The following is a 56838-nucleotide window of genomic DNA, read 5'->3' as shown; positions in this document are numbered from 1 at the left end:
ACCAAATGGAGAGGTTATCATAGGCGAAAGCAAGGACTATATTTCTACCACCATGGAATTACGGATCAGTTCCCTGCTGCCCATCGCATCCGTGGAAATGACTTTAGACGGAACCCCTGTTGAGGCCTCAAAAACAGGTTCCAAAACCTACACGGCAATCCTCACCAACAACGGCGGGCTTGAAATAAAGCTGACCAGCTTAAACCAGATGAAAAACACCCTGTATGAACAGGTCAATGTGCTGGATGACACCCCTCCTTCCATGAAGGAAACCCGTTTTGAGGAAGGAGTCCTTTCCTTCTTCTTAGAAGATACTCAGTCAGGAGTTGACTTTTCTTCCATTTACGCCTCTGATGAGGACAACCCTGATATCCTGCCTCTTTCCATCGACAGGAGCACAGGCCTTATTACCTTTGAAATTAAAAAAGAAAATCTGACTGTCAACGCAAAGGACAAGATCGGAAATGAGATGCACAAAACCTTTAATCCCCAGGGAGAAAGCGTTGAAGAACCCGAAGAAGAACCCGAATCGGAAGAGGAACCTGAACAGACCAGTGAAGAAGCACAATAGGAGGAAGCGGTTTGAAACCGCCTCCTCCTGTTTTTATGTGGATGAAACATATTCTCTTGTGGATTCTCCAATGACAAGTTGGCCCTTAAACACCTTTTTCCGGTGCTCCGCCTGATTGCGGATCACATCAAATAAAATCCGGATGGTGGCCTCTGCGATTTCTTCCACCGGCTGCCGTATGGTTGTAATGGCTGGATTATAATAATGAACAATGTCCAGACCGTCATAACCTGCCACAGAATAATCCTCAGGAATCCGTTTTCCATGTTCAAAAATAGCTTTGCAGGCTCCGATGGCAATGCTGTCTGAAATGGCATACACCGCTGTAAAATCCAGTTCTTTCTCCAGCACCCTGTTCATCATCTGATAACCGTTGTCCATGGTATAGGATTCTCCACACCCCTCCGAATGCTTCACCAGCTCCGGGCTCCAGGCAATGCCGTTGTCTTCAAGAGCTTTCTTATACCCCTCCAGACGAAGGCGGCCAATGCTTTCATCATCAGGGGAAGCTGCCAGAATCAGGATTTTCCTATGGCCCAGCCCGCACAAATAATTTACCAGCTTCCGGCTTTCTGCAAAATCATCCACTGACACGCAGGAAAAGGCAGGGGACTCATCCAGGTATTCCGTCATACCCACAGTGCTGAGGACATAGGGAACCGTAAGCTGCTCCAGCTTTTCCCTGCTGTGGGAGAAATAGCCTCCAAGGAATACGATCCCCCTCGGCTTTTTCTCTTTGATCAGCTCTAAGGCCACTTCCACCTCATCCTCCCGTTCTTCCACACGCTGCAGGATAAATGAGTATTTCTTTTTCTGGATCTCCTCTTCAAAAATCCGGATCATTTTACCAAAAAAAGGATTGCTGATACCCTTGATCAAGACTGCAATGGCCTTGGAATCAGTGCGCTTTAAATTTCGGGCGCTGTTGTTGGGAATGTAATTATTCTCCTTGATCACCTGCAGGATCATACTTTTCGTCTCCGGATTGATGTCCGGATGGTTGTTAATAGCTCTGGACACAGTGCTGATTCCAACTCCGCATATCCTGGCAATGTCCTTTATATTTATGGACTCCATCAGAAATACTCATCTCCTTTCGTCACACCCTGCCGTAAAGCCTGGCGGTCTTTCTGCATTTCTCCGCAAGTTCCTCTGTCATTTCACCGGAAAGCATGCGCCATCTCCAATTCTTTCCAAGAGTGGAAGGCTCGTTGATCCTGGCCTCTTCTCCCAGCCCTAAGTAATCCTGAAGGGGAATCACCGCCAGCCTGGCTACACTGGCAAGAGCCAGACGGATGAAATCCCAGTGGATTTCCTCTCTGGGGGTTCTTCCATTGCCGATGTAATCCACGGAAAACAACCTGTCTTCATAAGACATTTCCTCATACCAGCTTCTTAAGGTGTTGTTGTCATGGGTACCTGTATATACCACACAGTCGCTGCTGTAATTATGAGGCAGATAGTCGCTCTCCTCCCTGGAATCAAAGGCAAATTCCAGCACCTTCATGCCTGGAAAACCGGTGTCCCTTACAAGTTTTAACACAGAGGGAGTCAAAAATCCCAGGTCCTCTGCAATAATATCCAGTTTGCCGAACTTCTCTTTCATCCGGTCAAAGATGGCAATTCCAGGTCCTTTTTCCCACCAGCCTCCTACTGCATTTTCATTGGTCGCCGGAATGGAATAATACTCGTCAAAGCCCCGGAAATGATCCACTCTCACCACATCATAGAGGCGGAAGCTGTACTCCATACGCTTCAGCCACCACTCATACCCCGTTTTTCCGTGGTAATCCCAGCGGTAAAGAGGATTTCCCCAAAGCTGTCCCGTAGCGGAAAATCCATCAGGAGGGCAGCCTGCCACTGCAATAGGATTGCAGTTGTCATCAAACTGGAACAGCTCCGGATGAAACCAGGAATCCGCACTGTCAAAGGCCACATAGATGGGAATGTCTCCGATGATCCGAAGCCCTCTCTCATTTGCATAGGACTTTAACCGGGACCACTGCTCCTCAAATTTCACCTGGAGAAAGCCGTAAAAGCCAATCTCATCTGCCAATTCCTTTTCATATCTTAAAACCGCCTCTTCGCTTCTGAGACGGATATCCTCATCCCAGAGAATCCAGCTCTTCCCCTCAAAGTGATCCTTCACCGCCATATAAAAACAGTATCCGGCAGTTTCCTCACCTAAAGAAGCCCTGGCCCCCTCTCCCGTATGGCCCTGGTTCTTCCATCGTCCATAAGCCTTCCTCAGCAGGGGAAAACGGTTAAAGTACATCTTTTCATAATCAATATCCCTTGAATTGTCTCCAAAATCAACGGCTTCACATTCCTCTGTTGTAAGAAGCCCTTCCTTTACCAGTTCATCTAAATCAATGAAATAAGGATTTCCTGCAAACGCAGAAAATGACTGATAAGGGGAATCTCCGTAGCCTGTAGGGCCTAAAGGAAGAATCTGCCAGTAATGCTGTCCTCCCTGCTTTAACCGATCTATAAATTCATATGCCTCTTTTGAAAATGCTCCGATCCCGTACTTTGACGGCAGGCTTGCAACCGGAAGCAATATACCACATTCCCGCATAACCAGTCTCCTTTTTCTGTTTGTTTTCAGACACGCCCTAACCCTTCACTGCACCTGCAGCCACGCCCTTAATGATGTATTTCTGACAGCTTAAATAAAATACAACGATAGGAAGGATGGCCAGAACCAGCATCGCCATCATGGCTCCCATGTCAATGGAACCATAGCCTCCCTTTAAATTCTGAATAACCATTGGTATTGTACCTTTTTCCTGAGGAAGAATCAAGCTTGGAAGAAGATAATCGTTCCAAATCCACATGGAATTTAAGATGGCAACAGTCACTGCCGTAGGCTTTAACATGGGAAATACCACATGAACATAAGTCTGAAGGGGAGAACAGCCGTCAATCATGGCCGCTTCCTCGATTTCAAGGGGGATTGCCTTTACAAAACCGCAGAATAAGAACACCGCCTGACCGGCTCCAAAGCCCAGGTAAAGAAGAACCAGTCCGTACATGGAGTTTAAGTACAAATCATTGGCCGTTTTAGACATGGTGAACATGACCATTTGAAAAGGCACAATCATGGCAAATACAAACACATAATACAGCAGGCTGGTAAATACGGACTTCACTCTGGTTATGAACCAGGCTGTCATGGAGGTAAACAGGATGATGACGGCTACTGAAGCCACTGTAATAAAGAGTGAACGGCCAAATGCATGCAAAAGCCCTGTTTTCCGTATTCCCTCCGTATAATTGGCAAAACCTACATAAGTGTCCCCGTTGGGAAGCTGAAAAGGCGCATTGCTGATAAAAAGCTTGCTCTTAAAGGAATTGATCAAAACCAATACAACCGGAAACAGAAATCCCAGGGAAAGGGCGGTCAGACATATGGTGAGAATGGTTCCCGTAGTTTTGCTCACTTCCATTTCTCTCTTATCCATCAGCTTTCCACCTCCTTACGCCTTGTTAGGAAAAGCTGGGTCAGGGAAATAAACGCCACCATGAGAAAGAACACTGTGGCCTTTGCCTGACCTACACCCTCCCAGCCCACTCTTCCGTAAAATGTGCTGTAAATATCAAGAGCCAGCATGCTGGTCTGTCTTCCAGGCCCTCCGGCAGTCAGCGCCAGGTTCTGGTCAAAGAGCTTAAAGGAATTTGTCAGGGTCAGAAACAGACAGATGGTAAAGGAAGGCATAACCATGGGAACCATGATCTTTCCCAATATCTGAAACCTTCCGGCTCCATCGATCTTTGCTGCCTCAACCAGCTCTCCCGGAACATTCTGAAGTCCTGCAATGTAGATAATCATCATATAGCCGATCAACTGCCAGTTCATCAAAATCACCAGCCCCCAGAAACCGTATTTGGCATCAAAGGAAAGAGTAACTCCAAATCTGGCTAAAATTCCGTTTAACAGAAGCTGCCATATATATCCCAGAACAATTCCGCCGATTAAGTTAGGCATAAAAAACACTGTCCGGAATAAGTTGGTGCCTTTAATTCCTCTGGTCAGGACATATGCCAGCAGAAATCCGAACACATTGATGGTCACCACCGACACAACCGTAAATTTCACCGTGAATACCAGAGCATTCACGAAGTTCTGATCCATAAATATCTTTTTATAATTTGATATTCCCACCCAGTCCGCATCCTTTACTGTGGTGAACTCAGTAAAAGATAAGTAAATGCCTATGATAAAAGGGTACAGGAATGCAATGATAAATGCAGCCAGTGTGGGCAGAACAAAAAGCGGAAAATAGCGTTTCATCGTCTTCTGCATGGCAGGCCCTCCTTTCTTCCTATAGAAAATGGGTGAGACATTTCCCCGCTCTCACCCATCTCCCATTTCATCTGTCTTATTTTGTCATAGCCTTTTCATTGGCCCAGTCTGCCTTCATGTCTTCAACCACTGCGGTCCACTCCTTGCCGCCCTGAGCGTACTGAAGAAGGGAAGCACCGAAATTGTCCTTAAAGGTCTGGCTTGGGAAGGAAGTGAAGTTCCAGGTAACAGAATACAGATCACTGTTGTTCATGTACCGGTCAATTTCCTTTGCCAGAGGATCGGTTGGCTTTTCTTCTGCTGCAAAAGTATCAAAGGGAGCGATAAAGCCCAGCTTGTTGGTTACATAATCTTTTCCTGTATCAGAGGTAAAGAGCCACTCCAGGAAATCGATGGAAGCCTGCTGATCCTCTTCCTTTGCCTGGCTGTTGATGGAGAAGAAGTTTTCCGTACCGATGCAAAGACCCTGCTTTTCTTCTCCGCTCACTCCGGTGTAGATAGGAAGGAACCTTACATCCTCTTCTTTCACTGTATTTCCTTCTACTCCTGAAACCTGTCCCCAGCCCCAGTTTCCGTTCTGTACCATAGCTGCCTTGCCCAAAGCAAAGTCTGCCATGGAGTCTTCAACCGTCTTGGCGCCTACCATCTTGGAATCTGTGCAGGAATTGTTAATGTATAAATCAAAAATGTTTTTATAGTTATCAGAATAGGTGAAGTCAAGAGCATCCTTATCGGCTACATTTCCATCCTTATATTCATAATAAACCGGAAGGTTTGCCAGATGAGTCTGCCATCTCCAGTCCTCTCCGGGAGCGAAGGAGGTTGAGGCAAACACGCCTTCAATGCCAAGCTCTGCCTTTCTGGCCTGCATATCCTCTGCAACTGCCTTTAAGGTGTCGAAATTATTTACTTCATCCATGGATTTGGCCTTTGCGCCGTCAAGGGCAAAGTATTTCTGCATAATGGCATCATTGTAAATGATTCCGTATCCTTCCACTACATAAGGAATGCCGTAAACGCCGTCTCCATCTGTGACTGCCATATCCTTGTCAACCAGATGGCTGTAAATAGCCGTATCCTTTAAATTCCTGGTGTACTTGGACCAGGATTTATAGCCAATAGGTCCATTGATCTGGAACAGTGTAGGCGGTTCCTTCTTTGCCACTTCTGACTTTAAGGTCTGCTCATAAGTGCCTGCTGCTGCAGTCTGAACCTTCATGGGGACTCCGGTTTCTGCCGTATATTTTTCAGCCAGCTCTGTCCAGATGTCTGCCACCTCCGGCTTAAAGTTTAAGTAATAGATCTGTCCTTTTCCCTCTGCTGCCTGGGTCTCTCCTGAAGCTGTGGTTTCCCCTGCCTGGGTGGTTTTCTGCTCCCCTCCTGCATTTCCCCCGGAATTTCCGGAAGAACAGCCCATCAGGGTTCCTGCTGCCATAGCCGCAGCCAAAGTAATTGCCGCCAGTTTTCCTAATTTCATAATATCCTCCTTCCGTGCTCTGCGCACATGCCGAAACTTGTCGGTAACGGTTTCGGTAACGTTTCCAATGCCTTATGCCCTTACAATAGCACATTGCACAAATAAATGCAATAGTTTTATAATATATTTTACATTTTTATTTTTTCTCCATCTGTTTCATATGCTTACTGTACGTATTATATACTTTTTGTCCTAATTTATTTCCTTTTATTATTGTTTTGACCATCAAAGAACTATCATTCCATTTTCCGGAATTTTTGTAAATAAAATCTATGAATTTCGACCTGGAATGTTAAGATAAAAGAAAGACTTATTCTGGAATTTTCCGGTACAATAGAATCATGAAAATAAAGGAGGAAATATTTATGAGAAAAATAAAGAAACCATTGGCTGCCGCTCTTATTGCAGCCGCAGCACTCAGCATCACGGCATGCAGCCAAGCAGAAAACCTTTCCGCTTCAGCCGCCAGCGTCAGTGCAATGAATCCGCAGACAGGTGCTGCTTCCATTGACGCCCTGGCAGGAAAGACCGTTCAGGTTCTCAGCACAGAAGCAATCCAGGTAGTTCCTGATATGGCACAGGTCAGATTTGCCGTAATCACTCAGGATGGCAACCCTCAGAAGTGCCAGGAGAAAAACAGTGAGGACACTGCAAAGGTCATTGAGTTTTTGAAAAGCTTCGGTATTGCCGAGACTTCTATCCAGACCTCAGGCTACGGCTTAGAGCCTATGTATGACTGGAAGGAAACAGGGCAGACCATCAACGGTTATCAGATGCGCACTACCATTACCGTATCCGACGTTTCCATGGATAAGGTAGGAACACTGCTTTCCTCCAGCATTGAAGCAGGAATCAACAGCATTGAAGGTGTCAGCTATCTTTCCAGCAAATACGATGAAGCTTACCAGAGCGCCCTTAAAAAGGCCGTTGCCTCTGCTAAGACAAAGGCAGAGGTTATTGCAGAAGCCAGCGGTTCTTCCCTGGGCGACATCGCCTACATAGAGGAACTGACTTCCTATGCAAACCTCAGATATACAGCCACTGCGGAATCAGGAGCAGCTAAAGATAATGCCCTTAAGTCTGTGATCGTAGAGCCCGGTCAGATCGGCGTGGAAGCACAGATTAAGGTAACTTACAAGATAAAATAAAAACGACCAATTTCTTCTGGGAATTTCTTAAATTTAAGCAATACGATTAAAAGATGGCAGAAGGAATACATCCCCAAGGCTCAATGGTTGTTGGTGAATACAGGAAAACTATCAATAACTCTGTAGTGGTACAGTATTTTAAATCGGATGGTGCCTTAGATAGTATCTATGATGATGTCACGAGAAGGAAACAGGAAAAAGACAATTGGTGCTGGGTCGCATCAGCAGAAGTGGTGGGAAAATATGTAAATCTATCAAGTCCTGATTCTCAAAGTTCGGTTGTCGCCTCAATGTTTCTACATGATTTTGATTTACCAGGATTTACTTTCATGTCAGAGATAGCATTAAAGAAATTTGCCGCAGACAAAATCAGGGTATCAGGGATACATGGTAAACCTATGGATTTTATGCAGACTACAGAGCTGATTAGTTCTGCAAACCCACTTATTGGTGTTCTCAAATGGACAGCTACAACAGGTCACATTGTTGTAATATCCGGCTATGGAGTTAAAGAAGAGAAGATCAGAATCATTGACCCTTGGGAGAATACCGCAACAACATTCGTTCCATATGATAAAGCAATTAATGGATTTAATTTCCTTACTGGAACCGGAAAATATACTGATTGCATTTATATTGGCAGATAAAGGGAGGTAACTACGAAAAATAAATTACGCATTTTAACTGCTATTTTGAGTATAACTACACTGTGTTCCTTTCATTCACTAGCAGGTCAGAAAGCATTAATAACTTCCCAAAATGGTTTGGAGGAGATAACCCATTTAAAAGATGAAATAATTGAGCAGGTAAATCATGGTGGACCTGGCGCAGAAATCGGCCGTGAAATTTCAGAAGATGATATTGATTTTAATAGGGCATATAAGGTTTATTCAAATTCAGAACTTTTTAACGACAACATCAGCAGTAAAAAGGATATAGAAAAAACTTTAAAGAATGGAAGTTATGTCTGGGAAATCCCTATTTTCCTCGATGATACCACCATCTTAGTAGATATCGACAAAGTCACCAGCATCAGTGATGATATTCCAGAGGATGTACAAGAAACTTTGAAAAAAAAGCTGGGAAAATGGACTGTCGGAGCAATATATGTATATGATGAACCAAGTATAAACTATCAAAAAAACGTTGAAATCTCCTTATCAAACACAGGATTGGCGTCTGATTCGTACAACTATGAGTTTGTCAGAGGACTGCCCGGCATAAGGTATGCAGTGGCAATCGTGTTTGATGATCAAAAAGCCAGATTCATTATACCTGCAGAAGCATCAGCAGCAGCAGCTTTTCAATCAGGCAGTGAAGCAATGGAATACATCGCCTCTCCTTCTGAGACTACCTCCAAAAGCCATAAAAATGGCGGATTTCCGGTTTATAATTTTGAAGATGTGGCGGAAGCCTCAAAACACTCTTCATCCATTGGCTTAGGCGGAGGCATTGGAATTAAGCCTTATAAAGCCCCCAATATTGGATTAATATACTTAACTATTTCCTTAGCTGCAATCGGATTAGCCGGAACAGCAGTGTTGATAAAGAAGCATACAAAGAAATCCAGCTAGATAAATTACAGCAAGAAGGCGCCCCATATCACATGGCGGCGCCTCTTTTATATCAGTTTTCTATATCAGGAATGCCGTTCCTTAACCTGTACTTCCATCCGGTTATAGGGAATTTCAATTCCCGCCTCATCAAAGGCGGTCTTAACCTGTTCCATAATCCCGCAGCGGGCCTTCCAGAAATCCCCTGTTGCGGCCCAGCCCCTACCTCCCAGCATGACGGCTCCCTGAGCCATCTCACTGACAAAGACTTCCACAGGTTCTTCCTTTAAAATGCCTTCCTGTTCCCGGATAACTCTTTCCATAATCCCTTTTGCTTTCTTTAAATCAGAATCATATCCAATGCCTATGACAATATCCACTCTCCGCTTTTCCATGGCAGTCACATTGGTCAATGCCGAGTTGGAAAGGGTTCCGTTTGGAATGACCACCTGCCTGTTGTCAATGGTTGTCAGAACCGTATAGACCAGACCAATGGTCTGGACTGTCCCCTCCCCATCCTTGGAAATAATGTAATCCCCCGCCCGGAAGGGCTTCATAAGAAGGATAAGCACCCCTCCTGCAAAGTTAGCCAGACTTCCCTGGACCGCCAGGCCGATGGCAATACTGGCCGAACCGAACACTGCCAGTATAGACGCAGAATTAATCCCGATCTGCCCCAATATGATAAATCCCAGCAGACAGTAAAGGAATGCCTTTAAGACAGACAGCAAAAATTTCTTTAAGCTGGTCTCCATATCCATCTTTACAAAGGAACGGTTCATCATCCGGTAAATGAGTTTGATAATCCTGGAGCCTACAAACAATATGAACAATGCAATCAAAAGATTGATTCCAAAGGCAACCAGCTCAGGAAGCCAGTCTTTTATGGTCTCCATAAGGACATTGGGCTTTAACTGGTTTAAGTTTTCCTGAACCTCCTTTTGCAGCTCCGCCAGGGTTTCTTCCGGAAGTACGGTGGGAATGGAAGCAAATATCATTACTTAGAGACTCCTCTCTCTTTCACTTTTGCCGGAGACTTTGGCTTTCCGGCCTTTTTTACCGATCCGGATTCTTTGACTTCTCCAGCGGTTTCAACAGCTTTTACTGGTTCAGCCTTTTCAGCTCTTTTCACCAATTCAGCCGTCTCATCTTTTTCGGTCTTTTCAGCCTTCTTCACTCTTTCGGCCTTCTTCACAGTAGCCTGCTTTCTCTTTTCAGGAGTACAGGTAAATACCATAACACTTAAGGTGCCGCAGTTATTTCAATGGAATTGGGCCTTTCATCTGCCTCTTTCTTCTTCGAAGTCTTCACCCTGGCATTAACCCGGCCTTCTCCTCCAAAGACAGCGGCATCGCTGTTTAAAATTTCCTTATATTTCCCTGCAAATGGAACCCCAACCGGGAATTTCTCATGGGCAATGGTATCAAAGTTGCAGACAAAGAGCAGAGTTTCCTCTTTTTTCTTAGTCTTTCTTAAAAATGCAATAATGCTGTTCTCAGAATCCGTACACTCCACCCATTCAAAGCCATCAGGGTCAGAGTCCAACTGATACAGGGCAGGCTGACTGGTATAAAGGAGGTTTAAAGCCTTTACATAATCCTTTACCTGACTGTGGATAGGATATTCCAGGATATCCCAGTCCAGACTTCTGTTTTCACTCCATTCCCGGATCTGGCCGAATTCCTGGCCCATGAACAGAAGCTTTTTGCCCGGATGGCCTGTCATAAAGCCGTAGGCAGCCCTTAAATTAGCGGCCTTTGCCTCCAGATCCTCTCCCGGCATCTTGCCCATGATGGTGCCCTTTCCATGTACCACCTCATCATGAGAAAATACTAAAATAAAGTCCTCACTATAAGCATACAGCATGCTGAAGGTCAGTTCTCCGTAATGATGCCTTCTGAAAAAAGGATCGCACTGCATATACCCGGTAAAGTCATGCATCCAGCCCATGTTCCATTTATAGTCAAAGCCCAGACCTTCTTCCTTTACATCAGCCGTAATCTTGGGCCATGAGGTAGACTCCTCCGCAATGAGAACCGCCCCATCCTTACGTCCTTTAAATATAGAATTCAAGTGCTTTAAGAACTCCACTGCCTCCAGGTTTTCATGGCCTCCGTAAATATTGGGAACCCACTCTCCCGGATTCTTGCCGTAATCCAGATACAGCATGGAAGCCACTGCATCCATCCGGATTCCGTCTGCATGGTACTTTTCCGCCCAGAAAAGCGCATTGGCAATGAGGAAGTTTTTAACCTGAGGTCTGCCGTAATTATAGATCAGGGTTCCCCAATGAGGATGAGCCCCCTGCCTGGGGTCCTTATGCTCGTAGACACAGGTACCGTCAAAGTTTGCCAGACCAAAGCTGTCCCTTGGGAAATGGGCCGGAACCCAGTCTAAAATTACGCCGATTTCCTGCTTATGCATGTAATCCATGAAGTACATGAAATCATCAGGCGTTCCATAGCGGCTGGTGGGAGCGTAATAACCTGTCACCTGATAGCCCCAGGAAGCATCCAGGGGGTGTTCCATAACAGGAAGCACCTCTATATGAGTATACCCCATATCCGCCACATATTCCGCCAGCTTTTCAGCAATCTCACGGTAATTATAAAATTCAGAGCCAACAATGGGCTTTCCTTCTTCATCCATCTCCGGTTCCCTGCGAAGCCAGGAGCCCAAATGAACTTCATAAATGGACATGGGCTGCTGTTTTGCATTGCGTTTTGTCCGTTTTTTCATCCATTCCTGGTCGTTCCACTGGTATGTCCCAATATCCCACACAACAGAAGCGCTGGCAGGACGCAGCTCACAATAATTTCCATAGGGGTCGCTTTTTAACTGGACATCGGTATTGGTGTGTTTGATCTCGTATTTGTAAATAGTTCCCGCCTCAAGACCCGGAATAAACAGTTCAAAAATGCCGGAGTCCCCAAGCCGCCTCATCTGGTGGCGTCTGCCATCCCAGAGGTTAAAGTCTCCCACCACGCTGACACGCATGGCACAGGGGGCCCATACGGAAAAATATACTCCTTCCGCCTGACCCAGCTTTACGGGATGAGCTCCCATTTTCTCATAAATGCTGTAATGAATTCCTGATGCAAACTTTTTCAAATCCCCCGCCGTATAGTTGGAATCAAAGGAATAGGGGTCCAAAAGCTTATCCTGCACGTCATTGTCATAAGTTACCAGAAGGGTATAATCCACAACGGTCCTGGACGGAATGAGTGCCGCAAAAAAACCTGCCTCATCTGCCAGTTCCATGGGATATTCCTTCCCGTCTTCCCTGGTTTTAACTGTAATCTTTGATGCACTCGGAATAAATGCCTGAATCAAAAGGCCCGCCTTTGTCACATGAGGCCCCAGAAGCCCATGGGGATTGGTGGATTCGGAATACACGATTTCCTCAATTCCGGCCCAATCCATAAGATCATATAATTTTTTGTCCATTCATTGCTCCTCCTAGTCCTTCCTTATAAAAATATTTTATCATTGAGACAAGTAATTTTCAATAGATTTCCCCAATCCTGGAATCCTTTTCCAGGGAGATTGTGAATATTTTCTTACCATTTTGTAAAACCCCTTGCGTAATAAATCAATCTCATTTAAACTTTGTAATGGAACCATCAGGAAGGGAAGCGAAATATCATGAAGAGAAATGAAGACATACAAAAAGAACAAGGGACATTCAGCTGGAAGGAAGAAATCATAAGCTGGGTCAAGATCATCATTACAGCCGCTGTCATTGCATTCCTGCTCAACAACTTTATTATTGCAAACAGCAGAGTGCCTACCGGATCTATGGAACAGACCATTATGGCAAAGGACCGGGTCATCGGCTCCAGGCTGTCCTATTATTTTGACGATCCCCAGCGGGGAGACGTGGTTATTTTCCATTATCCAGACGATCCTACCGGAAAGACTTATTATGTAAAGCGTGTCATCGGACTTCCGGGAGATATTATCGATATTAAGGACGGCAAAGTGTATTTGAACAATTCAGACACTCCCCTGGAAGAGCCCTATCTGCCGGAACCCATGGAACCAGAACCGGATGCCCACTTCGAGGTGCCGGAAAACAGCTACTTCATGCTTGGTGACAACCGGAATTGGTCCGCAGATGCCAGACGCTGGAAGAATAAATACGTGGAAAAAGATAAGATCATCGCTAAGGTCCTGTTCCGCTACTTCCCCTCAATCAGTAAAATCAATTAAAATAGGCTGTTGCAAAAGCAATATTAATTAACCAAGGTAATTGATATCAGCACTCAACTAATTCATGAGATGAGGTAAACGGTACCCTAATAGTAAGACGCAGAAAAAAAGCCCATTGTTGGGCTTTTTTATGATGTTCTCGACAAAGGGTACAGTTTACCCCGTTTACAAAATCTCTGGGATACTCCTAAAAACACGAGAGCGGTTGATGAAATCAGACTTCTCTATACAATCATTATTTTCCGGCTTGACGCGCCATTTCTTCACCAATACCACTCTTCTCAATAATATCCTTGTAAACGGCCTGCTCAGTTTCCCACTTAGCCGCCAGTTCATCCGGTCCCAGATAATCCACAATATAACCTAAATCTTCAGCAGTTTTTATAAATTCAGGATCATTGATAATCTCTTTAAAGGACTCAACAACCTTACCCTTTACCTCTTCTGGTATATTCTTCGGCGCAACAATTCCAAACCAGGTTGCTGACACAATATCGATACCTTTTTCTTTAAAGGTCGGAATATCCGGAAAGTTTTCCAAACGTTCTTCTGTCGCCACTGCCAGTATTCTGACTGCATTATTGGCAGCATGACCTTTCAGCTCAGAAATCTGAGTAAAACAAACCTGAACATTATTGCCCAGAAAAGCAGTCATCGAATCAGAACCACCTTGAAACGGAACCGCCTCCATCTGGGCACCGGTAGTACTGACAAACATTGCAGAAGCTACATGAGGCAAAGATCCCACATTAGTATAAGCATATTTCAATTCGCCTGGATGTTCGTTGGTATAGGCCATCAAATCCTCTAATGTCTGGATTGGAGAATCACTTAAAACTGCAACTGCAATCGGATTAGATACTGCCTGGGCCACAGGATAGAACTCTTCGCAATAAGTATACTCTGTACCACCATATAGTGGCTGCAAAATCATATTTGTGGCTGCCAGTCCAAGAGTATAACCATCTGCTGCTGCCGAAACGATCTCATTATATCCCAAAACACCGCCGGCGCCTGTTTTGTTCTCTATTACCAAAGCTTGTCCCAGATATTTTGATGACAGCTTTTCCATTGACCGGGCTGTCAGGTCAGAAGGGCCTCCCGCGGCCATCGGTACAATCACATGTACCGGCTTTGCTGGATAATCCGCTTGGGCCGTTCCCGATTTCCCTGCCCCGCTGTTTCCACATCCTGTAGCCAGCATAGATGCTACTACTACTCCCCCCAATAACATTGCTAATCTTTTTGACCTCATAGTCTTCTCCTCTCTTTTTTTCAGACTGATATTATGACGGCTGTCTATTACGCAAAACAGTGCCGACCATTTTAAGTAGAGTTGCTCCAACTAACACAATCGCTGCTGCTAAAATAATTCCAGATACCGGTCTCATAAAGAAATACCCTGGATTTCCATCCCCCATAATCAGGCCCTGAATCAAACTTCTTTCAATAATTGGTCCAAGAATAATTCCAATTGCCAGTGGTGCCGGCGGATATCCGGCTTCTTTAATAATAAAACCAATAAAACCAAAAAAGATTAAAACTCCCAAATCAAACACACTATTGTTTGTTGCCAATGCTCCGATAAAGGTTATTGCAACAATAAATGGAACCAGATATTCCTGTGGTGTTTTCAATAAAGAGGCTAATACACCAACAAAAGGAAGGTTGATTACCAACAGCAAAACATTACCAATATACATGCTGGCTACTAATCCCCAGAAAACTGCTGGATGATCAGTAATCAACGATGGCCCAGGAGTAATTCCATGAACCAGAAATCCGCTTAACAAAATTGCCGCAGGGGGAGCAAACGGTAATCCCAATGATAATAAGGGTACCATGGCGGCTGAACTTGCGGCATTATTTGCCGATTCCGGTCCAGCTACACCTTCAACTGCACCGTGACCAAACTCTTCCGGATTCTTACTAACCTTCTTTTCAACAGCATAAGAAAGGAAAGTAGAGATTACTGCTGCTGGTCCCGGAATTAAACCACAAAGAAAACCTAGAAAGCTGCCTCTTACAATTGGATTAACCGAACGCCGAACTTCTTCTTTGTTGGGATACAGGTCTCGCAGGCGAACACTTTCCATCTCTACTTCCTGTTTCCCCTCATTCAGCATATTAATAACTTCACCCAAGCCAAATACACCCATTGCAACTAAAACAAAATCAATACCTCGGCTTAATTCTCCAACCCCTAATGTAAATCGATTTACACCAGTCAAAGGGTCCAGGCCAATGGTTCCTATCATTACACCGATTAACATCATCATAAATCCTTTAGCAATAGAACCTGACAAAAGAACCAATATAATTAAGCCTAGTAACGCAATAGCCAGATATTCTGGTGGCCCAAAAGAAAGAGCTATCGTTGAAATCGGAGGAGCAAACATCGTCAACAATACCAGGCCAATGGTTCCGGCTATAAATGAACCAATTGCAGAAATCGCCAGTGCTGCTCCGGCACGACCACGTTTTGCCATCTGATATCCGTCAAGACAGGTCATTACTGCTGAACTTTCTCCTGGAACATTTACAAGTATTGATGTGGTTGATCCGCCATACATGGATCCATAGTAAATACCAGACAACATAATCAATGCTGTAGTTGGTTCCATTCCAAAACTCAACGGTAACAATAATGCCATTGCACTTGTTGAACCAAGTCCTGGCAAAATACCAGTAAGCGTTCCAACAATAACGCCAAACATGCAGGCTAACATATTTGTCATCGAAAAACACGCTTTAAAGCCTTCCATTAAGGCAACAAATACATCCATTCCATTCCCCTTCCTTTATGGCAACTGTACATGCAATAACACAACAAAAAGATAATAACTGATTACAGCAAACAAAAAACCAAAAATCACTGGTTTGATCCACGACCTGGCACCATAAAGCTTCGCGCAGAGAAACAGTAGAAAAAAAGTCGCAATGGTATAACCAAGTGGTTTTAACAATAATGCATAAACGCTTACCAACGCAAAGAATATCACAATCTTCGGCCAGCGAATTTCCAACTTTTTCGCCTCAGCCTGTGACCTCATTTCCTTAATTGTCTGAAAAAGGGAAAATATTAATAGAATAGAACCCGATATCATCGGCAAAAATCCAACGCCAGGACGTTTCAAAGTTCCCAAATTAAATTTTCTTCCCAAGAAAAGATATACTACACTAAGCAAAAACGTACATGCCGGAAAGATAACATTTACATTCCATGTGTTTTTCTTCATTGTTTCCCCCATTCTAAAACTTCTTATTGTAAACCGAATATTCACTGCTCTGTTCTCTCTCTCCTGGTCCAACTGGAGCAATCTGAAGGATAAAATACTCTGCATCTGCCAGGCTGATATCACTAGTACGTTTCACTTGCTCCCACATACCACTGCACAACTTTATTTTTTGTTCCTGATAGGCCGGATCATCACCCAGATTTCTTAACTCATGAGGATCATTTCTCAAATCATAAAGCTCATCCTCTGCAAAAGCATTAAAAACATACTTCATATCATCTTCCCAGTAAATCCTTTGAGTAAAGGAATAACGCTGCCCGAAAAATTCTGAGAAAGCAAAATGACGATCTGTTTTCTCACCCATCATCCATGGCACCATTGAATTTCCTGTCTGATTACCTTTCAAACTGCGGCATCCAGCCAGTTCCAATACCGTAGGACCGATCTCATAAGTATTAATGTAAAAATCATAACTACTTCCAGCGAACTGTTGACCGGGCAGCTTCAATACCAATGGAATGCGGTAAACCTCCTCAAAAGACTCCACACTCTTCATCATCAGGCCATGTGCCCCTAACAGATCACCATGGTCAGAGAGGCAAATGATCATGGTATTATCATAAAGTTGATTATCCTTTAGATATTTAATCAACTTGCCAAACTGAATATCAACTAGTGTACAATAGCTGTAATAGCAACGAATTGCCTTACGGTAATCCTCTTCACTTAGTCCCCTCAAAGCATTACGCATCCGTCGATAAATCACTGGCTTGTCATTCATCTCATCATAAAAGCTGACTGGAAGATCGGGTGCACAGTTGTCATAAAGACGATAGATTTCCTCAGGTACACAATAAGGATCATGGGGGGCATAGGTTGAAATAAAGGTACAGAACGGTGCTCCCTTCTGACAAGTCTGCTCAATCTCTGCCATTGCTTTTTCATAAATATAATGCTCCTCTGTATGAGTAGCATCTTCCTTGAAAATACCGCATAACATTTTTTCCGGATATCCAGGATTACTAAGAGTTACTTTGTCATATACCGTCACTGGAAAACCAGGAATGTCCATTTCTGTCTCGTATGTATGAATTCCAAACTTCTCAAGCCTATGAGTCCGCTCAATATGCCATTTACCATAATAGGAAACCTGATACCCATCATCACAAAATGCCTGCGTAACCGTATCTAAACTGTCATCAAAATCAGCCCGATAGGGTGGTACTGTGTGAGTACAATCCACCATTCCATGCACATGAGGCAGTGTTGCTGTTAAGAGTGAAGCTCGGGACGGTGAACATACGGCATTACAAGTACGGGCTTCTTCAAACACCACACCATCCTTCATCAGTTCATGCAGATTAGGCATAATGCACCCGGATTCTTCTTTTATTATCCGTTGCTGCATCTGATCCTGGATCAGAAAAATCACATTGGGTTTCTTCATGAAAACAATTCCTCCATCATTATTATCTGGTACTTTCTCGTATTGCCAAACCGCATGCAAGACGGATACTTTCTGCCGGTTGCTTATTAAGCATATTAATCATCAATTGAGCTGCTACTCTTCCACTTTCACTGATGTGGTTGTCAATGGTGGTCAAAGGTGGATAACACTCTCTTGCATAATTAGAATTATTGAAACCAATTATCTGAATCTGATCCGGAATTGTAATTTTTCGTTCATTAAGCAGGTGAACACCACCTACTGCCAGCATATCGCTTGAGTAAATGATGGCTTCCACTCCCGGAAAGCCATCTATTAAAGCAGCCGTTGCCTGCTTTCCTTCTTCCAGCGTTTTTCCAATCGTTTCCTTCAAATACACTGGCTTGAGATTATGGGCTTTCATCCCCGCCAAAAATCCAGCATTTTTACGTTGATCTGAAGGTGATTGATGACAATAAATCCAACCTATCCTTGTTTTTCCTTTCTGATACAGATATTTAACTGCATCTTTCAAACCCTGATACTGGTCTTGCATTACTTCCCGCACATTAGGCAGAGCAAAATTAGCGTTTACTGTTACAAATGGAACTTCGGAGTAACGCCTCTCAATAGCAATTTTACAAATGCTGCGTTCAAAGACAGAACCCAGCAACACTACACCATTTACCCGTTTTTCAATCAGATTGTCCACCTGATGAATAAATCCACCTTCCACATCCGTCAAATTACATAGAATGGTGTTCAATTTCCATTTCTCCAACTCTTGATTAACCGCATATGCTAATTCAGACATATAGGTATGCCGAATATCGTCTACCATTAAACCGACAGCAAATAAGTCTCGCTGCACAAAATTTCTGGCTGCCTGCCTGGGAGTATATCCATGTTCCCTGATTACTGCCTCTACCTGCTCTTTGGTTTTAGGATTAACCTTGTCATTTCCATTTAGCACACGAGATACCGTGGTGATTGAAACACCAGCCAGCTTAGAAATATCATAGATTGTTAACTTTTGCATGCAAAACTCCTTATAAGGAATATATTTTTACTTCAGGCCTTGTAGTTATATTATAGCGATGACGCTTCCATGAAAGCAATCATTCATCTTCTTTCATCTACCTATTTTATCTTTCCCTTTTTGTGTATATTGCACAAAAAATCGAGAGCTGATGTATTTCATCAACTCCCGAATATATTAATACACTTATTTTATTACCTAATCTGAGAAACAATACTTCGATACAGATGTTCTAAACGTGGATAAGCATATTCAAAAAAAGTCCGATAAGCATCACAATAATAATTCTTACCTAATCCCTCCTCATAGTAATCCCGATCTCGGCGGCAACCACCATAGCATAATGGATGCCAACAGCATTGCCGGCAGTCTTCATGCATAATAGCACTTTTATCGACAAACTGTATTTTTCTGCGCCGGTTATCTAATTCTTCAAAGCTATCTGTTTTTAAATTGCCTAAGCGATATTCGTCTAACATATAAAAGTCACAGGGATACAAACTGCCATCTGCTTCTATCACATACTGGCAGCCACAAACACCGCTCATACCGCAGCTTTCCGGTGCCTGCCTGTCTAATAACAGCAGCAGGTTGTCAAAATAACGATTATAAATCTTATTCCCTTTTACCGCCTCCTGATACCAGTAGTCAAATGCTGTTTTTAAATAGACTTCATAGCATGACGGAGTTAATGACCAGACTTTTTGTCCGCGTTCTTCCCCTAATGGATCCAGACATGGTATATATTGCTGATATGTAAAACCATTGCGTTTAAAAAAACCATACGTCTTGCCAAAATTTTGACAAGTATCACCTGTAATAACAGTTAGAATATTCACATCTACGTGATAACTTTGCAGCAGTTGAATAGCCCTAAATACTCTTCTATACGTTCCCTTTCCCTGAATGTCAACACGGTATTTGTCATGTAAGACCTTGGGACCATCCAGAGAAACCCCTACCAGAAATTTATTGGTTGCAAAAAATTCGCACCATTCCCTGTCAATCATAAGTCCATTAGTTTGAATAGTAAAGTTAATCTTACAGCGATTCACATTCAAGCGCTTGCTGTATTCCACTGCTTTTTTGAAAAAATCGAGACCAGCCAGGGTTGGTTCACCTCCTTGAAAGGCAATGGTGCAATGCTTCTTTGCTGCTTCTAAAGCTTTTTCAATCACTATTGCCAGTGTTTCATCAGACATCATGCCATAGCTGGAGATGGCACGTTTACTTGTTTCATCTGCATAAAAACAGTATTTGCAACACATGTTGCAAATGCCACTAGCTGGTTTTATCATAATATGAAGATAGTTCATCGTTGCTCCTTTTACCGTCACAAATACTGATATACATTGTAAATGCTAATCAAAATAATTATAATCATTAAGATTTGAAACAGCCTGCCCACTGCCGTTTCATCCATCTTTGTATTCAACCTCCGTCCAACCATACCACCCAAAATTCCGCCTGCCACCATAAATACCAACTGCAGAATAGTAAACTCTGGTACTGACCGGCTCCACAATGTCGCAGCCAGACTGGATATCTGACTAAACAGAATAATATACAGGCTGTTCTGCGCCGCCTTTTTGATATTCATTGAAAAGAAAAAATATAGCGCAACTAAATTGATTGGCCCTCCGCCAATACCTAAAAATGAAGATAAAAATCCCAATAATAAACCAATCAATGCACACAATAGGGTGTTTTCTATCTGATAAGTCTTAATTCTCATTTTATTAATTGTATAAATCAAGGTTCCCAATGTCAAAATCGCCAAACAGCCCGCCTGTAAGGCTCCAATCCGGTTGGGGATATCAAACAGCCCTTTTGCTAATATTAATACTTGTTTACCAATAATTCCACCTACCACCGCCCCTAATACTAACGGCGTTCCGGTCTTTAACTCGATCCCACCATCACCGGCCATAAAGTTTTTACTGACATTATAAAAACTCATCGCTAATACCGTACAACCAGATAAAAAACTAATCGTAGAAACGCTGGCAAATCCAAACATATCCATGGTTGGCTTGATAACTACACCACCACCAATACCGCAGATGGCTCCTGCGATACTGGTAAGAAAACTGACAACAAAAAATAAGATATTCACACGATTCCCCCTTTCCTGCCATTATTATTATCTCACCCATTATATAGTCAACCAATTATTGAAAGCAACAGGAAACTACTTTCATATCGTCATCATTGTTACGTAAGTATTTCTAACCAGGTAATAAATCACATATTAAAAAATGCCATTTGCATATAATTCAGTATTATCAAGGATTTTTCACAAATTTATTTTAATCGTTTGTTTTTCTTTGCACTGGAGCTTTTTTCCTTATAAGGCTACTACATTCTTCATATTCATACACCGTCACCTTGAATTTGCAGCCACACTGGAATACTGAGAGCGCAGCTTTAGTTGAGTCAAGTTCAGTATAATCTAGTCACATAATTAATTGTGGGTCCTTCGAAGTCCGTCTTTCTATCTTTAAGCACAAAAAGAGCCGCTGTCAGTAGATAATTTATCTACTGACAGCGGCTCCTTGATTGTTTTTCAACACCTGTTTTCAATTTCTGCCAGCATATCCACACGGCGCTGGTGTCTTCCGCCTTCATAGCTGGCTTTCAGCCATTCCTCAGTGATCATCTTCGCCATTTCTACGCCGATAACCCTGGCTCCGAAGCAGAGCACATTGGAATCGTTGTGCATTCTGGAAAGCTTGGCTGTATAAGGCTCACTGCAGACGCAGGCCCGGACTCCCCTAACCTTGTTGCAGGCCAGAGAAATACCCACGCCGGTTCCGCAGATGGCGATTCCTAAATCTGCCTTTCCATCCACAACAGCCCGTCCTACTTCTTCTCCGTATCTGGGATAGTCGCAGCTTTCTGTGGCATTGGTTCCAAAGTCAATGACTTCATACCCCATCTCTTCTACAAATGCCTTGATTTCGTTTTTCATCTCAATGGCCGTATGGTCATTTCCCATTGCAATTTTCATCATTCATTCTCCTCGTTTTCAAATGTAAACGGCTGGCAGCCGTAAAAGGACTGGATTCTATCCAGCCTGGAAGCCATATTGGACAGAAGCAGATCCGCAGTCGTAAGAGCTGCCATGGATTCTACCACCACCACTGCCCTAGGAACAATAACAGGGTCATGACGTCCTTTGACCTGAATCTCCAGTTCCTCACCCTGGCGGTTTATGGTCTTCTGGGACTGGGCAATGGAAGCCGTAGGCTTAAAGGCAGCCCGGAATACCACCTGGGTGCCGTCGCTGATTCCTCCCAGGATTCCTCCTGCATGGTTGGTCCTCTTCTGGGCTCCCTTTTCGTCTTTTCCGGAAAAACTGTCATTGTTTTCAGAGCCCAAGGCCCGGGAAGCCTGGAAGCCGTCTCCGATTTCAAAGCCTTTTACAGCGCCGATGGACATGACCGCCTTGGCAAGAGCCGCGTCGTACTTATCAAATACCGGCTCGCCGATTCCTGCCGGAACTCCGTCGATGACGCACTCCACCACGCCTCCCACAGAGTCGGTCTTTGACATCATCTCTTCCACGTACTGGGCTGCAAGGGCTGCGGTTTCATTATCGGGCATGTAAAAACTGTTCTGATCCCGTTCCTTTATATTAAAGCGTTCCGGATTCATATCATAGGGTCCGATGGACTTGGTATATGCCGTAACCGTGATTCCAAGGCTTTTTAAGAAGCAGGCGGCAATAGCTCCTGCCGCCACCCTGCCAATGGTTTCCCTTCCTGAAGAACGTCCGCCTCCCCGGTAATCCCGGATTCCGTACTTTGCATCAAAGCCAAAATCCGCATGGCCCGGGCGGTAGACATTCATAATATTGCTGTAATCCTTAGATCTCTGGTCCTGGTTCCACACGACCATGGAAATGGGAGCTCCTGTTGTCTGCCCCTCAAAGACACCTGACAGTATCTCCACCTTGTCACCCTCCTGGCGCTTGGTGGTAAACCTGCTTTGTCCCGGTTTTCTTCTGTCAAGGTATTCCTGGATATCCCCTTCCTCCAGCTTAAGCCCTGCCGGACATCCATCCACAACAACGCCGATCCCTTTTCCGTGTGATTCCCCCCAGGTTGTTACCTTCCATATTGTCCCCAGTGTTGATCCTGCCATGTATCGTTCTCCTTTTAATTTCTGACTTTCACAATGGTGCAGCTATTGGGCTCATTGACCCTCAGCTCTGTGCCGTTCATGATGAGAAGGCCTTTTTCATAGTCCACCGTAAAAAAGGTGATGCTGCCTGACTCATGGTTGACGGAAGCGATATGCCTGCCATCCGGGAACGGAGAAACGTCTTTTGGATAGCTGCCGCTGATTGGAAGACAGCATAAGGGCTCCAAAAGTCCCGTATCCTGATCCCTTTTATAAACCGAAACAGAATCATCTCCCGCGTTGCCGCAGAATAAATGCGTTTCATCAGGGGACATGCGCATGGAACTGGCTGCAGTGAGCTGGCTGCGCTTAGGCCCTGTGGTGGAAATGGTCTGTATTTTCTCTATCTTTGGCTGGCGGTCTCCCGTCTCATAAGTGAATACGTCTATCACATTCTTTAATTCATAAAGCAAATAGAAAAACTTTCCGTCTGAACTGAACCGGAAGCACTTTGGCGCAGATTCTCTTTCGCATCTGAGGGAATCCACTAAAATCATTTCCTCCATTTTTTCATCAAAGCGGTAAATCTTCACCTGGTCAATCCCTACGTCTGCCACCATGATGTATTTTCCATCAGGAGTTCTTCTGGAGCAGCTTACATGGGGCCGGAAGTTTCTCTCTGCCACACTGCCCAGGCCCTTGTGAAATACTGATGTTACGATCTCGCCCACAGAGCCGTCCTTATTTAACCGGAGCACCGTGCACTTTCCGTCGTGATAGCCGGATACAAATATGTATTTTTCAGAGCTGTCAATGGATAAGTGACAGCCTCTCATTCCCTTTATATTGGCAGAATTAAGTCTTGTAATCGATCCGTTTTCATGAATTCGGAAGGATATTACCCCGGTATCTGTAATGGAATAAAGGGTCCTTCCGTCGCTGGAGGATGTGATATAAGAAGCATTGTCAACCTCCACCTCACACCGTTGGGTAAAACGTCCCTTTTCCACGTCAACATCATATACCGTAATCCCTTTGGCCTGCCCGCTGTAGGAGTAGGAACCTACATAAGCCATATATTTTCCCTTCATCATACATTCCCTCGCAGAAATAAGCTTACCAGACTCATTTCCTTTTAATGGTATAGAAAATTATCTATACAGTTAACAGTTACACAGCAAACCTTGGAACCCAAGGCGCTCATTTCCATAAGTATAAGCTGTATCCATTTTCCCGTCAATATTTTTTACATTTTTCACGTAAAACCTACATAAAAACTATTGACATACAATGAAAAAACAGTATAATGAATCATGCTGCATGTTTATTAATACTAAACTTTTTAATTAATTTTACCGTTAGTCCGGTCTGGTGCTTTATGGGCGCTTTACAAAGGAGGAACTTATGGATATAGGTGGAAAATTAAAGGAGCTGAGGGTGTTAAAGGGCCTCACTCAGGAAGAGCTGGCGGACCGGGCAGAATTGTCCAAGGGGTTCATATCCCAGCTGGAACGAAATTTAACCTCCCCCTCCATTGCGACTCTTATGGACATCCTTCAATGTTTGGGGACCTCCACAGGAGAGTTCTTTCACGAAAGCAGGGAGGAGCAGATCGTATTCGGCAAAGCTGATTATTTTGAAAAATACGATGCAGAGCTGAAAAATGAGATCAAATGGATCATTCCCAATGCGCAGAAAAACATGATGGAGCCCATCCTTCTCACGCTGGAGGCAGGGGGGCAGACCTATCCTGACAATCCCCATGAGGGCGAGGAATTCGGGTATGTCCTGCAGGGAAGTATTTCCATTCATATAGGAAATAAAACATATAAAGCCAAAAAAGGGGAATCCTTTTACTTTATACCAGACAAAAAACATTACTTAAGCAGCAAGGCCGGCGCTGCCCTGATCTGGGTCAGCTCTCCGCCAAGCTTTTAACAGGAGGATAAGAGGTTATGGGGCAGCCACTCATTCATTTACAGAATATCACGAAAGACTTCGACGGCACTATGGTGCTGGACGATTTAAACCTCTCCGTAAAGGAGAATACATTTGTCACATTGCTGGGACCCAGCGGCTGCGGAAAGACCACAACCCTGCGCATCATCGGCGGCTTTGAACGCCCGGACAAAGGTCAGGTGATCTTTGACGGACAGGATATCACAAGCCTGCCTCCCAACAAGCGCCAGTTAAACACAGTTTTCCAGAAATATGCGCTCTTTACCCACATGTCCATTTCGGAAAACATTGCCTTTGGCTTGAAAATTAAAAATAAATCCAGGTCCTACATTCAGGACAAGATTAAATATGCCTTAAAGCTGGTTAATTTAGACGGCTTTGAAAACCGCACTGTAAGCTCTTTAAGCGGCGGACAGCAGCAGCGTATTGCCATTGCAAGGGCCATCGTAAATGAGCCAAGGGTCCTTCTTTTGGACGAGCCTTTGGGCGCTCTTGACTTAAAGCTGAGACAGGATATGCAGTATGAGCTGATCCGTCTGAAAAACGAGCTGGGCATTACCTTTATCTACGTCACTCATGACCAGGAAGAGGCTCTTACCATGTCCGACACCATTGTAGTCATGAACCAGGGCTACATCCAGCAGATGGGAACCCCGGAAAACATCTACAATGAGCCGGAAAATGCTTTTGTGGCCGACTTCATCGGCGAAAGCAACATTGTGCCGGGAATCATGCTGCGGGATGAGCTGGTAGAAATCTTCCATGCCAAATTTGCCTGCGTGGACAAGGGCTTTGGAACTAACGCTCCCGTGGATGTGGTCATAAGGCCTGAGGACATTGATCTGGTGGAACCGGAACAGGGCTCCTTAACCGGTACTGTCACCCACCTGATTTTCAAGGGCGTTCATTATGAGATGGAAGTGACCTCTCCCGACGGTTTTGAATGGCTGGTACACAGCACGGACATGTTCCCAGTGGGACAGAAGGTGGGAATCCATGTGGATCCCTTTGATATCCAGATTATGAACAAGCCGGCTTCAGAGGATGAGGAGGCCGTGGGAATCAATGAGTAAGAAATTATTATCAGGTCCTTATCTCATGTGGATGATCGGTTTTATCCTCATCCCTCTGGCATTAATCGTATTTTACGGCCTTACCGACAGATCCGGGGCCTTTACCTTAGCCAATGTCATATCCATCGGATCGGCAGAACACGCAAAGGCTTTGTGGCTCTCCCTGGGCCTTTCCTTTATCAGTACTCTTCTCTGCCTGATTCTGGCCTATCCGCTGGCTCTTGTTCTTCGTTCCAGAGGCATGGGACAGGGAAGCTTTATTGTTTTTATCTTCATCCTCCCTATGTGGATGAATTTTCTTCTGCGCACCCTGGCATGGCAGACTCTTCTTGAAAAAAACGGAGTCATCAACGGGATCTTATCTTCCCTTCATCTGCCGACCCAGAGCCTGATCAACACACCCGGGGCCATTATCCTTGGTATGGTTTACAACTTCCTGCCGTTCATGGTTCTTCCTATTTACAATGTCCTTTCCAAAATTGACGACAGCGTCATCAATGCGGCCAGGGATTTAGGTGCCAACTCCTTTCAGGTTCTGCTGCGCATCCTGATGCCTTTAAGCATTCCGGGAGTCGTAAGCGGCATTACCATGGTATTTGTACCTGCCCTCACCACCTTTGTTATCTCAAACATCTTAGGAGGAAGCAAAATCCTCCTTATCGGAAATGTCATTGAGCAGGAATTCACCCGGGGAAGCAACTGGAATTTAGGCTCCGGCCTTTCTCTGGTCCTAATGATATTTATTCTGATCAGCATGGCCCTCATCGCCAAATATGACAAAAACGGGGAGGGAACAGCATTCTGATGAAAAGAAAAACTGCTTTAATCAAACGCTTGATCCAGGATTTTTACCTGGTGATCATTCTGGTGTTTTTATATGCACCCATCGCAACCATGATGGTGCTGTCCTTTAACAGCTCCAAATCCCGTACCCAGTGGGGCGGCTTTACCCTTCGCTGGTATCAGGACTTATTCGCCAGCAGTACCATTATGACGGCCCTTTACAATACCCTGCTGATCGCATTTTTGTCCTCACTCATTGCGGCCATTATCGGTACGGCGGCGGCCATTGCCATCAACAGCATGAACCGGGGGCCCCGCTCCCTGCTCATGGGAATCACCAACATTCCTATGCTCAATGCGGATATTGTAACAGGAATCTCTTTGATGCTGGCATTTATCGCCTTTGGGATTTCCCTGGGCTTTCAGACTATTTTGATTTCACATATTACTTTTAATATTCCATATGTGATTCTAAGTGTTATGCCGAAGTTGAAACAGACGGATAAGAGCACTTATGAGGCCGCCATGGACTTGGGAGCCACTCCGGTTTACGCCTTCTTTAAGGTCATTTTCCCGGATATCCTTCCGGGTGTGCTTTCCGGATTTTTACTGGCTTTTACCATGTCCCTTGACGATTTTATCATCACCCATTTTACAAAGGGAGCGGGTATCAACACCCTTTCCACCTTGATTTACAGCGAAGTAAGGCGGGGAATCAGGCCATCTATGTATGCCCTGTCAACCATTATCTTCCTTGCAGTTTTAGTGCTGCTTCTGCTCACCAACTTTGCACCGAAAAGAAAAAAATAACAGGAGAACAACCATATGAAAAAAAGACTATTTAAGGTTATGACCGCAGTTTCCTTGGCTGCCCTGCTGGCATCTGCCGCCACTGGATGCGGAAAGCAGTCTGCAAAGGCGGGAGCCGCAGGCGAGGTTTATGTTTACAACTGGGGAGAGTATATTGACGAAACCGTCATTGAGGAGTTTGAAAAGGAAACAGGAATTAAAGTTGTTTATGATATGTTTGAAACCAACGAAGAAATGTATCCTGTCATCGAGGCGGGCGGCGTGAAGTACGATGCCGTATGTCCTTCCGACTATATGATCCAGAAAATGATCGAAAACAATCTTCTGGCAGAAATCAACTTTGACAATGTGCCTAACTTAAAGGAAATAGACCCCCGGTATTTGGAAATGGCGAAAAGCATTGACCCGGAAAACAAATATTCTGTGCCTTATGCCTGGGGAACCGTAGGAATTCTTTATAACACCAGCCTGGTGGCTCCTGAAGACGTTCCTACCAAATGGTCTGACCTGTGGAACGAGAAGTTCAAAGATAATATCCTGATGCAGGACAGCGTCCGGGATGCCTTTATGGTGGCTTTAAAGTCCCTGGGATATTCCATGAACACCACCAATGAAGCTGAAATCAACGAGGCCAAGGAGCTATTGATCGGCCAGAAGCCTCTTGTTCAGGCCTACGTCATTGATCAGGTCCGTGACAAGATGATCGGCGGCGAAGCTGCTGTAGGCGTGATCTACTCCGGAGAAATGCTTTACATCCAGAATGAAGTGGAGGAGCTGGGCCTTGATTACTCCCTGGAATATGTGATTCCGGAAGAAGGAACCAACCTTTGGCTGGATTCCTGGGTAATCCCTGCCAACGCTCCTAATAAAGAAAATGCGGAAAAATGGATTAACTTCCTCTGCCGCGCTGATATCGCCAAGAAAAACTTTGAATACATCACCTATGCCACCCCCAACAAGGGCGCCTTTGACCTGTTAGACCCGGAAACCCAGAATAACAAAGCTGTTTTCCCGGATGCTGATAAGTTAAAGAACAGTGAAGTATTCCAATATCTTGGAAATGATGTGGACTCGCTTTACAACGAGGCATGGAAAGAGGTAAAATCTAACTAAAAGGAAAAGGGGAGGATTACAGCTATGGCTGAAAGTTTGGAAATACTTTTGAGGCAAGTGGTGGACATAGCCATTTTATTCTTCGAATTTATGGGGGTAATTGCAATCATCATTACGGGTTTTCGGGGAATCCGTGACAGTATCAGACACAATATGGATATCCGCTTAAATCTGGCTCAGGGTATGGCCCTGGGACTGGAATTTAAGCTGGGAAGCGAGATTCTCCGTACTGTTGTGGTACGGGAATTATCGGAGGTGGCAGTGGTGGCAGCCATCATCATCTTAAGAGCCGCCCTTACCTTCCTGATTCATTGGGAAATCAGGATTGAGAAGGAATCAATGGACGTAAAGTAAGAACAAAAAAGGGAATGCCTTGTAAGTTTCAAGGCATTCCCTTTTTTTATTCTTTTTATTAAGTATTAGTAATTAGTTATGAGAACTTCAACCGTAACGGCATCCCGCTCCTTAAACTGGTAATTGCAGTTAGAATAAGTCTTATCAATATAATGAACCTGATATCCCTTGCTCCATTCGATTAAAAGCTCATTGGACAGGCCCTTGTGGTACAGCACATTGGATAAGGCAAACCGGATTCCACGGACATCAAGCCGATCCAGCAGTTCTAAAAGCTGCTGCTCTTCCCTCTCCTTCCAGTCCTTAAAGCCCCTGTTTCCATCATTATAATTCCCAGTAGAAATCAGATAAGGGGGGTCACAGTAAACCAGATCCTCCGGCCCAAGACCCGTAAGGTCCAGCATAGTGAAGTCTTCATTTGCAAATTCAATGTTTTTCTCATGAAGAGCGCGGCAGAATTCCGTTAAGTTTTTTTCAATATTTCCATTAAAAGAGCTTCTGTTTCTCCCGAATGGAGAATTAAACTCATGGCTGTTATTAAAGCGTATCTGATGATTAAAGGCATAGCAGGCCAGCACAAACAGCTCCGTTAAGTCCTTGGTCCGGTTATAATGGGACCGGAGTGCATAATAGCCTTCTTTGTTTTGCTGGGTCAGCTCATATTGTTTGATCAAACCCTTAATCCGGTCCAGAAGCTTTTCCATATCTGACTGCCGGAACATCTGAAGCATCTCAATGAGATAAGTGATCTGGTCATTGCAGATAACTTTCTCCGCTTCCACATTGATTCCCACATTAAAGCCACCGGCAAAAACATCCACAAAGGTTCGGATATTTTCAGGAAATGCCTTGAAAATGGGTTCCAGAAGCTTGTACTTTCCCCCGGTGTAGTTTAAGGGACTTTTTATGTACATGGCGGCACCTGCTTTTCTATATAAAACAGCAGCTCCTTTAACCGCTCTGTTTCCTTTACCTTCCGGCTCTTGTACCTGCGGTAAGGGATTTCATAGATATGAAAGGTTTCCGGCTTTCCGTATTTTTTCATGGCCGACTCAATCTCCTCCAGAGACATCAGTCCGTCAGTGCTGTAGCTTAAGATGATGTGCTGAAACCGGGCATTTTCAAGCAATTCCTCAAATGCAGGAACAGCCCTGTGCTTCATGCAGAAATCCGATTTCTGCCCCTCAACCGGCCTTTGGCCTGTCACACCCTTCACCTCCGGGTAATCGTACCGGGCGGCTGTTTCAAGGACGTGGTAATTGGAAAGGTACTGGCGGGCATTGTAGGGGGGATCTATGTAGAGAACATCTCCCTGAATCCGCTTTAAAAGCTCTGTTCCGTTTTCATTGAAACACTGGTTTTGCTTTCCGTTATGGGGTACAGCCAAGCGGAACAGCTCATACCGCTTATAGCTTCGCCTCTCCCACTTTTTATGAAAGGCCCCGTAGGTGCCCGAGGTGTTGGACACAAATGGAATCCCCTCCACAATACAGGCAGTTAAGTAGTAATACTCATCCTCATTTAACAGTTCGGCCTTTTTCCAGTCCTCCACCGTGCATCTGGCAAAGTCAATCCGCAGGGCATTGTCATCATTCAAGTACATGCGGCCCCCGGCGGGAGCATAGGTATTCTGAAAAAAACGGCGTTCCTTTGGCAGCTCTTCCAATTCCTTCTTTTCCCTGCCGTTAAAATAATCGATAGGGTCCTGAATTCCGGTTTCCTCCTCCAAGCGGGCAAATTCCGGCACACTGTCATTTTCAACTGTGGCCCTTTGCAGCACATAGGAAAAATACAGCAGGTCATTGGAATAGACCTGATACCACTGTTTAAAATATCTGGCTACCGCAGCGGTTCCGGAAAATATATCACAAAAGCTCTTGGCGTTCGGCGCCTTTTCATCCACTACATATTTAATCTGGTCCAGCAGCAATGTCTTGCTTCCAATAAATCTCATTGTTTTCTTGCTCCCATTTATCTAAGGAAGTTCGATGGCCCCTGGCTCACCGAACTTCAAAATTATGCCTCATATGATTATAATGGAAAAGCGGAAAAAACACAAGGAAAGGATTAATTCTGATACACCCGTATGGCATTGCGGCTTTCCTTTGCTTCATACAGGGCCTGATCGGCATGGGTGAAAAGGCGTACCGGATCAATGCTGCCGTTGTAAAAAGCCAGGCCAAAGCTGGCTGTCATTTCTATGGATGTTCCCTCCTCTAAACGAAGGTTTAAAAGCTCCTTGCTGAGCCTTTCACAAACAGCAATGGCCTCCTCCAGCCTGACATTGCAAAACAGAAGGCAGAACTCATCTCCTCCATACCGGTAGGGAATATAAGATTTGGAATGCTCCTTTAAAAGTCCTGCAAAGCTTTTTAAGCAGAGGTCCCCCATTTGGTGTCCCATCTTATCGTTGATGTCTTTAAACTTATCCAGGTCTGTAATAGCCAGTATGTACCTGCTGCCTTTGTCTTCCTCAATGTCCTTTAACGCTTCATGAAGGGCCTTCCGGTTAAAAATGCCGGTCAGTTCATCGATCTTCAGCCTCTGTCTCAATTCGTACTTTTCCAGTTCCATCTGTATGCTGGCTTCATTTTTCTTCTTTTCATACCGGATTACCACCATGCTGGCTGTGGAAATAGCCAGCAGAATGATCAGTGAAATGATAAAGTCTCCCAGCCTGTGGGCACTTTTAAAAATACTGATCTTATCAGGGTCCCATGTTACAAACAGCTCCGAAAAAATAATGGCTGCCACACACATCAGGGCCGTAGTACTGGTCACCCGGTAATTGGAATAAATAGTCGTCAGCAGGATCGCCATGGTAAATATATAATAGGTTGATGTAAACGCACTGTGAACAGAAAACAGGATGAAGCAGACGGTTACCAGGGATAAGGATACGGTATAAATCTTAAAATTCTGTGATAAGGTCTTGGATCTCATCACCGCCGTGTCAACCGCAATGCACAGGAAATTCAAGGTACTTGGTACAATGATATATTTTAAAATATACCGGTCTAAGGTGGTGTTAAGCAATTCGGAGTGAACAAATATCAGGCTCATGGCGCACTCTGCAACCAGAGCAGCCACTACCAGCCCAATTGCTATTTTGTAATGAAGCAAAAGCCAGTCCCTGTCAATTTTCCTGTATTCTTCCTGGATATCGGCTGCATGGCTGTCAACCGGATTCCCCTTTTTTTCCGTTCCTTTAAATGCCGTTAACATACTTCATTTTTTCCTCATCGTAATGGTATCATTTGTATCATTCTTCGAATCCGATAAAATCTCCCCGTTTTTCCACGATGCGATAGCCTACGGAAGCAACCCTGTTCCTTAAACAGACATTGCACTCCGCCGCCTCTTCTCCTGTGCAGATCTTATTATCATACAGCTCATACTTTTTCCTGACTCCAATAGGAGATAAGTTCGGCATCAGGACGTTGGCTCCCGCCAGAATTCCCGCCTCCCTGCCTTTGGGATCAATGGTTCCCAGGGCTGTGGTAGATGGTAAAAGTCCATTGGGAATCATAAGCCTTAAAATGCCGATAAGAAAAAGGGTAAGGTCCATGCTGCCTGCCGGGAAATCCCCAAAAGGCGTGTCCTTATGGGGGATAAAAGGCCCTATGCCCACCATCTGAGGGGACAGTTCCTTAATAAACAGAAGATCTTCTGCAAGACATTCTGTCGTCTGATAAGGAGATCCCACCATAAATCCGGTGCCCACCTGATATCCGATCTTTTTTAAGTTCCTCAGACATTCTTTTCTGTTTTCCAGGGATAAGGAATCCGGGTGAAGAGCCCTGTAGTGGGCATCGTCAGCCGTCTCATGACGGAGCAGATAGCGGTTCGCCCCTGCTTCGTAATATTTCAGATACTGGTCATAAGTCTTTTCTCCAAAAGAAAGGGTGATGGCGCAGTCGGGATATCCTTCTCTTATGCTTTTTACAATATCCACCACTGCTTCATCTGTAAATGCACCGTCCTCTCCTCCCTGAAGCACGAAAGTCCGGAAGCCCAGCTCATGTCCTGTTTCGCAGCAGGAAAGAATCTCTTCCTTGGTTAACCGGTAGCGGTCCACATTTTTGTTACTTCTTCTGATTCCGCAGTAATAGCAGTCATTTTTACAGTAATTGGTAAATTCGATCAAACCTCTGGTGTAGACCTCATTTCCAAAGTACTTTCCGCTTAAGGACCTGGACAGGGAAAACAGGTATTCACTTGTTTCCTTATCGTAATGTTCCAGCAGGTAAATAAACTCGTCCTTTTCCAGGGTCTGATTCTGGTACAGCTTATCAATCAGGTTTTTCATATATTCTCCATCACCCTCCATTATCCAAGGTTTTCAACTAACTGAATCCTCATGCCGTCAGGGTCTTTTATAAAGAAAAACCTCACGTTAGGATTTGGCTGGACCGGTTCTCCGATCACATCGATTCCCTTTTCTTTTACCAGAGAAAGAGTCTCTTCAAGAGATACCACTTCAAACCCCCAGCTGATATCTTCTCCGACATTTATTTTCTTTTTATTTCCGTCGCATATGAGCTCAATCTGGGTTTCACCCGCGCCCAAGAATGCAATTTCAGTCCCAGGCCCGGCGGGAAACCGATTGATCAGGGAAAGACCTGCGATTTCTTCGTAAAATTTTATTGATTGATCTAAATCTGTGACGTTTAACGTACTCCAGCAAAATTTCATAGAGGCATCCTCCTAAAATATCAATTGTATTTATTTGCGGTTTCATTGATTAATTGTAATCATATATTATACTCCTCTTTTTGTAAACCAGCAATCGCCAAACGCAGATCATTCACTGGTAATCTTCATGAAAAAATGCCTTTCAGCCTCCATATGTATTCATTCTTTCTTCTTATTTAGTTGTATAGTATAGAATTTCGCTGTAAAAATCAATCATTTCTGATAAAGGCTTATAGACAATCCAATTATTCAGTAAAAAATTACTTATTTTACTTTACATAACTTTTATTATATTGTATACTTAATTAAACTCTTCTTAAGGGCACCGTTTTCCCCAAATTCTTCGGTGCTCTTTTTTTACTATTTTACAGCCAAAAATAAGGAAGTCCGGCATTTACCGAGACTTCCCTATTTTTACATTCAAACCTTAAATTTATATAAACTTTTTCACATAGTAATTGCCTTTTTGCTATATTATATAGTATAGTTATGTTGAGGAAGTATGTAAATATTTATTCATCATTTTTAAAGAACAGGAAGTGATCCTATGAAGATAGAACGTATCAACGAAAACCAGATCCGCTGTACGCTTACCAGCTTTGATCTAAGCCTCCGGAACCTCAACTTAGGCGAACTTGCTTATGGCAGTGAAAAAGCACGCAGCCTGTTCCGCGAAATGATCCAGAAAGCCTCCAATGAGGTAGGGTTTGAAGCAGAAGATATTCCTCTCATGGTAGAAGCAATTCCCTTGTCTAACGAAAGCGTGATGCTGGTCATCACAAAAATTGAAGACCCGGAAGAATTAGATACCAGGTTTGCAAAGTTTTCACCGTCTTCTGAGGGAGACTTAGACTCTATATCAAGTGATTTAGCCAGCGAGCTTTTAGAAGGTGCCGACGGGCTGCTGAGCCTGCTGGGAATCGATAAAAAGGAAGAATCGGAAGAAAAACAGCCGAAGGAACCGTCAGGCTCCTCAGCAATAAGAATCTACTGCTTTCAGAATCTGGATCAGATCTCTGACGCTGCAAGGACCATCGGACAGGTTTACGATGGAGAAAATACATTATACAAAAAACCCGACTCCAGACAGTATTATCTGGTGGTCCGCAATACTCCTGAAAAATCCCAGAACTTCAGCCGCGTCTGTAACCTGCTTGCAGAGTACGGATCTAAGGTTCATCAGGATTACGCCTCTGAAGCGTATTTTATGGAACATTACGAGGTGCTGATCAAGGATCATGCCCTCCAGTCTTTGGCAAAGCTTTAAATAAAACATCAAAATGAGGTTCAGCCCTTTTTACAGGGCGAACCTCATTTTTTGTATTCCCGGGAACCTTAAAATCCCAAAGCTTCCTCCAGAAAAAACATGGCAACCAGTTCCAGAGTGGCATCAGTTTCCTTACAGGGAATTAATATCCAGTTATGGATCATCTTTGCACCTTTTTTATAAAGGATTTTCGTTTCTTTTAATGCTTTGGCCTTTTCAGCCAGAAGCTCACAGTCAGGAGTCAGAATCTCCTCTGTTCCGGACAGCACCAGAATCTGCCCCAGATGGTTCCAGTCTCCGTAAAGGGGGGAAACCAGGGGATCATCCGGCTCTAAGGCGCCCCGGTAGCGGATTCCCGCCTCCTTTAATGCCTCCACCGGAAGGATGGGATCTGACTTCTTTGCTATTTTTATTTTAGGATTGTCAAGGCCCAGGTCAAGCCATGGCGAAATGACGGCAGTTCGCTCAGGCATGGGCAGGCCCTTATTCCTTAATTCCTGCAAAAATGCAAGGGCCAGACCGCCTCCGGAAGAATCTCCCAACAGGAAAAATTTATCCTCAGGATACTCTTCCCTCAGACAGAGGTATGCATTGGTCAAATATTGATGGGCGGCTAAGGCTGTGTATTCCGGTGCTAAAGGGCATTGGAGTATGGACACTCTCACCTGTTCTTTTATGGCAAAATGCTCTCCCAGCTCCCTGTAACGCTTTGACGGCTCCAGGGTGTAGGCGCCTCCGGGAACCATGAGAATGTGGTTATTTTTCACGTAGCTTCCATTTATGGTCACTCCCTGAAAGCCATCCACGTTCCAGGACTTTACCCGCACCTTCTTTGAAAACTGGTCCTGATCCAATTCCCGGCTCCCTCTGGACGGCTGCTCCAGAGCAAGGGCCATTTCTTTCTCCCTTTTACCCATAGCTGCAAAAATCCTGGTCATCTCTGATTTTAAACTCATGAAGGTCATCTCTCCTTTCCCCGAATTCCTTCTTTTCCAGCACATTTCTTTCAGGTTACCAGCATATCACACTCAATGGGCTTGCTCAACCATTTTTTACTGCTTCCCCCTTTTCTCCTTTATCCTCTTCCGGTATTGGAGGGGGGATTCTCCTTCTGACAGCAGAAAGCTTTTACAGAACACCGAGGCATCGTGAAAGCCGCAGGATAGGCCGATTTCCGTGATCGTAAGCCCTGTATGTTCCAGCAGCCTCTTTGACTCTGTGATCCGGTAAGCGGTCAGGTAATGCTTGGGGGATATTCCTTTGTATTTCACAAACAGTTTATAAAGGTAGGTCCGGTCAATTCCCACATGCCTGGCTACGTCATGAATCTGTATGGGGTAGCTGTAATTGTGGTGAATATACCCTTCCGCCCCTGACAAATAGCGCTGTTCGTAGTCCATTTCCCTCCAGTCCCTTGGAAACTTGGAAAACAGGAGATAGAAATATCCGGTCATTTCGTCCATGTTGTGCCTTCCATTCTGAAAGGACTGCACCAAAAGGGACATGGGCGGCTGCCAGCCCTCTTCTTTTCCGAACCGGTACACATAGCCCTTTTCTTCCTGCCGGTATTCCGAAAGAAGCCTCTCTGCCTCACTGCCTGCAAATGCCACCCAGGCATATTCCCACGGGTCTTGCCCATCGGCCCTGTAATAAGTGACCTCCTGAGGCTTAATTAAGAATGCCTCTCCAGCCCCCAGCGCATACTCCTCTCCTCCGGCCCGGTAAATCCCCTTTCCCTTAAACACCACATGCATCAGATAGTGTTTCCGGATAGCCGGTCCGAAAAAGTGTCCGGCCGCACACTGCTCATGACCGCAGTTATATATGGTTATGCCCCCGCTTCCCTGGTTCATTTTCACCCTCCATGCAACAAAATGACAATTTTATGAAACAATTTCCCTATCTTTTTTTATCTGATAATTATACAATATTCTCATCAGCGGTACAACAGAAACAAGGAGGAAATATCATGGTAAAGATCACTTTTTTAGGGGCAGGAAGCACCATATTTGCCAGAAATGTTCTGGGAGACTGCATGTGCACCCCGGCCCTTCAGGACGCGGAGATCGCCCTTTATGACATTGATGAAGGCCGTCTTAAGGATTCAGAAATCATTTTAAGTGCAATCAACAAAAATGTGAATGAGGGCCGGGCGGCCATTAAGACCTTTTTAGGAGCGGAAAACCGGAAGGCGGCATTAAAGGGAGCTTCCTTTGTGGTAAATGCCATTCAGGTGGGAGGCTACGATCCCTGCACCATTACAGATTTTGAAATACCGAAAAAATACGGCTTAAGACAGACCATTGCAGATACCCTTGGAATCGGAGGGATTATGAGAGGACTCCGTACCATCCCTGTTATGGAAGAATTTGCAAGGGATATGGAAGAGGTATGCCCGGATACTTATTTCCTCAATTATACCAATCCAATGTCCATACTGACCGGATATATGCAGCGCTACTCCAGCATTAAAACAGTGGGACTATGCCACAGCGTGCAGGTATGCTCCGAAAAGTTACTGAAGGGGCTTGATATGGAGGATAAGCTGGAGGGCAGAACTGAGCTGATTGCAGGAATCAATCACATGGCCTGGCTTTTAAACCTTTATGACAAAGATGGAAATGACCTTTACCCCATCATCCGCCAGAAAGCCCTTGAGAAAAACCAAAGGGAAAAACACAAGGATATGGTCCGCTTTGAATACATAAAACATTTGGGATATTATTGTACGGAATCCAGCGAACACAATGCGGAATATAACCCATTTTTCATAAAATCCAGATATCCGGAAATGATCGAAGAATTCCAAATTCCCTTAGACGAATATCCGCGCCGCTGTATCAGGCAGATCAATGAATGGGAAGAGGAAAAAAACTCCATTTTAAACGATGGAAAGATCACCCATACCCGTTCCCACGAATACGCTTCTTATATCATGGAGGCCATTATCACCAACAAGCCTTATAAAATCGGCGCAAATGTAATGAATCACGGACTGATTGACAACCTTCCTGCCGAGGCCTGCGTGGAGGTTCCCTGTCTGGTGGACGGAAGCGGAATCACTCCCTGCCATGTGGGACGGATTCCCACTCAATTAGCGGCCATGAACGTGACTAATATCAATCCTCAGCTTCTCACCATAGAAGCGGCCCGTGACAGAGATATCAACAAAATTTACCAAGCAGCCATGATGGATCCACATACTGCTGCAGAACTCAACATTAAGGATATCCGGAGCATGGTTGATGAATTGGTGGAGGCTCATGGAGATTATATGAAGATGTACCGTTCCTGAAATTGAGAAATAAAAACACCTGCCTTCCCCTGATGCGATCCCCATAAGTTAGGCCTAAAAATCCAACTTATGGGAGGTCACATCACCTCAGGCAGGTATTTTCTTATTCATTTCAAACCATTTTCACCGGCAAGACCTTTCGCCTTCCGGCATACCCGTCTAAAGTCTTTTCAACGAGATCTGCCAAGACTGATACTGCCCTAAATCCAAAGGCAGGGGAAGTCCGGCCTTCATTAAAGTTTTGCCCCTGTAAGCCTTTCCCGTCCCTTCCAGCAGATACTTTCCCTCTTCCTCCAGGCCCTTAAGCCGGATATATCTGGAGGGCTCATTCCCATGGGCATGAAGGCTAACTACATGAACCAAAGCCTCTGACTGATCCTTTGATACAAACTCCCAGGCTGCCGTCTCCAAATCCTCCAAAGAACTGGTCAGGCGGTAATAATCTCCGTTATGAATGACATTCCAGTGTTTGCGGAAATCTGCTATCTGACTTTTCACCGCCTCCTTCTCTTCTTCTGTGATCCTGCCAAGATCCAGCTCATAACCGAAGTTTCCGGCCATGGATACCACACCTCTGGTCTCTATGGAGGTCTCTCTCCCTGTCTGGTGATTGGGGGAAGCGGATACGTGAGAACCTACGGCTGATATGGGATAGGCATAGGATGTGCCCTCCTGAATACGGATTCTGTCTATAGCATCGGTGTTGTCACTGCACCATATCTGAGGGGTATAATACAGCATACCGGCATCGAACCTTCCGCCCCCGCCGCTGCAGCCCTCTATAAGCAAATCCGGATACCTCTGAAATAGCCGTTCCAAAACATCATAAAGTCCCAGCATGTAGCGGTACAGAACAGCCCCCTGGCCGGAAGCCCCGGAGGAAGCCGAGTATACGTCACTGATACTCCGGTTGAAATCCCATTTTAAATATTCAATGTTGGCGCTGTCCAGCACCTGGCAGATTTTATCAAAGATATGGTCAGCAACTTCTTTCCTTGAAAGATCCAGAACAAGCTGATAACGGGCCCGCACCGGTTTCCGTCCCGGAATAGCCAGGGCCCAGCCGGGATGTTCCCTGTAAAGGTCACTTTCCTCATTTACCATTTCCGGCTCCATCCAGATCCCAAATTTCATTCCAAGGCCGTTGATTTTCTTTACCAGCCCGGAAAGAGGTTCGCCCAGCTTCTTCTCATTGACCGTCCAGTCTCCCAGCCCTTCCAAGTCACTGTTCCGTTTTCCGAACCAGCCGTCATCGAGAACAAACATTTCTGCTCCCAGCTCAGAAGCCTGTCTGGCAATTTCATAAATCTTCTCTCCGGTAAAGTTAAAATAAGTCGCCTCCCAGTTGTTGATGAGAATGGGCCTTGGAGCATTTTTATATTTTCCCCTGCACAAATGGCTGCGGAACGTGTCATGATAATTGTGGGACAGCCTGGAAAGACCTTTTTCTGAGAAGCTCATAACAGCTTCCGGTGTATAGAACTCCTCCCCCGGCCCCAGCTCATAGGAAAACAGATCATCCTGCAGGCCCATCACCAGTCTGGTCTGACCATACTGGTCCAGCTCTGCTTCTGCCTTAAAGCCCCCGCTGTATACCAGACACATTCCATAGCATTCTCCAAAATCCTCTGTGGTCTTCCGGTCTGAAAGGATCAGAAATGGATTATACTGATGGCTGGAGGTCCCTCTCTTGCTTCCAAAGGACTGGATTCCGTGGTGCAGGGGCCGCCTTTGTAGATTTCTCTCCATCTCATGCCGTCCGAAGAAGCTGTGTAAATCATAATCTCCGTAAAGAAAGTCCAGACAGGCTGACAGAGCCCGTTCCACAGTAATTGCCTCATTCCCGCCGTTGGAGACCCTTGCGCAGCGGGTAATCACATCCCTCTCCTCCAAAACACCGTAATACAGGGTCACTTCCAGCTTATTAGCCTCATCCTCCAGATAGATTTCCAGGGTATCCCCCTCCTCTTCCCCTGCGTAAACCGCAGGAAGTCCGGGGATTCCATACTTTCCTTTTCTGATCTTATGCCCCTTAAAGCGCAGGTCACAGCTATAGGTGCCATCCCCATTTTTCACAGTCATGCAGCAGGTCCGGTAATCCCCGGTTCCGTCTGTGGGGTATTCCTGGGGAAGGCAGTCCAGGGAATACGTTCTGTCCCGGTCCGCCTCATAGGGATTTCCGGAAAAACCTCTGTCCTGGTAAGTCAAAAGATATTCTGTAGGATCAGTCAGCCTGCTTCCATAGTAAAGATGAAGCAAATGCCCGAATTTTCCCACCTGAAGCTGGTAGGTTGAGTTTCTGGTGTGAAGAGCGTATATCTTCTGCTCTTGGTTGTATTGAATCGACATAAAAAGTCCTCCAAGTTGTAAATGTTATCTTTAAAGCTTTCCTCCGGATGTGGCAATTCCTTCAATAAACTGCCTTTGGAAGATTAAGTACAGGATGATCATGGGAATACAGGCGATCAGGGAAGCCGCCATCAGCTCCGGGAATTTGGCGATATACTGTCCCTGCATTTTTGCGAGGGCAGATGCCAGGGTAGCTTTGTTGCTGTCCGTGTTGACGATCATGGGCCACATAAGGTCTTTGTAAGCAAACACTGCGGTGAAAATGCCCAGGGCCACCATAGAAGACTTTGTCAAGGGTGCCATAATAAACAGAAAGGTCTGGCCGATGTTGCAGCCGTCAAGACGTGCTGCCTCTTCCAGTTCCCTTGGAAGCCCCCGGTAGGACTGTTTCAGCAAAAAGGTGCCGAATGCCGTTACAAGTCCCGGAAACAGAAGGCCCATGGTACTGTTTAATAGGTTCAGCCTGCTGACCATTAAGTACTGGGGAATAATGAATATTTGGGCAGGCACCATCATCTGAAACAGCACCAGGGAAAAGGCCAGATTCTTTCCCTTAAAATCAAGACGTCCAAAGGCGTATCCGGCCATGGTGGCAGTCAGAACGGCAGCCAATACACGGCCTGCAATAAGAAGTATGGTATTCCAATATAATTTCACGAAATCCATGTTTTTTATAACTTCTGAAAATGCTTCTGTTCTCCATACCCTGGGAAAAATAATAAACGGGTCCACACTGGTGGATTCTGTCATTGATTTAAATGAGGTCAGCACCATCCAGGCAAAAGGGACCAGCATAATAAAGGAAAATACCAGCAGTACGGCATGTAAAGAAGCGGTTTTTATCTTCCTGTTGTTTTCCATAGCTTTCCCTCCTAATTATAGTAGACCCATTTTTTCTGGGCATAAGTCTGAAAAACAGTGATGAGCATGATCACTGCCAGAAGCAGTACCACAATGGCGGCTCCATATCCCTTGTTTCCATTGACAAAGGAATACCGGTAGAATAAGTATACCAGGGACTGGGTTTTATAAAGGGCAGGATTGCTCTTTTCCATAACCATGAATATGTAGTCAAAAAGCTGCATGGCTCCGATGACTCTTGTGATGCAGACAAAGAAGATGGTAGGTGAAATAAGAGGCAGGGTGATGTTAAAAAACTGGCTGATTCCGCTGGCTCCGTCAATCTGGGCAGCCTCATAGTAATCTCCCGGAACCTCCTGAAGTCCTGCTAAAAACAGAACCATGTTGTAGCCGATAACGGACCAGATTCCTATGACTGCAATGGAAAAAACAGCAATCTTAGGATTGGAAATCCATGCGATATTCTTTCCTATGATGTGGTTAAGCAGCCCGAATTCTGAGTTATAGAGCCACCTCCACACCATGGCAATGGCAGCCGGGGCGGCCACCATTGGGAGGAAGAAGATGGTTCTGTAGGCGGAACGCCCCCTCATCTTCTGGTTCAGCAGAACAGCCAGCACCAGAGCGATGACAATGGAACAGGGTACTTCAACCACAGAATATTTCAGCGTATTGAGCAGCGCCTGCCATACCTCTTTATCCTGAAAGAGTTTGGCATAATTGCCAAACCCTATAAAAACATTTCCCTTTCCGAAATCACCTGTTTTAAAAAAACTCTGGTAAATGGTCTGAAAGATTGGGATGATATTGAGAATCATAAGTCCTGTCATGGTAGGCAGTATAAACAGCCAGCCCCATATGGTTTCATTGTATTTTCTCTTTGTGAACTTTTTTTCCTCCATGGCTTATTCCTCCGCCAGAATCTCATTCATGGACTGGGCAATTTTCTTACAGGTATCTTCCATGGTGCTTTCTCCTGTCCATACCGCTTTAAACTCCTGGTTAGCCATTTCTTCCCACACGATTGTATTTCTGGAATAAGGACGGAAGACCAGTTCTCCATCCAGCCGGTCTAAATATGCCTGGAGATTGAATCCGGGAACTGCATCTTTCCACGCTTCAGATACTCCTTTATAGGCGGACATGGTGACACCCAGCTGTGCCTGCTTTTCCTGTGCTTCTTTGCTTCCTAAGTATTCGATCAGGCTCCAGGCTGCCTCTGTATTCTTTCCGTCAGCAGCAGCGGCCCAGCCAAGGCCATTGTACATGGATACACGCCTGCCATCCGGTGCCATAGGCAATGGAGCAATATCGCAGTTGGCTGCAGTGTACTCATTGTCCCGGAAAGCAGGAACCATCCAGGAGCCATGGGTGATCATAGCCACCTTGCCGGACTGGAGCAAAACATCGGAGCCGTTTTCTGAAAGGATCTGAAGATCCGGGCAGATTCCCTCTCTCAGCATCTTTTCAAAAACCTGCATGGCTTCAATGGTTTTAGGATCATCGTAGCCGGAGGTTTTCTTATCCTCGCTGATGACATTGCCGCCGTAGGAATAGATGGCATTATAATAACTGTCCTGGTTGTTGGTGCAGTTAAGGGCATAACCGTACTGGCTTCCATCGGCCTTTGTCAGCTTCTTTGCGTTTTCATATACAGTTTCCCAGGTCCAGGTATCATCGGGATAGGCAAGTCCTGCCTCGTCAAACATGGTTTTGTTATACCAGAGGGCAATGGTATCAATGTCCTTTGGCATTGCATACAGCTTGCCGTTACTGGTGTAAAGGTCTGCAATATCGGAATAATAATGACTCATGTCAATTTTATCGCTGGCAGAAATCTTGTCCGTCAAGTCCAGAAGCAGGTCATTTTCCATGTATTTCTGTGCATTGTTGGAATGCATCCAGAATACATCCGGCAGAGAACCTCCCGAAGCGCCTGATTCCAGCAGAAGCCAGTACTCGTTCCAGTTAATGACCTGTACGTCTGCTTTGATTCCCGACTGGGCTGACCAGTCATCCACCAAGGTCTGAATTCCCGGCTTCTGGTTATTGTCCCAGATGGCTACTGTAATCCTGTCTGTAGAACTGCTTTTGCCGTCTCCCCCGGCTGCTGTCCCGCTGCCATTTGTACTGCTTGTCCCACAGCCTGCCAGAGCTGTCACTGCAAAAGCCATTGCAAGGGCGGTTAATCTTTTTTTCATCATTCATTCCTCCTCTTATACAATTATTATCCCATAATATTTTTGATCACTTTAGCATTATCTGTCGAAATACATACCACAATGATATTTTTCATATATCCTTTTATTAAGCGGGGCCCTCGCAATATCAGGAAATCTTTATATAATATCCCGTGTCTGATTAGATATTATCATACAGAATATACAAAATATATGTTTTCATATGATTTCTATATACCATAATTCCGCTTTTTGCCTCTTTGATTGAAATGTGCCAGCATTATGGTATATAATAGATTTTAAGCAATTGGATGAATGTGTTGATAATCAATAAGAAGATTCTAAGTGAAAGAGCATGGAAGAAAGGAAGATACAAGTATGGATAATTATCTTTTTAATGTTTTTCCCAATAAGGTTTTTGTTGATTTGAATCTCTATCAATACGGCTGGCAGCGCTGTACTCCCCTGCATTCTTACGGTCCCTCTGTGAGAAATCACTACCTGTTTCACTATGTCATTTCAGGAGCCGGAACCCTCTCCTCCACCAACTCGAAGGGGATTACAGTGGATTATCAGATCAAAAGCGGACAAGGCTTTTTAATCTGCCCTCAGCAGATCAACACTTATTTTGCAGACGCAAACCATCCCTGGGAATATACCTGGATTGAATTTGACGGGATTCATGTAAAGGAGGCCTTAAACCTTGCCGGAATATCCTTTGATTCTCCTATATACCGCTCCAATGCCAAGGATTTATCCGACGCCTTGAAAAATGAGCTGCTCTACATTGCCAGAAACTCCAAAGAATCCAGCTTTCACCTCATCGGCCATTTATACCTGGCTATGGATTATTTAACCCGGTCCTCTGCCAGCAGGACCATAAGTCAGAAGGGAAAGATTGTAGATTTTTATGTACGGGAGGCTGTTTCCTTTATTGAACAGAACTTTCAGAATGATATTTCCATAGAAGATGTGGCTAATTTCTGTAATTTGAACCGAAGCTATTTCGGCAAGATCTTTCATGAGGCTGTGGGCAAAAGCCCTCAGGAATTTCTCATCTCCTACCGGATGAGCAAGGCGGCAGAGCTGTTAAAGCTTACGGAATTTTCCATCCGGGAGATCAGCAATGCGGTGGGCTATTCCAACCAGCTTCATTTTTCCAGGGCATTTAAAAACATTTATCAGATGTCTCCAAGGCTTTACCGGCAGAAAAACAAAAACAATGAAATATGACAGAGAATCTAAAAAGAGGCAGGTCCATAAGACCTGCCTCCAATAATTGATGTTATCTAACAGCCAGAATTTCATTAATCTGGGATACCAGAACATCACAGTCAATTCCATGAACCTGACATGCTTCCTCTAAAGACTCTGCCTGAGAAGATGGGCAGCCAAGGCAGTGCATTCCGGCACGCATTAAGATTGGGGCAATATTTTCATCAAGTCCAAGTAACTGACCGATTACCATATCTTTATTAATCTGCATTTTGCATTCCTCCTTAAAAAGTGTATATACCATCTCTGATATAATTCGTTTTCATATCAAAAACCCGGTCATCCAAGGACAAACCGGACTCTCTTCTACTATAATACTTTCCCCCTTAATTATCAAGAGTTAAATTGGACTTTTCATTTAAAGTCTATTGATCATTTTTTCTCAAATAAAGTTGTTGACATTGTATACAGTATTCATATATAATACATTCATACAGAGGCTGTATGAATTAAACGCCTTTTTCGACACCCGTTTACATTTTCTGCCTGAGGGCGGAGATACGCAGTTCGATGAAATGCAGTAAAATCGGACTTTCCCATAAAATATCACGAAAAATATCATGGAGGTACACGATTATGAAACCAGAATGGAGAAATTTTACAAAAGGCGTCTGGGAGAGAGAAATCAACGTCAGAGACTTTATCCAGAAGAACTACACTCCCTATGACGGCGATGACTCCTTCCTTGCCGGACCTACCAAGGCAACGACAGAGCTTTGGGACCAGGTTATGGACTTAACCAGACAGGAACGGGAAGCAGGCGGTGTTTTGGATATGGATACAAAGGTCATTTCCACCATCACTTCTCACACAGCCGGATATTTAGATAAAGAGAAAGAAAAAATCACAGGCTTCCAGACTGATAAGCCTTTTAAGCGTTCCCTGCAGCCTTACGGCGGAATCCGTATGGCAGAAAAGGCCTGTTCAGACAACGGATACACCGTTGATCCGGAAATATCAGAATTCTTTTCCACTCATAGAAAGACACACAATGCCGGTGTTTTTGACGCTTATACCCCAGAAATGCGTGCCTGCCGTTCCAGCCATATCATCACAGGACTTCCCGATGCTTACGGACGCGGACGTATTATCGGCGACTACCGCAGGGTAGCCCTTTACGGAATTGACCGTCTTATTGAAGACAAGGAAGAGCAGAAGAACACCACCCGTACCTCCATGAACTCTGATGTAATCCGTGAAAGAGAAGAGCTTTCCGAGCAGCTTCGTGCTCTTGTGGAATTAAAGAAACTGGGAAGCATTTACGGCTTTGACATTTCCAAGCCCGCTTCCAACGTACAGGAAGCTATTCAGTGGACTTATCTGGCTTACTTAGCTGCAGTAAAAGAGCAAAACGGTGCTGCTATGTCCCTTGGACGTACCTCCACCTTCATCGATATTTATGCTCAGAGAGACTTGGCAGAGGGAACCTTTACAGAAGAAGAAGTCCAGGAGTTTGTAGATCATTTCATTATGAAGCTGCGTCTGGTAAAATTTGCCCGTACACCGGAATACAATGAGCTGTTCTCCGGAGATCCTACCTGGGTAACAGAATCCATCGGCGGTGTAGGAATCGACGGACGTCATATGGTAACAAAGATGTCCTACCGTTATCTGCACACCCTTCAGAACTTGGGAACTGCTCCGGAGCCTAACTTAACCGTACTTTGGTCTGCAAGACTTCCCCAGAACTTTAAGCGGTTCTGTGCCAAGAGTTCTATTGAATCTTCTTCTATTCAGTATGAGAACGATGATTTAATGCGTGTTTCCCACGGAGATGACTATGCCATCGCCTGCTGCGTATCTTCCATGAGACTGGGTAAGGAAATGCAGTTCTTCGGTGCCCGTGCCAACCTGGCAAAATGCCTTCTCTACGCTATCAACGGCGGTGTTGACGAAGTCAGCAAAAAGCAGGTAGGACCGAAGTACCGTCCCATTACCTCCGAATACCTGGAGTATGATCAGGTTATGGACGCATATAAGGATATGATGAAATGGCTTGCAAGAGTTTATGTAAACACTTTAAACATCATCCACTATATGCATGACAAATACAGTTACGAGCGCATCCAAATGGCTCTTCATGATAAAAAAGTAACCCGTTGGTTTGCAACCGGTATTGCCGGACTTTCCGTAGTAGCTGACTCTCTGTCTGCAATCAAATACGCCAAAGTTAAAACCATACGTGATGAAAACGGCGTTGTTGTCGATTATGTTGTAGAAGGTGATTTCCCCAAATACGGTAATAACGATGACAGAGTTGACATGATTGCAAGCGAACTGGTCCATACCTTTATGAACTACGTGAAAGGGGTTCACACCTACAGAGCCGGTATTCCTACTACTTCTATTCTGACCATTACCTCCAACGTGGTATATGGAAAGAATACTGGCTCTACTCCTGACGGACGTAAAAAGGGCGAAGCATTTGCTCCGGGCGCCAATCCTATGCACCATAGAGATACCCACGGCGCTATATCTTCCTTAGCTTCCGTTGCAAAGCTTCCATTTAAAGATGCCCAGGATGGAATTTCCAACACCTTCTCCATCGTTCCCGGCGCGCTCGGCAAGGAAGACCGGATTTTCTCCGGAGACTTAGAGGTTGATTTAGAGCTGGCTCTCAGTGAGGATCAGAAATAAGGAGTGACTGCTATGGCAGATTCAAAGGAAAGACAAATCGATGATATCGTCTCTATGTTAGACCAGTTTATGTCCGGAAATGGCGGACACATGAACATCAGCGTATCAGAAGACGGTATCATAAATGCCGAAGGAACAACGGCAAAATCAGTAACCACCACAAATTCCACGGAATGTGCAGACGGCAATTCAGCCTGCCGGATCCCCACCCTGTTTGAGGGCCTGGACGATCCAAATTCCCAGGAAGACAACTAAAAAAGGAGAATAATAATATGGCAAATATCAGCGAATCCCAAATCGATAACCTCGTGAATTTACTGGACGGCTATGTGGCTGAAGGCGGACATCACTTAAATGTCAACGTCTTCACCCGTGAAACTCTTTTGGATGCCCAGCAGCATCCGGAAAAATATCCCCAGCTTACTGTACGGGTATCCGGCTATGCAGTTAACTTCAACAAATTGACAAAAGAACAGCAGGATGAAGTAATTTCCCGTACTTTCCACGATCAGATATAAGATCCGGCAAAGAAGGTGACTCATTTATGACAGGATATATCCATTCCATTGAAAGTTTCGGCACTGTTGACGGGCCGGGCGTGCGCATGGTGGTATTTTTACAGGGCTGCCCCATGCGCTGCCAGTACTGCCATAATCCGGATACCTGGAAAATGGCAGGGGGCACCCCCATGACAGTAGAGGAAATATTAAAGCAATACGAGTCAGCCCGCCATTTTTACCGGAGCGGCGGAATCACCGCAACCGGAGGAGAGCCTCTCATGCAGATGGACTTTGTAACAGAGCTTTTTGAGGCCGCATGGGATAAGGACATCCATACCTGTCTTGATACCTCCGGAGTCACCTTCCGGAGAAATGATCCGGAGTATTTAAAGAAAATAGACAGGCTCCTGGATACCACCAGCCTGGTTATGCTGGATATCAAGCACATTGATGAGGAAAAGCACAAGCCCCTTACAGGGCATTCCAACCAAAACATCCTGGATTTTGCCCGGTACTTAAGCGAACAGAATATTCCTCTGTGGATCCGCCACGTAGTGGTTCCCGGACTTACGGACCACGAACCTGATTTGTACCGGCTGGGACTGTTCATCAGTGAACTGAAGAATGTAAAAGCACTTGATGTCCTTCCCTACCACGACATGGGAAAGGTAAAATACGAAAGCCTTGGAATGGAATATCCCTTAAAGGATGTTCCTCCCATGTCCAAGGAAGGAGCCATTGAGGCCAAGAAGACCATTTTACAGGGAATCCGTGATGGCCGGGCAGGCATCAGAAAGCCCGATTGCTCCTAATTTTAAACATTACTTGCAGCATTTTCTACTTGAACATTTTTAATTTATGGTATAGAATATAGAAAAATGTATAGAATTTAAGGAGGTAATTTATTATGGCACATGTGATTAGTGATGCTTGTATTAGCTGCGGAAGCTGCGAAGGTGAGTGCCCGGTAAGCGCAATCAGCGCAGGTGATTCTCAGTATGTAATTGATGCAGATTCTTGTATCGATTGTGGCGCTTGTGCAGGTGTCTGTCCTACAGGAGCTATTTCCGAGGCATAATCTGCTATTCGATGAGGGTTAATCAAATCGAACGTTTAAATGTTTACATAAATACCTCTTCTCTTGGGAAGAGGTATTTTATTTTAGGAAGGGATATTTCGGATATGAAAAAACCGCTGATCGGACTGACTCCGGTGCATGATACGGATAATGATAATATTAAGATGCGGCCCACTTTTTTAAGGGCCTTAAAAGAGGCGGGGGCTATTCCTGTAGTCATGCCCTTAGAGGCTTCTGAAGAGGATTTAAGACAGCTTGCAAGGCAGCTGGATGGCTTTGTATTTACGGGCGGGCCTGATGTCCATCCTTTTTTGTTTGGAGAGGAAACACATGCTCACTGCGGAAATGTGTCTGCTGCCAGGGATCAGATGGAGCTTTCCCTTCTTCCTCTGGTTATGGAGCTTGGAAAGCCGGTTCTGGGAATCTGCCGGGGCATTCAGGTGCTGAATATCGCTTTAGGGGGCAATATCTGGCAGGATTTTCCTTCTCAGGTGAAAAGGGAATTTCCCGTTGCCCATCAGCAGCCTTTTGACTATCATATGCCTTGCCATAGAGTTGCATTGGTGAAGGGAAGTCTTTTGGAGCGGATATCGGGAATGGAAACCTTAGAGGTTAACAGCATGCATCATCAGGCGGTGAAGGATCTGGCGCCGGGGCTTGTTGCTTCGGCTTATTCTCCTGATCATCTGATTGAGGCCCTGGAAATGCCTGGATACCCCTTTTTTATAGGGGTTCAGTGGCATCCGGAATATCTGTGGGAAAAACAAAAAGAAGCTCTCCGCTTGTTTGAAGCCTTTGCGGGGGCTTGCAGAAAATGATATAATATGAATAAAAAATCCGCAGTTTACACTTTCAGTGGGAGCTGCGGATTTTTGTCTGGTCTGACTTCGCCTGCATTTATCTGAAAGTAGTTTGAATCTATAGCTTTTTACCGTTCCGGCCAAATTTCTTTTTGCGGTTGAAAAACGGAATTTTGGAAGCGGCTGCCTCGGCACGGCCTTTGTTGTCCTTTTGGTAGGTACGCATAAGCTCGTCCAATTGTTTGTAGCGCTCTTCTTCTTTTTCTTCTTTTAAGTTCATCAGGTATTCCATTTCCTTGATGACTTTTTCGTTGACCAGATTGCTGACGTCCTGGCTCAACTGTTCATTGTTCATTTCCAGGGCTCGTCCAATGATATGGTTCATGATTTCCTGGAACTGCTCCATTTTTTCCCTTGCAAGGGATGTGGGGACCGGATTATGTAATTCCAGCCCTGTTTCATCTTCTGATACCATGGCTGCGTTTTCTTTTAATTCCTGGGTTATCTGGTCCTCCAGCAGCTCGTCCGGTATGACGGGGTCCTGCTCGTCCTCAATGACTTTATCAAGGGCTGTTTTAATGGCTTTCAGCTGATATCCTTTTTCTTTTAAATCCTTGATCTGCTTGAATAAACGGATGTGTGCCTCGGTATAATAGCGGTGATCCATTTCGTTTCTGGGGATCTTTAATTCCAATTCCTCCTCCCAGTATCGGAGGACGTGGGATTCTACGTCCACTTTTTTGGATGCTTCCGATATTAAGTAGTGTATTTCAGCCATAGTGTATCCTCTCCTTTGGTTCGTTAAGTTTTCATAACCTTACTATTTATATTTTATGCGGGATTGAGAGAGATTATGAATGGGAAATTAGAAAAATTTTACAGGAACTTATCACTGTTTTTGAAACTTGCGAATTAAATCCGGCAATGCTATAATAAAATAAAGCTCTTGCAGTGGTGCAGCAGAATTGGAGGTCTGATCATATGATATATCCATTTATGACATTAGATGACGGTACAGAAATCGTTCATTCTGAAATGTATCAGAACGGAGAAGTAAAGGTATACATTGAAAAACCTGATGAAAAAGACGGATTTCATTATGCATCCTGCTTTCTTCCTGATTATACCTGGAAAGAAGTGAATGGATTTACTGACACAGAGATTGAGCGGTATCGGGAAATCATTGAATCAACAGCACATTTAATATTGGAATTTGCCCAAGAAGGAGGCTTCGAAAATGCCTCAAATTTTTAAGATCGGTTCTTATTGGGTCTTTTTCTGGGCGAATGAGAACAAACCCTTAGAGCCTGTGCACGTACATGTGGCCCAGGGGAATCCTTCTGCCAATAGTACTAAGATTTGGATAACTAAGGCTGGTAAATGTTATCTGTGTAATAATAATTCTAAAATTCCGAATAAAACTCTTGTAAATATTATGAGAATTATAGAGGCCAGAAGCAGGGAAGTGATTCAGAAGTGGTATGATTTTTTTGGGGAAATTAGTTATTATTGTTAATAAAATTTAATTATTTTTATTGAGGTGATGCGAGGGGAGTCCGCAGGGGCCATCATTGAGAAATGATTCAAAATGCGAATCATTTCTCAATGATGGGGGGCATTCGCCCCATAGAAAGAAACAGAAAAAGGCCCGGGAAAACAAGTGAACTTGTTTTCCCGGGCCTTTCCCTGCCTCTTTCTGCCCTGCTCATTGCTTGGCCATGTTTGCAAATTTCGTATACTCCGGCCGCCAAACTAAATTTACTGTTCCAATAGGACCATTTCTCTGTTTCGCAATAATAACTTCCGCAATATTAGGCATATCCGTATCTTTATTATAATAATCATCTCGATACAAAAACATAACCACATCCGCATCCTGCTCAATGGCCCCCGACTCTCTCAAGTCAGACAGCATAGGCCTGTGATCCTGTCTCGTCTCACATGCCCGGCTTAGCTGGGATAGTGCAATAACAGGGGCGTTTAGCTCTCTGGCTAATCCCTTTAAAGATCTGGAAATTTCTGAAATTTCCTGCTGGCGGTTATCTCCGCCTTTTCCGCTTCCGCTCATCAACTGCAAATAGTCTATGATCACTGCGTTAAGACCGTATTCCAGCTTCATCTTCCGGCATTTGGAACGGAGTTCCATGATGGAGATTCCAGGGGTGTCATCGATGATCAGCTTGGAATTGCCGATTACACCGATTCCCTCTACAACCGCATCCCAGTCGGAATCGGATAAAGTTCCGGTTCTCAGCTTTTGGGAATCTACGTTGGATTCCATGGCCAGCATTCGGTTTACCAACTGCTCCTTTGACATCTCCAGACTGAATACCATACTCGGAAGACCCTTTTTTACAGATATATGATCCACCAGATTTAAGACAAAAGCCGTCTTTCCCATAGAAGGACGGGCGGCGATCAGAACGAAATCCGAAGGCTGTAAGCCGGAGGTCTTGTAATCCAGGTCAATAAATCCCGTCGGAATTCCGGTGACAGTTCCCTGGTTCTTTGATGCCTGCTCGATTTTTTCCAGAACGTTCATGGCTACCTGACGGATGGGAACAAATTCTCCTGAGCTGCGGTTCTGAAGAAGATCAAATATGGTCTTTTCCGTGGTTGCCAGAATGGTTTCCAGGGGTTCCTTCCCCGCATAGCAGGTATTGGCAATGTCCTCGTTGACCTTAATAAGCCTTCTTAAGACCGCCTTGTCCCGCACGATGGCAGCATAGGATTTTACATTGACCGAGGTGGGAACCATGGTGATAATATCCCGGACAAATTCCATGCTGGATACCTCCGGGGGGACATCTTTTTCCTTTAAACGGTTTTGAAGAGTCACCAAATCCACCGGCCTGTTTTCATTAAAAAGCTCCAGCATGGCCTCAAACATGATGCCATACTGGTGCTGATAAAAGTCTCCTGCCGTAACGATTTCGGAAGCCGCAATGATGGCATCCCTGTCCATCAGCATGGAACCAATGACAGACTGCTCCGCCTCTATGCTGTGGGGAAGCACCCGTTTGATCAGGGCGTCATCCATATTCATGCCTCCTAGCTCTCCATTACCTTGACAATCAGTTTTGCAGTTACATCCTTGTGCAGCTTAACCGGAACTTCATGAGAACCAAAGGTTTTAAGAGGCTCAGGAAGTACCAGCTTCTTCTTGTCAATATCATATCCTAACTGGCTCTTGATGGCAGAGGAAATTTCTTTTCCTGATACGGAGCCAAAAGCTCTTCCGCCTTCTCCGGCCTTGATGGATAAGGTGACAGAGGACTCAGAAAGCTTTGCCCCCAGGGCTTTTGCCTCTTCTAACAGCTCTGCCGCAATTTTCTCTTCATTGGCCTTCTGAAGCTTTAAGTCATTTAAGTTCTTTGATGTGGCTTCAATTCCCAGTTTTTTAGGGAGAATGAAATTCCTCGCATATCCGTCATTTACCTTGACGAGCTGTCCCTTTTTGCCCAGTGCTTTTACATCTTCTAATAACACAATTTCCATTATGATATGTCTCCCTTCTCTAACATCTCTTTGATAACCGCTTTTACGCGGGTTTTTGCTTCTTCAACGGTAACTCCTGTAAGCTGTGCGCCTGCAATATTCCGGTGTCCGCCGCCTCCCAAAAGCTCCATCATGACCTGTACATTGACATCATCAATGGAACGGGCGCTTATGTACACCGTATTATTATAGTCCGTCAGGACCATAGAAGCCTTAATTCCTGCTATATTAAGCAGCTCATTTGCCGCCTGGGCACCCACAACTGTGGGGCCTTCCACACCTTCGGTGGGGCATATACTGATGGCAAAGCAGTTCTCGAAGATCTCAGCTTCCCGAACCGCCTCTGTTTTCGCCTTGTAGTCCGCCAGTTCATCCCGAAACAGCTTCCGCACCCGGACCACGTCTGCACCGTTTCTTCTTAAAAATGCAGCCGCTTCAAAGGTCCTGACTCCGGTCTGGTTGGTGAAATTATTAGTATCAATTACAATTCCTGCATACAGGGCATCCGCCTCTGCAGGCTTGATCTTAATGCCGTCCGCAATGTACTGCAGCACCTCTGCCACCATCTCGCAGGCAGAAGAGGCATAAGGCTCCACATAGGACAGCACCGCATTGTCGATGATTTCACTGCTCTGTCGGTGATGATCCAAAACCACAATGGTCTTTACGAGACGAAGCAGGTCCGGGGCATCGGTAATGCTGGGGCGGTTCACATCCACCACCACCAAAAGGGTGCCTCCATCCACCAGATCCGCAGCCTTGGCGCCGCTTATGAATATATCCTCCGGATAATCTGCATTTCCGGAAAAGCGCTCCATCATAGGGCGGACAGTGGTTGTTACTTCATTAATAATAATATTTGCTTTTTTATCCATGGCAGTGGCAATGCGGTAAATGCCCACTGCAGCGCCAAAGGAATCGATATCCGTAAGACGATGGCCCATAATTAAAATCCGGTCCTTTGTCTCCATCAGCTCCCTGAGGGCATGGGCTTTGACACGGGCCTTGACGCGGGTGGTCTTTTCCACCTGCTGGGCTTTTCCGCCGAAAAACTGGATCTTCTCCCCGTCCTTAATGACGGCCTGATCTCCGCCCCGTCCCAATGCCATATCAATGGCAGCTCTTGCGAAATCGTAATTCTTGTAATAGCTGTCCCCATTCATTCCAAGGCCGATGCTCAAGGTCACCGCCATTTCATTGCCAATATTAACAGTTTTCACCTCTTCCAGAATGGAAAAACGGTTTTCCTTCAATTCCCTGACATAGGACTGCTTAATGGCAATAAAATATTTATCCTTTTCCAGCTTCTTTACAATTCCCTCCATGTTGGTGATGTATTTGCTGATCTTCCTGTCTATGAGGGCTGTGAGCAGGGAACTTCTGACATCCTCCACACTCTCCAATGCCTCGTCATAATTGTCCAGATAAATCAGACCTGCCACCATCTTCTGGTCATCCACCATCTGCTTATAGGTGAGAATTTCTGTTTCATCGTAAAGATAAACGGCTACCAGCATCTCTCCAACCACCTCGGTACCAATGGTCCGGGCAGCATCCTCAGAAGAATCCTTTACATAAACGGCCTTCAGCCGGATATGGTACTTTCTCCCGTTTCGTACTGCATGCAAAACAGCGCTTTCCTCTTTCAAGGCAAACGCCTCTTTGGTGATCTCCGGAAAGATAGCCATAATATTTTTTCTTGTGACCTTTAAGGGTTTTTCCTCTCCCAGTACTTCTGAGAATGCCGCATTCCCCCAGAGAATCCGCCCGCTCTCATCTGCAATTCCATAGGGAAGTTCCAGATCAGTAAGGAGCTTCTTCTGCATCCAGGAGTACTCCGCAGAAAATTCCACAAGGCCGCTTAAAAGACGTTTCCTTCTGTAAATATAGAGCCAGACCGATATTCCGATGTACAGAAGGGTAAATGCGGCCATAATAATTCCCGCCTTTACGTCAACTGCACCAATCACCGCGTTGGCAGCGATCAGCAATGCGCTTAAATAAAGCGGCCACTGCATATACGTCCTTAGCTGTCCCTTTATTTTGAACTTTTCTTTCATATATTTCTCCTTATGGAAAAAAGGGTCCTCTTTTTCACTATCTTATTATTATAGCATAGTCATCAGGGTTAGTCCATTAAAATGAGAAACAGGCAGCCTCTGCCAAAAAGCCAGACACATTAACTGTTCATTTTCCGGTATTCTGACGGCGACGCTCCAGTGGCTTTTCGAAAGGATCTTGAAAAATAAAGGGGATCATTAAAGCCTACGGAATAAGCAACCACACTGACTGGAAGAGAAGGATTCTCAATCAGCATATTACAGGCACTTTGAATACGGAACTGAGTCAGGTATTTTAAAGGAGGAACCGAATATTCCTTCATAAACAGACGGTATAGGTGGCTGCTTGAAATACCGGCAAAAGAAGCAATTTCATCAATGGTGATGGGGCTTTGATATTCCGTTTTCATATAATTAAGGGCCTTCTCCAGATAATCACTGCCTTTGGGAGGAGGAGGGTTACGCTCTGAATCCGCTATAATAATAGAGAATAAATGAGTTAGCTTTGAAATCATATACAGGTAACTTTTGGTTTGTGTTCCATAATTTTTATACAAGTCAATCATAGTTTCGGCAATGTCATCGGAAGGAATATGCAAAATATGCTTCTTTTTCGTAAATCCGGTCTGTTTTATAATATAAGGAATATCCAATCCCAGAAATCCCACCCAGCAGTATTTCCATGGGCACTCCAGATCTGCACCATACTTAATGATCTCGTTGGGAAATGACATAAATAAATCCCCTTCTGAAAGCCAGTGCCTTTCTTTTCCTACATTGTACCAGCCTTTCCCTGAAATAACATAGTGAAGCAGATAATAAGCACGGATGCCAGGCCCCCAGATATGACCGGGTTCTGTCTGGGAATATCCGGCAGTACGGATTATGATACCGGTGATTTCCGTCCGGTAAGAGGAGAAAACTTTTTTAAACGGCACCTCCTGCGGGTTTAAGTGTTCTTCCTCTTCTTTGAATTCATTGCCGTTATTCTCTTTGTATGACATGGGTAATACCTGCTTTCCTGAAATATCTCTAATTATACTACAAAATATATAAATTTACCAAATGATAAAGCGGAGTTCCTGACTTTCCCATGGTATTTATACAAACAAAGTATGCAATAAAAATCCATATAATGAGATTTTTATATATTGT

General features: G+C 44.7%; 56 protein-coding genes and 1 pseudogene (1 of these 57 only partly in view). 22 read left to right on the top strand and 35 right to left on the bottom strand.

Annotated elements, in window-relative coordinates; translation table 11 throughout:
* Positions 1–571: the 3' portion of a hypothetical protein gene (locus V7M78_RS08090; RefSeq protein WP_333648253.1), read on the top strand. 158 nt of this gene lie to the left of the window's left edge; only the last 571 of its 729 coding nucleotides appear in the window; its start codon lies beyond the left edge, outside the window; its stop codon occupies positions 569–571.
* A gap of 33 nt (positions 572–604) precedes the next feature.
* On the opposite strand, the gene V7M78_RS08085 is transcribed toward V7M78_RS08090, so the two are convergent.
* From V7M78_RS08085 to V7M78_RS08065, 5 genes are all read right to left on the bottom strand, one after another.
* Positions 605–1648 carry a LacI family DNA-binding transcriptional regulator gene (locus tag V7M78_RS08085; protein ID WP_333648251.1) on the bottom strand — a complete coding sequence of 348 codons (1044 nt, stop codon included), beginning with the start codon at positions 1646–1648 and terminating at the stop codon, positions 605–607.
* 22 nt (positions 1649–1670) lie between these two features.
* Positions 1671–3149: a 4-alpha-glucanotransferase gene (gene malQ, locus V7M78_RS08080; RefSeq protein WP_333648249.1), complete on the bottom strand. Its 1479-nt coding sequence runs from the start codon at positions 3147–3149 to the stop codon at positions 1671–1673.
* Positions 3150–3186: 37 nt separating this feature from the next.
* Positions 3187–4035, bottom strand: a complete 849-nt coding sequence (locus V7M78_RS08075) for a carbohydrate ABC transporter permease (RefSeq protein ID WP_333648247.1) — start codon at positions 4033–4035, stop codon at positions 3187–3189.
* Positions 4035–4877, bottom strand: a complete 843-nt coding sequence (locus V7M78_RS08070) for a carbohydrate ABC transporter permease (RefSeq protein WP_333648245.1) — start codon at positions 4875–4877, stop codon at positions 4035–4037. The genes V7M78_RS08075 and V7M78_RS08070 overlap by 1 nt, the downstream gene beginning before the upstream one ends.
* A 76-nt stretch (positions 4878–4953) precedes the next feature.
* Positions 4954–6354, bottom strand: coding sequence for an ABC transporter substrate-binding protein (locus V7M78_RS08065; RefSeq protein ID WP_333648243.1), 1401 nt, complete (start codon positions 6352–6354; stop codon positions 4954–4956).
* A 365-nt stretch (positions 6355–6719) separates the two neighbouring features.
* Here V7M78_RS08065 and V7M78_RS08060 point away from each other — a divergent pair, with 365 nt between their 5' ends.
* The 3 genes from V7M78_RS08060 (at position 6720) to V7M78_RS08050 (ending at position 9076) form a co-directional block, all read left to right on the top strand.
* Positions 6720–7502 (top strand): SIMPL domain-containing protein, encoded by a 783-nt coding sequence (locus tag V7M78_RS08060; protein ID WP_333648241.1) that lies wholly within the window; start codon positions 6720–6722, stop codon positions 7500–7502.
* Positions 7503–7555: 53 nt separating this feature from the next.
* A complete protein-coding gene (locus V7M78_RS08055; RefSeq protein WP_333648239.1) occupies positions 7556–8149 on the top strand; it encodes a papain-like cysteine protease family protein in 594 nt (197 codons plus the stop codon).
* A gap of 117 nt (positions 8150–8266) precedes the next feature.
* Positions 8267–9076 carry a hypothetical protein gene (locus V7M78_RS08050; protein ID WP_333648237.1) on the top strand — a complete coding sequence of 270 codons (810 nt, stop codon included), beginning with the start codon at positions 8267–8269 and terminating at the stop codon, positions 9074–9076.
* A gap of 65 nt (positions 9077–9141) precedes the next feature.
* On the opposite strand, the gene V7M78_RS08045 is transcribed toward V7M78_RS08050, so the two are convergent.
* From V7M78_RS08045 to glgB, 3 genes and pseudogenes are all read right to left on the bottom strand, one after another.
* Entirely contained in the window at positions 9142–10053 is a 912-nt protein-coding gene (locus V7M78_RS08045) for a mechanosensitive ion channel family protein (RefSeq protein ID WP_333648235.1), read from the bottom strand.
* A complete protein-coding gene (locus V7M78_RS08040; protein ID WP_333648446.1) occupies positions 10053–10250 on the bottom strand; it encodes a hypothetical protein in 198 nt (65 codons plus the stop codon). The genes V7M78_RS08045 and V7M78_RS08040 overlap by 1 nt, the downstream gene beginning before the upstream one ends.
* 8 nt (positions 10251–10258) lie before the next feature.
* Positions 10259–12502: pseudogene (gene glgB / locus V7M78_RS08035) on the bottom strand (1,4-alpha-glucan branching protein GlgB); the annotation flags it as partial.
* 198 nt (positions 12503–12700) lie between these two features.
* Here glgB and lepB point away from each other — a divergent pair.
* On the top strand, positions 12701–13267 hold the full coding sequence (gene lepB, locus V7M78_RS08030) for a signal peptidase I (RefSeq protein WP_333648233.1): 567 nt from the start codon (positions 12701–12703) through the stop codon (positions 13265–13267).
* 235 nt (positions 13268–13502) lie between these two features.
* On the opposite strand, the gene V7M78_RS08025 is transcribed toward lepB, so the two are convergent.
* From V7M78_RS08025 to V7M78_RS07980, 10 genes are all read right to left on the bottom strand, one after another.
* Complete coding sequence (locus tag V7M78_RS08025) at positions 13503–14522, bottom strand: Bug family tripartite tricarboxylate transporter substrate binding protein (protein ID WP_333648231.1); 1020 nt, start codon at positions 14520–14522, stop codon at positions 13503–13505.
* 31 nt (positions 14523–14553) lie between these two features.
* Entirely contained in the window at positions 14554–16053 is a 1500-nt protein-coding gene (locus tag V7M78_RS08020) for a tripartite tricarboxylate transporter permease (RefSeq protein WP_333648229.1), read from the bottom strand.
* A 15-nt stretch (positions 16054–16068) separates the two neighbouring features.
* Entirely contained in the window at positions 16069–16506 is a 438-nt protein-coding gene (locus tag V7M78_RS08015; protein ID WP_333648227.1) for a tripartite tricarboxylate transporter TctB family protein, read from the bottom strand.
* A 13-nt stretch (positions 16507–16519) separates the two neighbouring features.
* Positions 16520–17953 (bottom strand): sulfatase-like hydrolase/transferase, encoded by a 1434-nt coding sequence (locus V7M78_RS08010; RefSeq protein ID WP_333648225.1) that lies wholly within the window; start codon positions 17951–17953, stop codon positions 16520–16522.
* A 22-nt stretch (positions 17954–17975) separates the two neighbouring features.
* On the bottom strand, positions 17976–18971 hold the full coding sequence (locus V7M78_RS08005; RefSeq protein WP_333648223.1) for a LacI family DNA-binding transcriptional regulator: 996 nt from the start codon (positions 18969–18971) through the stop codon (positions 17976–17978).
* A gap of 194 nt (positions 18972–19165) precedes the next feature.
* Positions 19166–20287, bottom strand: a complete 1122-nt coding sequence (locus tag V7M78_RS08000) for an anaerobic sulfatase maturase (RefSeq protein ID WP_333648221.1) — start codon at positions 20285–20287, stop codon at positions 19166–19168.
* A gap of 17 nt (positions 20288–20304) precedes the next feature.
* The gene (locus V7M78_RS07995; protein ID WP_333648219.1) at positions 20305–21087 is read right to left on the bottom strand and encodes a sulfite exporter TauE/SafE family protein; all 783 of its coding nucleotides are present in this window, start codon (positions 21085–21087) and stop codon (positions 20305–20307) included.
* 450 nt (positions 21088–21537) lie between these two features.
* A complete protein-coding gene (gene rpiB / locus V7M78_RS07990; protein ID WP_333648438.1) occupies positions 21538–21981 on the bottom strand; it encodes a ribose 5-phosphate isomerase B in 444 nt (147 codons plus the stop codon).
* Entirely contained in the window at positions 21981–23117 is a 1137-nt protein-coding gene (aroC, locus tag V7M78_RS07985) for a chorismate synthase (RefSeq protein WP_333648217.1), read from the bottom strand. Before aroC ends, rpiB begins: the two co-directional genes overlap by 1 nt.
* Positions 23118–23131: 14 nt before the next feature.
* A complete protein-coding gene (locus V7M78_RS07980) occupies positions 23132–24187 on the bottom strand; it encodes a lactonase family protein (protein WP_333648436.1) in 1056 nt (351 codons plus the stop codon).
* Between the two features lie 313 nt (positions 24188–24500).
* Between V7M78_RS07980 and V7M78_RS07975 the strand changes: the two genes are divergently transcribed.
* Genes V7M78_RS07975 through V7M78_RS07950 form a run of 6 tightly spaced genes read left to right on the top strand, consistent with a single transcriptional unit; the run spans position 24501 to position 29188 of the window.
* Positions 24501–25034: a helix-turn-helix domain-containing protein gene (locus V7M78_RS07975; protein ID WP_333648215.1), complete on the top strand. Its 534-nt coding sequence runs from the start codon at positions 24501–24503 to the stop codon at positions 25032–25034.
* 17 nt (positions 25035–25051) lie between these two features.
* Positions 25052–26128: a spermidine/putrescine ABC transporter ATP-binding protein gene (gene potA, locus V7M78_RS07970; RefSeq protein ID WP_333648213.1), complete on the top strand. Its 1077-nt coding sequence runs from the start codon at positions 25052–25054 to the stop codon at positions 26126–26128.
* Positions 26121–26933, top strand: a complete 813-nt coding sequence (locus tag V7M78_RS07965) for an ABC transporter permease (RefSeq protein WP_333648211.1) — start codon at positions 26121–26123, stop codon at positions 26931–26933. Before potA ends, V7M78_RS07965 begins: the two co-directional genes overlap by 8 nt.
* Complete coding sequence (locus V7M78_RS07960) at positions 26933–27721, top strand: ABC transporter permease (RefSeq protein WP_333648209.1); 789 nt, start codon at positions 26933–26935, stop codon at positions 27719–27721. Before V7M78_RS07965 ends, V7M78_RS07960 begins: the two co-directional genes overlap by 1 nt.
* A gap of 15 nt (positions 27722–27736) precedes the next feature.
* Positions 27737–28834, top strand: coding sequence for an ABC transporter substrate-binding protein (locus tag V7M78_RS07955; RefSeq protein WP_333648207.1), 1098 nt, complete (start codon positions 27737–27739; stop codon positions 28832–28834).
* Between the two features lie 24 nt (positions 28835–28858).
* Positions 28859–29188, top strand: coding sequence for a DUF1622 domain-containing protein (locus V7M78_RS07950; RefSeq protein ID WP_333648205.1), 330 nt, complete (start codon positions 28859–28861; stop codon positions 29186–29188).
* Between the two features lie 65 nt (positions 29189–29253).
* On the opposite strand, the gene V7M78_RS07945 is transcribed toward V7M78_RS07950, so the two are convergent.
* The 5 genes from V7M78_RS07945 to V7M78_RS07925 all read right to left on the bottom strand — a co-directional run bounded on the left by V7M78_RS07945 (position 29254) and on the right by V7M78_RS07925 (position 33883).
* Positions 29254–30102: a DNA adenine methylase gene (locus tag V7M78_RS07945; protein ID WP_333648203.1), complete on the bottom strand. Its 849-nt coding sequence runs from the start codon at positions 30100–30102 to the stop codon at positions 29254–29256.
* Entirely contained in the window at positions 30093–31142 is a 1050-nt protein-coding gene (locus tag V7M78_RS07940; protein WP_333648201.1) for a DNA adenine methylase, read from the bottom strand. Before V7M78_RS07940 ends, V7M78_RS07945 begins: the two co-directional genes overlap by 10 nt.
* A gap of 113 nt (positions 31143–31255) precedes the next feature.
* Positions 31256–32413 (bottom strand): GGDEF domain-containing protein, encoded by a 1158-nt coding sequence (locus V7M78_RS07935; protein ID WP_333648199.1) that lies wholly within the window; start codon positions 32411–32413, stop codon positions 31256–31258.
* 37 nt (positions 32414–32450) lie between these two features.
* Positions 32451–33497, bottom strand: coding sequence for a [FeFe] hydrogenase H-cluster radical SAM maturase HydE (hydE, locus tag V7M78_RS07930; RefSeq protein WP_333648197.1), 1047 nt, complete (start codon positions 33495–33497; stop codon positions 32451–32453).
* Between the two features lie 20 nt (positions 33498–33517).
* Positions 33518–33883: a VOC family protein gene (locus V7M78_RS07925; protein ID WP_333648195.1), complete on the bottom strand. Its 366-nt coding sequence runs from the start codon at positions 33881–33883 to the stop codon at positions 33518–33520.
* Between the two features lie 547 nt (positions 33884–34430).
* Here V7M78_RS07925 and V7M78_RS07920 point away from each other — a divergent pair.
* Positions 34431–35150, top strand: a complete 720-nt coding sequence (locus V7M78_RS07920; RefSeq protein ID WP_333648193.1) for an adaptor protein MecA — start codon at positions 34431–34433, stop codon at positions 35148–35150.
* 68 nt (positions 35151–35218) lie between these two features.
* Here the strand turns inward: V7M78_RS07920 and V7M78_RS07915 are convergent, their stop codons facing one another.
* Together V7M78_RS07915 and V7M78_RS07910 are read right to left on the bottom strand one after the other, a co-directional pair.
* A complete protein-coding gene (locus tag V7M78_RS07915; RefSeq protein ID WP_333648191.1) occupies positions 35219–36106 on the bottom strand; it encodes an alpha/beta hydrolase in 888 nt (295 codons plus the stop codon).
* 96 nt (positions 36107–36202) lie between these two features.
* Positions 36203–37003: an AraC family transcriptional regulator gene (locus V7M78_RS07910; RefSeq protein WP_333648189.1), complete on the bottom strand. Its 801-nt coding sequence runs from the start codon at positions 37001–37003 to the stop codon at positions 36203–36205.
* Positions 37004–37119: 116 nt separating this feature from the next.
* Here V7M78_RS07910 and V7M78_RS07905 point away from each other — a divergent pair, with 116 nt between their 5' ends.
* Positions 37120–38445, top strand: coding sequence for an alpha-glucosidase/alpha-galactosidase (locus tag V7M78_RS07905; RefSeq protein ID WP_333648186.1), 1326 nt, complete (start codon positions 37120–37122; stop codon positions 38443–38445).
* Between the two features lie 159 nt (positions 38446–38604).
* Here V7M78_RS07905 and V7M78_RS07900 read toward each other — a convergent pair whose 3' ends face one another.
* From V7M78_RS07900 to V7M78_RS07885, 4 genes are read right to left on the bottom strand one after another with little or no spacing between them, the layout of a single operon-like run.
* The gene (locus tag V7M78_RS07900) at positions 38605–40794 is read right to left on the bottom strand and encodes an alpha-galactosidase (RefSeq protein ID WP_333648184.1); all 2190 of its coding nucleotides are present in this window, start codon (positions 40792–40794) and stop codon (positions 38605–38607) included.
* A 30-nt stretch (positions 40795–40824) separates the two neighbouring features.
* The gene (locus V7M78_RS07895) at positions 40825–41655 is read right to left on the bottom strand and encodes a carbohydrate ABC transporter permease (protein ID WP_333648182.1); all 831 of its coding nucleotides are present in this window, start codon (positions 41653–41655) and stop codon (positions 40825–40827) included.
* A gap of 11 nt (positions 41656–41666) precedes the next feature.
* On the bottom strand, positions 41667–42557 hold the full coding sequence (locus V7M78_RS07890; RefSeq protein ID WP_333648180.1) for a carbohydrate ABC transporter permease: 891 nt from the start codon (positions 42555–42557) through the stop codon (positions 41667–41669).
* Between the two features lie 3 nt (positions 42558–42560).
* Entirely contained in the window at positions 42561–43859 is a 1299-nt protein-coding gene (locus tag V7M78_RS07885) for an ABC transporter substrate-binding protein (RefSeq protein ID WP_333648178.1), read from the bottom strand.
* Positions 43860–44213: 354 nt separating this feature from the next.
* On the opposite strand from V7M78_RS07885, the gene V7M78_RS07880 reads away from it, so the two are divergent.
* The gene (locus V7M78_RS07880) at positions 44214–45068 is read left to right on the top strand and encodes an AraC family transcriptional regulator (RefSeq protein WP_333648176.1); all 855 of its coding nucleotides are present in this window, start codon (positions 44214–44216) and stop codon (positions 45066–45068) included.
* Positions 45069–45120: 52 nt separating this feature from the next.
* Here V7M78_RS07880 and V7M78_RS07875 read toward each other — a convergent pair whose 3' ends face one another.
* Complete coding sequence (locus V7M78_RS07875) at positions 45121–45321, bottom strand: DUF1858 domain-containing protein (protein WP_333648174.1); 201 nt, start codon at positions 45319–45321, stop codon at positions 45121–45123.
* Between the two features lie 365 nt (positions 45322–45686).
* Here V7M78_RS07875 and pflB point away from each other — a divergent pair, with 365 nt between their 5' ends.
* The 6 genes from pflB (at position 45687) to V7M78_RS07845 (ending at position 50143) form a co-directional block, all read left to right on the top strand.
* A complete protein-coding gene (gene pflB, locus V7M78_RS07870; RefSeq protein ID WP_333648172.1) occupies positions 45687–47747 on the top strand; it encodes a formate C-acetyltransferase in 2061 nt (686 codons plus the stop codon).
* Between the two features lie 12 nt (positions 47748–47759).
* Positions 47760–48002 carry a hypothetical protein gene (locus V7M78_RS07865; protein WP_333648170.1) on the top strand — a complete coding sequence of 81 codons (243 nt, stop codon included), beginning with the start codon at positions 47760–47762 and terminating at the stop codon, positions 48000–48002.
* A 17-nt stretch (positions 48003–48019) separates the two neighbouring features.
* Complete coding sequence (gene grcA3, locus V7M78_RS07860) at positions 48020–48265, top strand: autonomous glycyl radical cofactor GrcA3 (protein WP_333648168.1); 246 nt, start codon at positions 48020–48022, stop codon at positions 48263–48265.
* Positions 48266–48291: 26 nt separating this feature from the next.
* Positions 48292–49059 carry a pyruvate formate-lyase-activating protein gene (pflA, locus tag V7M78_RS07855; protein WP_333648166.1) on the top strand — a complete coding sequence of 256 codons (768 nt, stop codon included), beginning with the start codon at positions 48292–48294 and terminating at the stop codon, positions 49057–49059.
* 95 nt (positions 49060–49154) lie between these two features.
* Positions 49155–49325 carry a DUF362 domain-containing protein gene (locus V7M78_RS07850; protein WP_333648164.1) on the top strand — a complete coding sequence of 57 codons (171 nt, stop codon included), beginning with the start codon at positions 49155–49157 and terminating at the stop codon, positions 49323–49325.
* A 104-nt stretch (positions 49326–49429) separates the two neighbouring features.
* On the top strand, positions 49430–50143 hold the full coding sequence (locus tag V7M78_RS07845) for a gamma-glutamyl-gamma-aminobutyrate hydrolase family protein (protein WP_333648162.1): 714 nt from the start codon (positions 49430–49432) through the stop codon (positions 50141–50143).
* 100 nt (positions 50144–50243) lie between these two features.
* Here V7M78_RS07845 and V7M78_RS07840 read toward each other — a convergent pair whose 3' ends face one another.
* On the bottom strand, positions 50244–50903 hold the full coding sequence (locus V7M78_RS07840; RefSeq protein ID WP_333648160.1) for a helix-turn-helix domain-containing protein: 660 nt from the start codon (positions 50901–50903) through the stop codon (positions 50244–50246).
* Between the two features lie 203 nt (positions 50904–51106).
* Here V7M78_RS07840 and V7M78_RS07835 point away from each other — a divergent pair, with 203 nt between their 5' ends.
* Both V7M78_RS07835 and V7M78_RS07830 read left to right on the top strand, forming a co-directional pair.
* On the top strand, positions 51107–51379 hold the full coding sequence (locus tag V7M78_RS07835) for a hypothetical protein (protein ID WP_333648158.1): 273 nt from the start codon (positions 51107–51109) through the stop codon (positions 51377–51379).
* Positions 51363–51641: a DUF4160 domain-containing protein gene (locus tag V7M78_RS07830; protein ID WP_333648156.1), complete on the top strand. Its 279-nt coding sequence runs from the start codon at positions 51363–51365 to the stop codon at positions 51639–51641. Before V7M78_RS07835 ends, V7M78_RS07830 begins: the two co-directional genes overlap by 17 nt.
* 189 nt (positions 51642–51830) lie before the next feature.
* Here the strand turns inward: V7M78_RS07830 and dnaB are convergent, their stop codons facing one another.
* The 4 genes from dnaB to V7M78_RS07810 form a co-directional block, all read right to left on the bottom strand.
* Positions 51831–53165 carry a replicative DNA helicase gene (dnaB, locus tag V7M78_RS07825; RefSeq protein ID WP_333648154.1) on the bottom strand — a complete coding sequence of 445 codons (1335 nt, stop codon included), beginning with the start codon at positions 53163–53165 and terminating at the stop codon, positions 51831–51833.
* An 11-nt stretch (positions 53166–53176) separates the two neighbouring features.
* Positions 53177–53623, bottom strand: coding sequence for a 50S ribosomal protein L9 (gene rplI / locus V7M78_RS07820; protein WP_333648152.1), 447 nt, complete (start codon positions 53621–53623; stop codon positions 53177–53179).
* Positions 53623–55683: a DHH family phosphoesterase gene (locus V7M78_RS07815; protein WP_333648150.1), complete on the bottom strand. Its 2061-nt coding sequence runs from the start codon at positions 55681–55683 to the stop codon at positions 53623–53625. Before V7M78_RS07815 ends, rplI begins: the two co-directional genes overlap by 1 nt.
* 119 nt (positions 55684–55802) lie before the next feature.
* Positions 55803–56687 carry an AraC family transcriptional regulator gene (locus tag V7M78_RS07810; RefSeq protein WP_333648148.1) on the bottom strand — a complete coding sequence of 295 codons (885 nt, stop codon included), beginning with the start codon at positions 56685–56687 and terminating at the stop codon, positions 55803–55805.
* Between the last annotated feature and the right edge of the window lie 151 nt (positions 56688–56838).

The sequence above is a fragment of the Lacrimispora sp. genome, from assembly GCF_036758025.1.
Taxonomy (GTDB): Bacteria; Bacillota; Clostridia; order Lachnospirales; family Lachnospiraceae; genus Lacrimispora.
Note: the sequence above shows the minus strand (reverse complement) of the source record. Positions and strands in the feature narration are given on the sequence as shown.

What these genes read in the sequence shown, in the direction of transcription:
- V7M78_RS08085 (WP_333648251.1), bottom strand. Translation starts at nt 1,648, where the DNA reads ATGGAGTCCATAAATATAAAGGACATTGCCAGGATATGCGGAGTTGGA.
- malQ (WP_333648249.1), bottom strand. Translation starts at nt 3,149, where the DNA reads ATGCGGGAATGTGGTATATTGCTTCCGGTTGCAAGCCTGCCGTCAAAG.
- V7M78_RS08075 (WP_333648247.1), bottom strand. Translation starts at nt 4,035, where the DNA reads ATGGATAAGAGAGAAATGGAAGTGAGCAAAACTACGGGAACCATTCTC.
- V7M78_RS08070 (WP_333648245.1), bottom strand. Translation starts at nt 4,877, where the DNA reads ATGCAGAAGACGATGAAACGCTATTTTCCGCTTTTTGTTCTGCCCACA.
- V7M78_RS08065 (WP_333648243.1), bottom strand. Translation starts at nt 6,354, where the DNA reads ATGAAATTAGGAAAACTGGCGGCAATTACTTTGGCTGCGGCTATGGCA.
- V7M78_RS08060 (WP_333648241.1), top strand. Translation starts at nt 6,720, where the DNA reads ATGAGAAAAATAAAGAAACCATTGGCTGCCGCTCTTATTGCAGCCGCA.
- V7M78_RS08055 (WP_333648239.1), top strand. Translation starts at nt 7,556, where the DNA reads ATGGCAGAAGGAATACATCCCCAAGGCTCAATGGTTGTTGGTGAATAC.
- V7M78_RS08045 (WP_333648235.1), bottom strand. Translation starts at nt 10,053, where the DNA reads ATGATATTTGCTTCCATTCCCACCGTACTTCCGGAAGAAACCCTGGCG.
- lepB (WP_333648233.1), top strand. Translation starts at nt 12,701, where the DNA reads ATGAAGAGAAATGAAGACATACAAAAAGAACAAGGGACATTCAGCTGG.
- V7M78_RS08025 (WP_333648231.1), bottom strand. Translation starts at nt 14,522, where the DNA reads ATGAGGTCAAAAAGATTAGCAATGTTATTGGGGGGAGTAGTAGTAGCA.
- V7M78_RS08020 (WP_333648229.1), bottom strand. Translation starts at nt 16,053, where the DNA reads ATGGATGTATTTGTTGCCTTAATGGAAGGCTTTAAAGCGTGTTTTTCG.
- V7M78_RS08015 (WP_333648227.1), bottom strand. Translation starts at nt 16,506, where the DNA reads ATGAAGAAAAACACATGGAATGTAAATGTTATCTTTCCGGCATGTACG.
- V7M78_RS08010 (WP_333648225.1), bottom strand. Translation starts at nt 17,953, where the DNA reads ATGAAGAAACCCAATGTGATTTTTCTGATCCAGGATCAGATGCAGCAA.
- V7M78_RS08005 (WP_333648223.1), bottom strand. Translation starts at nt 18,971, where the DNA reads ATGCAAAAGTTAACAATCTATGATATTTCTAAGCTGGCTGGTGTTTCA.
- V7M78_RS08000 (WP_333648221.1), bottom strand. Translation starts at nt 20,287, where the DNA reads ATGAACTATCTTCATATTATGATAAAACCAGCTAGTGGCATTTGCAAC.
- rpiB (WP_333648438.1), bottom strand. Translation starts at nt 21,981, where the DNA reads ATGAAAATTGCAATGGGAAATGACCATACGGCCATTGAGATGAAAAAC.
- aroC (WP_333648217.1), bottom strand. Translation starts at nt 23,117, where the DNA reads ATGGCAGGATCAACACTGGGGACAATATGGAAGGTAACAACCTGGGGG.
- V7M78_RS07980 (WP_333648436.1), bottom strand. Translation starts at nt 24,187, where the DNA reads ATGAAGGGAAAATATATGGCTTATGTAGGTTCCTACTCCTACAGCGGG.
- V7M78_RS07975 (WP_333648215.1), top strand. Translation starts at nt 24,501, where the DNA reads ATGGATATAGGTGGAAAATTAAAGGAGCTGAGGGTGTTAAAGGGCCTC.
- potA (WP_333648213.1), top strand. Translation starts at nt 25,052, where the DNA reads ATGGGGCAGCCACTCATTCATTTACAGAATATCACGAAAGACTTCGAC.
- V7M78_RS07965 (WP_333648211.1), top strand. Translation starts at nt 26,121, where the DNA reads ATGAGTAAGAAATTATTATCAGGTCCTTATCTCATGTGGATGATCGGT.
- V7M78_RS07960 (WP_333648209.1), top strand. Translation starts at nt 26,933, where the DNA reads ATGAAAAGAAAAACTGCTTTAATCAAACGCTTGATCCAGGATTTTTAC.
- V7M78_RS07955 (WP_333648207.1), top strand. Translation starts at nt 27,737, where the DNA reads ATGAAAAAAAGACTATTTAAGGTTATGACCGCAGTTTCCTTGGCTGCC.
- V7M78_RS07950 (WP_333648205.1), top strand. Translation starts at nt 28,859, where the DNA reads ATGGCTGAAAGTTTGGAAATACTTTTGAGGCAAGTGGTGGACATAGCC.
- V7M78_RS07945 (WP_333648203.1), bottom strand. Translation starts at nt 30,102, where the DNA reads ATGTACATAAAAAGTCCCTTAAACTACACCGGGGGAAAGTACAAGCTT.
- V7M78_RS07940 (WP_333648201.1), bottom strand. Translation starts at nt 31,142, where the DNA reads ATGAGATTTATTGGAAGCAAGACATTGCTGCTGGACCAGATTAAATAT.
- V7M78_RS07935 (WP_333648199.1), bottom strand. Translation starts at nt 32,413, where the DNA reads ATGTTAACGGCATTTAAAGGAACGGAAAAAAAGGGGAATCCGGTTGAC.
- hydE (WP_333648197.1), bottom strand. Translation starts at nt 33,497, where the DNA reads ATGAAAAACCTGATTGATAAGCTGTACCAGAATCAGACCCTGGAAAAG.
- V7M78_RS07925 (WP_333648195.1), bottom strand. Translation starts at nt 33,883, where the DNA reads ATGAAATTTTGCTGGAGTACGTTAAACGTCACAGATTTAGATCAATCA.
- V7M78_RS07920 (WP_333648193.1), top strand. Translation starts at nt 34,431, where the DNA reads ATGAAGATAGAACGTATCAACGAAAACCAGATCCGCTGTACGCTTACC.
- V7M78_RS07915 (WP_333648191.1), bottom strand. Translation starts at nt 36,106, where the DNA reads ATGAGTTTAAAATCAGAGATGACCAGGATTTTTGCAGCTATGGGTAAA.
- V7M78_RS07910 (WP_333648189.1), bottom strand. Translation starts at nt 37,003, where the DNA reads ATGAACCAGGGAAGCGGGGGCATAACCATATATAACTGCGGTCATGAG.
- V7M78_RS07905 (WP_333648186.1), top strand. Translation starts at nt 37,120, where the DNA reads ATGGTAAAGATCACTTTTTTAGGGGCAGGAAGCACCATATTTGCCAGA.
- V7M78_RS07900 (WP_333648184.1), bottom strand. Translation starts at nt 40,794, where the DNA reads ATGTCGATTCAATACAACCAAGAGCAGAAGATATACGCTCTTCACACC.
- V7M78_RS07895 (WP_333648182.1), bottom strand. Translation starts at nt 41,655, where the DNA reads ATGGAAAACAACAGGAAGATAAAAACCGCTTCTTTACATGCCGTACTG.
- V7M78_RS07890 (WP_333648180.1), bottom strand. Translation starts at nt 42,557, where the DNA reads ATGGAGGAAAAAAAGTTCACAAAGAGAAAATACAATGAAACCATATGG.
- V7M78_RS07885 (WP_333648178.1), bottom strand. Translation starts at nt 43,859, where the DNA reads ATGATGAAAAAAAGATTAACCGCCCTTGCAATGGCTTTTGCAGTGACA.
- V7M78_RS07880 (WP_333648176.1), top strand. Translation starts at nt 44,214, where the DNA reads ATGGATAATTATCTTTTTAATGTTTTTCCCAATAAGGTTTTTGTTGAT.
- V7M78_RS07875 (WP_333648174.1), bottom strand. Translation starts at nt 45,321, where the DNA reads ATGCAGATTAATAAAGATATGGTAATCGGTCAGTTACTTGGACTTGAT.
- pflB (WP_333648172.1), top strand. Translation starts at nt 45,687, where the DNA reads ATGAAACCAGAATGGAGAAATTTTACAAAAGGCGTCTGGGAGAGAGAA.
- V7M78_RS07865 (WP_333648170.1), top strand. Translation starts at nt 47,760, where the DNA reads ATGGCAGATTCAAAGGAAAGACAAATCGATGATATCGTCTCTATGTTA.
- grcA3 (WP_333648168.1), top strand. Translation starts at nt 48,020, where the DNA reads ATGGCAAATATCAGCGAATCCCAAATCGATAACCTCGTGAATTTACTG.
- pflA (WP_333648166.1), top strand. Translation starts at nt 48,292, where the DNA reads ATGACAGGATATATCCATTCCATTGAAAGTTTCGGCACTGTTGACGGG.
- V7M78_RS07850 (WP_333648164.1), top strand. Translation starts at nt 49,155, where the DNA reads ATGGCACATGTGATTAGTGATGCTTGTATTAGCTGCGGAAGCTGCGAA.
- V7M78_RS07845 (WP_333648162.1), top strand. Translation starts at nt 49,430, where the DNA reads ATGAAAAAACCGCTGATCGGACTGACTCCGGTGCATGATACGGATAAT.
- V7M78_RS07840 (WP_333648160.1), bottom strand. Translation starts at nt 50,903, where the DNA reads ATGGCTGAAATACACTACTTAATATCGGAAGCATCCAAAAAAGTGGAC.
- V7M78_RS07835 (WP_333648158.1), top strand. Translation starts at nt 51,107, where the DNA reads ATGATATATCCATTTATGACATTAGATGACGGTACAGAAATCGTTCAT.
- V7M78_RS07830 (WP_333648156.1), top strand. Translation starts at nt 51,363, where the DNA reads ATGCCTCAAATTTTTAAGATCGGTTCTTATTGGGTCTTTTTCTGGGCG.
- dnaB (WP_333648154.1), bottom strand. Translation starts at nt 53,165, where the DNA reads ATGGATGACGCCCTGATCAAACGGGTGCTTCCCCACAGCATAGAGGCG.
- rplI (WP_333648152.1), bottom strand. Translation starts at nt 53,623, where the DNA reads ATGGAAATTGTGTTATTAGAAGATGTAAAAGCACTGGGCAAAAAGGGA.
- V7M78_RS07815 (WP_333648150.1), bottom strand. Translation starts at nt 55,683, where the DNA reads ATGAAAGAAAAGTTCAAAATAAAGGGACAGCTAAGGACGTATATGCAG.
- V7M78_RS07810 (WP_333648148.1), bottom strand. Translation starts at nt 56,687, where the DNA reads ATGTCATACAAAGAGAATAACGGCAATGAATTCAAAGAAGAGGAAGAA.